Origin of the sequence: Naumannella halotolerans (assembly GCF_004364645.1) — a bacterium.
Classification (GTDB): Bacteria; Actinomycetota; Actinomycetes; order Propionibacteriales; family Propionibacteriaceae; genus Naumannella; species Naumannella halotolerans.
This window is the reverse complement of the sequence record NZ_SOAW01000003.1, coordinates 1-57,671: the sequence shown is the minus strand read 5'-3', so window position 1 is coordinate 57,671 and position 57,671 is coordinate 1. Positions and strand designations below refer to the sequence as shown.

Annotated in this window: 44 protein-coding genes, 2 tRNA genes, 1 other RNA gene and 1 riboswitch (1 of these 48 running past the window's edge); of the genes, 27 read left to right on the top strand and 20 right to left on the bottom strand. The window is 67.1% G+C overall.

Annotated features, from left to right (window positions below; translation table 11 throughout):
* From CLV29_RS14255 to CLV29_RS14245, 3 genes are all read left to right on the top strand, one after another.
* A protein-coding gene (locus CLV29_RS14255; RefSeq protein ID WP_133755777.1) for a bifunctional metallophosphatase/5'-nucleotidase crosses the window boundary here: on the top strand, window positions 1–298 show its 3' portion. It extends 1,745 nt beyond the left edge of the window; 298 of the gene's 2,043 nt are visible here — the last part of the coding sequence; its start codon lies beyond the left edge, outside the window; its stop codon occupies window positions 296–298.
* A gap of 140 nt (window positions 299–438) precedes the next feature.
* Window positions 439–1,233, top strand: a complete 795-nt coding sequence (locus CLV29_RS14250; RefSeq protein ID WP_208292979.1) for an FAD binding domain-containing protein — start codon at window positions 439–441, stop codon at window positions 1,231–1,233.
* On the top strand, window positions 1,230–3,890 hold the full coding sequence (locus CLV29_RS14245) for a molybdopterin-dependent oxidoreductase (RefSeq protein ID WP_243831953.1): 2,661 nt from the start codon (window positions 1,230–1,232) through the stop codon (window positions 3,888–3,890). Before CLV29_RS14250 ends, CLV29_RS14245 begins: the two co-directional genes overlap by 4 nt.
* Window positions 3,891–4,521: 631 nt before the next feature.
* On the opposite strand, the gene CLV29_RS14240 is transcribed toward CLV29_RS14245, so the two are convergent.
* A complete protein-coding gene (locus CLV29_RS14240; protein WP_133755775.1) occupies window positions 4,522–5,535 on the bottom strand; it encodes an XdhC family protein in 1,014 nt (337 codons plus the stop codon).
* Window positions 5,536–6,227: 692 nt separating this feature from the next.
* On the opposite strand from CLV29_RS14240, the gene CLV29_RS14235 reads away from it, so the two are divergent.
* The 3 genes from CLV29_RS14235 (at window position 6,228) to CLV29_RS14225 (ending at window position 8,331) form a co-directional block, all read left to right on the top strand.
* Entirely contained in the window at window positions 6,228–6,704 is a 477-nt protein-coding gene (locus CLV29_RS14235; protein ID WP_133755774.1) for a nucleoside deaminase, read from the top strand.
* A gap of 245 nt (window positions 6,705–6,949) precedes the next feature.
* Complete coding sequence (locus CLV29_RS14230) at window positions 6,950–7,597, top strand: nitroreductase family protein (RefSeq protein WP_133755773.1); 648 nt, start codon at window positions 6,950–6,952, stop codon at window positions 7,595–7,597.
* 158 nt (window positions 7,598–7,755) lie between these two features.
* The gene (locus CLV29_RS14225) at window positions 7,756–8,331 is read left to right on the top strand and encodes a nucleotidyltransferase family protein (RefSeq protein WP_243831952.1); all 576 of its coding nucleotides are present in this window, start codon (window positions 7,756–7,758) and stop codon (window positions 8,329–8,331) included.
* 213 nt (window positions 8,332–8,544) lie between these two features.
* On the opposite strand, the gene ileS is transcribed toward CLV29_RS14225, so the two are convergent.
* The gene (ileS, locus tag CLV29_RS14220; protein ID WP_133755772.1) at window positions 8,545–11,700 is read right to left on the bottom strand and encodes an isoleucine--tRNA ligase; all 3,156 of its coding nucleotides are present in this window, start codon (window positions 11,698–11,700) and stop codon (window positions 8,545–8,547) included.
* Window positions 11,701–12,204: 504 nt separating this feature from the next.
* Here ileS and CLV29_RS14215 point away from each other — a divergent pair.
* Window positions 12,205–12,522: a hypothetical protein gene (locus CLV29_RS14215; protein WP_133755771.1), complete on the top strand. Its 318-nt coding sequence runs from the start codon at window positions 12,205–12,207 to the stop codon at window positions 12,520–12,522.
* A gap of 95 nt (window positions 12,523–12,617) precedes the next feature.
* Here CLV29_RS14215 and recR read toward each other — a convergent pair whose 3' ends face one another.
* From recR to CLV29_RS16905, 3 genes are all read right to left on the bottom strand, one after another.
* On the bottom strand, window positions 12,618–13,217 hold the full coding sequence (gene recR / locus CLV29_RS14210; RefSeq protein ID WP_133755770.1) for a recombination mediator RecR: 600 nt from the start codon (window positions 13,215–13,217) through the stop codon (window positions 12,618–12,620).
* Window positions 13,218–13,296: 79 nt separating this feature from the next.
* The gene (locus CLV29_RS14205; RefSeq protein WP_133755769.1) at window positions 13,297–13,653 is read right to left on the bottom strand and encodes a YbaB/EbfC family nucleoid-associated protein; all 357 of its coding nucleotides are present in this window, start codon (window positions 13,651–13,653) and stop codon (window positions 13,297–13,299) included.
* A 112-nt stretch (window positions 13,654–13,765) separates the two neighbouring features.
* Complete coding sequence (locus tag CLV29_RS16905; RefSeq protein WP_424991537.1) at window positions 13,766–16,642, bottom strand: DNA polymerase III subunit gamma and tau; 2,877 nt, start codon at window positions 16,640–16,642, stop codon at window positions 13,766–13,768.
* 212 nt (window positions 16,643–16,854) lie between these two features.
* On the opposite strand from CLV29_RS16905, the gene CLV29_RS14195 reads away from it, so the two are divergent.
* On the top strand, window positions 16,855–17,616 hold the full coding sequence (locus tag CLV29_RS14195) for an SDR family NAD(P)-dependent oxidoreductase (RefSeq protein WP_133755768.1): 762 nt from the start codon (window positions 16,855–16,857) through the stop codon (window positions 17,614–17,616).
* A 37-nt stretch (window positions 17,617–17,653) separates the two neighbouring features.
* Here the strand turns inward: CLV29_RS14195 and CLV29_RS14190 are convergent, their stop codons facing one another.
* From CLV29_RS14190 to CLV29_RS14180, 3 genes are all read right to left on the bottom strand, one after another.
* The gene (locus CLV29_RS14190; protein WP_133755767.1) at window positions 17,654–19,201 is read right to left on the bottom strand and encodes an FMN-binding glutamate synthase family protein; all 1,548 of its coding nucleotides are present in this window, start codon (window positions 19,199–19,201) and stop codon (window positions 17,654–17,656) included.
* A gap of 324 nt (window positions 19,202–19,525) precedes the next feature.
* Window positions 19,526–19,622: signal recognition particle sRNA small type (gene ffs, locus CLV29_RS14185), an RNA gene on the bottom strand.
* 8 nt (window positions 19,623–19,630) lie between these two features.
* Window positions 19,631–20,878 (bottom strand): DUF418 domain-containing protein, encoded by a 1,248-nt coding sequence (locus CLV29_RS14180; protein ID WP_133755766.1) that lies wholly within the window; start codon window positions 20,876–20,878, stop codon window positions 19,631–19,633.
* Between the two features lie 271 nt (window positions 20,879–21,149).
* Between CLV29_RS14180 and CLV29_RS14175 the strand changes: the two genes are divergently transcribed.
* On the top strand, window positions 21,150–23,369 hold the full coding sequence (locus CLV29_RS14175) for an NADP-dependent isocitrate dehydrogenase (protein WP_133755765.1): 2,220 nt from the start codon (window positions 21,150–21,152) through the stop codon (window positions 23,367–23,369).
* Window positions 23,370–23,529: 160 nt separating this feature from the next.
* A tRNA-Ser gene (locus CLV29_RS14170) sits at window positions 23,530–23,617 on the top strand.
* A 405-nt stretch (window positions 23,618–24,022) separates the two neighbouring features.
* Here CLV29_RS14170 and CLV29_RS14160 read toward each other — a convergent pair.
* The 3 genes from CLV29_RS14160 to CLV29_RS14150 form a co-directional block, all read right to left on the bottom strand.
* Window positions 24,023–24,661: a hypothetical protein gene (locus tag CLV29_RS14160; RefSeq protein ID WP_133755764.1), complete on the bottom strand. Its 639-nt coding sequence runs from the start codon at window positions 24,659–24,661 to the stop codon at window positions 24,023–24,025.
* A 200-nt stretch (window positions 24,662–24,861) separates the two neighbouring features.
* The gene (locus CLV29_RS14155) at window positions 24,862–25,509 is read right to left on the bottom strand and encodes a hypothetical protein (RefSeq protein ID WP_133755763.1); all 648 of its coding nucleotides are present in this window, start codon (window positions 25,507–25,509) and stop codon (window positions 24,862–24,864) included.
* A 196-nt stretch (window positions 25,510–25,705) separates the two neighbouring features.
* Window positions 25,706–26,332: a hypothetical protein gene (locus CLV29_RS14150; RefSeq protein ID WP_133755762.1), complete on the bottom strand. Its 627-nt coding sequence runs from the start codon at window positions 26,330–26,332 to the stop codon at window positions 25,706–25,708.
* 202 nt (window positions 26,333–26,534) lie between these two features.
* Between CLV29_RS14150 and CLV29_RS14145 the strand changes: the two genes are divergently transcribed.
* On the top strand, window positions 26,535–27,329 hold the full coding sequence (locus CLV29_RS14145) for an ECF transporter S component (RefSeq protein WP_133755761.1): 795 nt from the start codon (window positions 26,535–26,537) through the stop codon (window positions 27,327–27,329).
* Window positions 27,330–27,360: 31 nt separating this feature from the next.
* On the opposite strand, the gene CLV29_RS14140 is transcribed toward CLV29_RS14145, so the two are convergent.
* Window positions 27,361–27,933, bottom strand: a complete 573-nt coding sequence (locus CLV29_RS14140; protein WP_243831951.1) for a response regulator — start codon at window positions 27,931–27,933, stop codon at window positions 27,361–27,363.
* A gap of 294 nt (window positions 27,934–28,227) precedes the next feature.
* On the bottom strand, window positions 28,228–30,516 hold the full coding sequence (gene metE, locus CLV29_RS14135) for a 5-methyltetrahydropteroyltriglutamate--homocysteine S-methyltransferase (RefSeq protein WP_133755760.1): 2,289 nt from the start codon (window positions 30,514–30,516) through the stop codon (window positions 28,228–28,230).
* 147 nt (window positions 30,517–30,663) lie between these two features.
* Window positions 30,664–30,872, bottom strand: a riboswitch (cobalamin riboswitch).
* Between the two features lie 389 nt (window positions 30,873–31,261).
* Between metE and CLV29_RS16280 the strand changes: the two genes are divergently transcribed.
* From CLV29_RS16280 to CLV29_RS14110, 6 genes are all read left to right on the top strand, one after another.
* Complete coding sequence (locus tag CLV29_RS16280) at window positions 31,262–31,414, top strand: hypothetical protein (RefSeq protein WP_166649289.1); 153 nt, start codon at window positions 31,262–31,264, stop codon at window positions 31,412–31,414.
* Window positions 31,415–31,489: 75 nt separating this feature from the next.
* On the top strand, window positions 31,490–32,527 hold the full coding sequence (locus CLV29_RS14130; protein ID WP_133755759.1) for a zinc-binding dehydrogenase: 1,038 nt from the start codon (window positions 31,490–31,492) through the stop codon (window positions 32,525–32,527).
* Between the two features lie 175 nt (window positions 32,528–32,702).
* Window positions 32,703–34,328, top strand: coding sequence for an iron uptake transporter permease EfeU (gene efeU, locus CLV29_RS14125; RefSeq protein ID WP_133755758.1), 1,626 nt, complete (start codon window positions 32,703–32,705; stop codon window positions 34,326–34,328).
* Between the two features lie 42 nt (window positions 34,329–34,370).
* The gene (efeO, locus tag CLV29_RS14120) at window positions 34,371–35,630 is read left to right on the top strand and encodes an iron uptake system protein EfeO (protein ID WP_133755757.1); all 1,260 of its coding nucleotides are present in this window, start codon (window positions 34,371–34,373) and stop codon (window positions 35,628–35,630) included.
* 212 nt (window positions 35,631–35,842) lie between these two features.
* Complete coding sequence (gene efeB / locus CLV29_RS14115) at window positions 35,843–37,180, top strand: iron uptake transporter deferrochelatase/peroxidase subunit (protein ID WP_243831950.1); 1,338 nt, start codon at window positions 35,843–35,845, stop codon at window positions 37,178–37,180.
* A 161-nt stretch (window positions 37,181–37,341) separates the two neighbouring features.
* The gene (locus CLV29_RS14110; protein ID WP_133755755.1) at window positions 37,342–37,965 is read left to right on the top strand and encodes a PepSY domain-containing protein; all 624 of its coding nucleotides are present in this window, start codon (window positions 37,342–37,344) and stop codon (window positions 37,963–37,965) included.
* On the opposite strand, the gene CLV29_RS14105 is transcribed toward CLV29_RS14110, so the two are convergent.
* Window positions 37,869–39,596 (bottom strand): helicase HerA-like domain-containing protein, encoded by a 1,728-nt coding sequence (locus CLV29_RS14105; protein ID WP_133755754.1) that lies wholly within the window; start codon window positions 39,594–39,596, stop codon window positions 37,869–37,871. The two genes, CLV29_RS14110 and CLV29_RS14105, sit on opposite strands and share 97 nt — an antisense overlap.
* Before the next feature lie 106 nt (window positions 39,597–39,702).
* On the opposite strand from CLV29_RS14105, the gene CLV29_RS14100 reads away from it, so the two are divergent.
* The 3 genes from CLV29_RS14100 (at window position 39,703) to CLV29_RS14090 (ending at window position 40,766) form a co-directional block, all read left to right on the top strand.
* A complete protein-coding gene (locus tag CLV29_RS14100) occupies window positions 39,703–39,996 on the top strand; it encodes a type II toxin-antitoxin system VapB family antitoxin (protein ID WP_133755753.1) in 294 nt (97 codons plus the stop codon).
* Window positions 39,997–39,998: 2 nt separating this feature from the next.
* Window positions 39,999–40,541: a LytR C-terminal domain-containing protein gene (locus CLV29_RS14095; protein ID WP_133755752.1), complete on the top strand. Its 543-nt coding sequence runs from the start codon at window positions 39,999–40,001 to the stop codon at window positions 40,539–40,541.
* Window positions 40,542–40,678: 137 nt separating this feature from the next.
* Window positions 40,679–40,766, top strand: a tRNA-Ser gene (locus tag CLV29_RS14090).
* Between the two features lie 372 nt (window positions 40,767–41,138).
* Here the strand turns inward: CLV29_RS14090 and CLV29_RS14085 are convergent.
* The 4 genes from CLV29_RS14085 to CLV29_RS14070 all read right to left on the bottom strand — a co-directional run bounded on the left by CLV29_RS14085 (window position 41,139) and on the right by CLV29_RS14070 (window position 45,625).
* Window positions 41,139–41,624, bottom strand: a complete 486-nt coding sequence (locus CLV29_RS14085) for a hypothetical protein (RefSeq protein WP_133755751.1) — start codon at window positions 41,622–41,624, stop codon at window positions 41,139–41,141.
* 167 nt (window positions 41,625–41,791) lie between these two features.
* Window positions 41,792–42,703, bottom strand: coding sequence for a sugar ABC transporter permease (locus CLV29_RS14080; protein ID WP_133755750.1), 912 nt, complete (start codon window positions 42,701–42,703; stop codon window positions 41,792–41,794).
* Window positions 42,703–44,307 (bottom strand): ABC transporter permease subunit, encoded by a 1,605-nt coding sequence (locus CLV29_RS14075; protein WP_133755749.1) that lies wholly within the window; start codon window positions 44,305–44,307, stop codon window positions 42,703–42,705. Before CLV29_RS14075 ends, CLV29_RS14080 begins: the two co-directional genes overlap by 1 nt.
* A 73-nt stretch (window positions 44,308–44,380) precedes the next feature.
* Window positions 44,381–45,625: a sugar ABC transporter substrate-binding protein gene (locus CLV29_RS14070; protein WP_133755748.1), complete on the bottom strand. Its 1,245-nt coding sequence runs from the start codon at window positions 45,623–45,625 to the stop codon at window positions 44,381–44,383.
* A gap of 223 nt (window positions 45,626–45,848) precedes the next feature.
* On the opposite strand from CLV29_RS14070, the gene CLV29_RS14065 reads away from it, so the two are divergent.
* Entirely contained in the window at window positions 45,849–47,492 is a 1,644-nt protein-coding gene (locus CLV29_RS14065; protein WP_133755747.1) for a glycoside hydrolase family 13 protein, read from the top strand.
* A gap of 4 nt (window positions 47,493–47,496) precedes the next feature.
* The gene (locus CLV29_RS14060; protein ID WP_133755746.1) at window positions 47,497–48,549 is read left to right on the top strand and encodes a LacI family DNA-binding transcriptional regulator; all 1,053 of its coding nucleotides are present in this window, start codon (window positions 47,497–47,499) and stop codon (window positions 48,547–48,549) included.
* Between the two features lie 1,079 nt (window positions 48,550–49,628).
* Here CLV29_RS14060 and CLV29_RS14050 read toward each other — a convergent pair.
* Window positions 49,629–50,534 carry a LysR family transcriptional regulator gene (locus CLV29_RS14050; RefSeq protein ID WP_133755744.1) on the bottom strand — a complete coding sequence of 302 codons (906 nt, stop codon included), beginning with the start codon at window positions 50,532–50,534 and terminating at the stop codon, window positions 49,629–49,631.
* A gap of 103 nt (window positions 50,535–50,637) precedes the next feature.
* Here CLV29_RS14050 and CLV29_RS14045 point away from each other — a divergent pair, with 103 nt between their 5' ends.
* From CLV29_RS14045 to CLV29_RS14025, 5 genes are all read left to right on the top strand, one after another.
* Entirely contained in the window at window positions 50,638–51,912 is a 1,275-nt protein-coding gene (locus CLV29_RS14045; protein WP_133755743.1) for an aromatic ring-hydroxylating oxygenase subunit alpha, read from the top strand.
* Window positions 51,909–53,033, top strand: coding sequence for an FAD-binding oxidoreductase (locus tag CLV29_RS14040; RefSeq protein WP_208292978.1), 1,125 nt, complete (start codon window positions 51,909–51,911; stop codon window positions 53,031–53,033). The genes CLV29_RS14045 and CLV29_RS14040 overlap by 4 nt, the downstream gene beginning before the upstream one ends.
* A 16-nt stretch (window positions 53,034–53,049) precedes the next feature.
* Window positions 53,050–55,119 (top strand): oxidoreductase, encoded by a 2,070-nt coding sequence (locus CLV29_RS14035; RefSeq protein WP_133755742.1) that lies wholly within the window; start codon window positions 53,050–53,052, stop codon window positions 55,117–55,119.
* A gap of 158 nt (window positions 55,120–55,277) precedes the next feature.
* The gene (locus tag CLV29_RS14030; protein WP_133755741.1) at window positions 55,278–55,640 is read left to right on the top strand and encodes a DoxX family protein; all 363 of its coding nucleotides are present in this window, start codon (window positions 55,278–55,280) and stop codon (window positions 55,638–55,640) included.
* Window positions 55,641–55,741: 101 nt separating this feature from the next.
* Window positions 55,742–56,845 (top strand): hypothetical protein, encoded by a 1,104-nt coding sequence (locus CLV29_RS14025; RefSeq protein WP_133755740.1) that lies wholly within the window; start codon window positions 55,742–55,744, stop codon window positions 56,843–56,845.
* Between the two features lie 3 nt (window positions 56,846–56,848).
* Here CLV29_RS14025 and CLV29_RS14020 read toward each other — a convergent pair whose 3' ends face one another.
* Window positions 56,849–57,475 carry an FMN-dependent NADH-azoreductase gene (locus tag CLV29_RS14020; protein ID WP_133755739.1) on the bottom strand — a complete coding sequence of 209 codons (627 nt, stop codon included), beginning with the start codon at window positions 57,473–57,475 and terminating at the stop codon, window positions 56,849–56,851.
* Window positions 57,476–57,671: the final 196 nt, after the last annotated feature.

Here is a 57,671-nt window from a genome sequence, read left to right as displayed (position 1 = left end):
GATCGACCCGGCCGAATTCCGTGACGAGAACTGGGAGGTGGTCACCAGTTCGCCGGTGACCGAGCCGAGCACGGATCCGAGCGGTGACCCCGATCCCGGACCGAGCGGTGACCCCGACCCCAGCCCGAGCGGTGACCCGTCGACCACCCGGTCCCCCAGTGCCGGCACCGGCACCGGCACCGAGGACGGTGGCAAGCTGCCGCCGCTGGCCGACACCGGTGCCGGACCGCTGACGGCACTGCTGCTCGGGATCCCGCTGACCGTGGTCGGTGCGGCGCTCCTGCGGCGTCGCCGCTGACGATCGCGCAATGCCCGGAAGTCGTCGCTCGACGTCGACTTCCGGGCATTTCAGCGTTCGACCAGAAATTGACCGGCCGATCGTTACCTGCGCGATACATAAGTGATGCTGCTGACATATCGATGCGATTAGCTCGCGACGTGGACCTCATCGACATCGAGCATGTGCGCCTCCCGCACAGCCGCGATGAACTGTGGCTGGAGCCCGGTGAAGCCTTCATGGGCGGCGGTACGGCGCTGTACTCCGAGCCTCGGCCGGGCATCCGCGGCCTGGTCGACCTGACCGCCATGGGCTGGCCGCCGATCGAGGAACTGCCGGACGGCGGCATCCGGATCGCCGCCACCTGCACCCTGGAGCAACTGGCCGAAGCCGACTCCCACCCGCTGTTCCGGCCCTGCGTCGATGCCCTGTTCGGGTCCTGGAAGATCCACCGGGTGGCGACCGTCGGCGGCAACATCTGCCTCGCCCTGCCCGCCGGTCCGATGACCTCGCTGACCTCCGGCCTGGACGGCACTGCGGTCATCTGGGCTCCCGACGGGAGGGACCGGCGTACCCCGATCATCGGTTTCGTCCGCGGACCACAGGAGATCAGCCTGGCCCCCGGGGAATTGCTGCGGGCGATCGAACTGCCCGGCAGTGCCCTGCGCTCACCGAGTGCGATGCGGCGGACCTCGCTGACCCCGATGGGACGTTCGGCGGTGTTCGTGGTCGCCCGGGCCGATCCGGGTGGCGACTTCGCCGTCACCATCACCGCCTCGACGACCTGCCCGGTCCGGCTCGGGTTCACCGGCGTCCCGACCGCCGCCGAACTGACCAAGGCGATCGACGGCATCGACGTCTGGTACGCCGATCCGCACGGCAGCATCGACTGGCGCGCCGACCTGACCAAGCGCTTCGCCGAGGAACTGCGGGTCGAGTTGGGTGAGGCTGCATGAGGTTGCGGGTCACCATCGACGGCGTACCGGTCGACACCGAGGCCCGGCCGGGTCAGGTGCTGCGTACCTTCCTGCGCGATCAGGAACGGTTCGCGGTGAAGAAGGGCTGTGACGCCGGCGACTGCGGTGCCTGCACGGTGCTGTTGGACGGCTCACCGGTCCACTCCTGCATCACCCCGGTCCATCGCGCCGACGGTGCCGAGGTCACCACCGCAGCCGGACTCGGCACCCCCACCGATCCCCATCCGATGCAGCAGGCATTCGTCCGCGCCGGCGGCTTCCAGTGTGGATTCTGCACCGCCGGGATGGTGGTCACTGCTTCCTGTCTGGATGAGGAACAGTTGCAGGACCTGCCACGGTCGATGAAGGGCAATCTGTGCCGCTGCACCGGCTACCGCTCGATCGCCGACGCGATCGGCGGGCAGGTCAATGTCCGCTGCGAGGCCGATCCCGGCGATCCGGTGGTCGGCAGTTCGGTGATGCCGCCGGCCGCCTGGCGGGTGGTCACCGGGACCGAGCAGTACACCTTGGACACCACCGAACCGGGACGGCCGCTGCTGCATCTGGCGGTCCTCGGCGCCACCGTTTCACATGCCCGGATCACCGCGATCGACACCACCGCGGCCGAGGCCCTGGAAGGGGTACGGGCGGTGCTCACCCACCGCGATGCGCCGCAGGTCCTTTTCTCCACCGGCCGGCACGAGTCACGCACCGACGATCCCGACGACACGATGGTGCTGGATCCGGTGGTCCGCTTCCACGGCCAGCGGGTGGCTGCGGTGGTCGCCGACACTGTTGATCTTGCTCAACGGGCTGTCGAGTTGATCAAGGTCAGCTACGAGGAGTTGCCGGCGGTCTTCGATCCGCAGGCGGCGCGTACCCCCGGTGCTCCGTTGTTGCACGGGGAGAAGGATCAGGCCCGGATCGCCGAACCGGACCGCAATGTGGTGGCCGCACTGCATGCCGAACGCGGTGATGTCGCCGCGGCGGTGGCGGCCGCCGATGCTGTGGTGACCGGGAACTGGGCCACTGCCCGGGTCGCCCATGTCGCCCTGGAGACCCATGCCACCAGGGGCTGGGTCGACGACGAGGGCGTGCTGAACCTGCGTACCTCCTCCCAGGTGCCGTACCTGATCCGGGACGAGATCGCCCGGGTGTTCGACCTCGAACCGGACAAGGTACGGGTGTTCACCGCCCGGGTGGGTGGTGGCTTCGGCGGCAAACAGGAGATGCTGACCGAGGACCTGGTGACCTTGGCCGTACTGCGGACCGGGCAACCGGTGCAGTACGAGTTCACCCGCAGCGAGGAGTTCCTGCGGGCACCGCTGCGGCATCCGATGCGGGTCGGGGTGACCGCCGCCGCCACCGCCGACGGACAGCTGACCGCGCTGGCGGTGAACGAGCTGATGGACACCGGCGCCTACGGCAACCACGGCGCCGGGGTGATGTTCCACAGTGTGCACGAATCGGTGGCGGTCTATCGCTGTGCGAATGTGAGCATCGACGCCGAGTCGGTCTACACCAACAACCCACCGTCCGGGGCCTTCCGCGGGTACGGCTTGGGCCAGGTGATCTTCGCCATCGAGTCGGCGATCGACGAACTGGCCCGCAAACTCGATCTTGATCCGATCGAGTTCCGCCGCCGCAATGCGGTCCGTCCCGGCGACCCGTTGGTCACCGTCGAGGACGATCCCGGTGACGTCGGCTATGACGGTGAGGACGGGTTGGGTCAGTGCCTGGAGCTGGTCGAGAAGGCGCTTCGGAAACCCGGTGGTCGGCTGCGCGCCCCGGCGGGTTGGAAACGCGGTCGGGGCGTCGCCTTGTCCATGATCGCCACCATCCCCCCGCGGGGGCACCACGCGACCGCTGCGGTGGAGGCGTTGGACGACGGCAGCTTCGTCGTCGAGGTCGGCACCGCCGAGTTCGGCAACGGCACCACCACCGTGCACACCCAGTTGGCCGCGCAGGCCCTGGGGGTGGGGGTCGATCGGGTGAAGATCAAACAGTCCGACACCGCTCTGGGGACCTACGACACCGGCGCCTACGGTTCGACCGGGACCGTGGTCGCCGGCCGGGCGGTCTTCGCCGCCGCGAGCGCCCTGGCCGAGCAACTCGCCGCCGGCGGAGAGCGACGGGCGGTCGCCAGCCATGACGGCACCCCGCGAACGGTCGCGTTCAATGTGCACGGTTTCGACATCGCGGTGAATCCCGGTTCCGGTGAGGTACGGATCCTGCGCTCGGTGCATGCCGCCGATGCCGGCACCGTGTTGAACCCCGAGCAGTTGCGGGGGCAGATCGAAGGCGGCGTCGGGCAGGCGATCGGCTCGTCGTTGTACGAGATCGTGCAGGTGGTCGACGGTGAGGTGACCACCAGCACGCTGCGGAACTACCGGACCCCGAAGTTCGGTGACCTGCCGCGGACCGAGGTCTACTTCGCCGACACCCATTCGCCCCTGGGTCCGCTGGGCGCGAAGTCGATGAGCGAGGCACCGTACAACCCGGTGGCGCCGGCGATGGCCAATGCGATCCGCGATGCCCTGGGGGTACGCCCGTTCGAGCTGCCGATGAGCCGGGACCGGGTCTGGCGGCTCGCCCAACCCGACGCCTGGCACATGGGCCCGATGGCGACCGTACCCTCGGTGCATTTCGAACGCTGACCCCCGGGCCTGTCCGACGCTGACCCCACCCCCGGGCCTGTCCAACGCTCACCCCAACCCCGCACCTGCCCACCACGGACCCAACCCCAGGACCTGCCCAACGCTCACCCCAACCCCAGGACCGGCCCAACGCCGACGAACCCCGTCCTCACCGACCCGTCGACAACCCAGGCGATCGATCCGTCGACAACCCAGGCGACCGATCCGAACCAAGCCGGCCCGAACCAAGCCGGCCCGAACCAAGCCGGCCCGAACCAACAGCGGGCCCGACCGCGGTCAGGCGCGCGCTCAATCCGTTCCGCAGCAAATGCACTCCTCACGGGCTCTGAGCTGCAACTCCTGCGGAACGGATTAGAGCGCTCACGTGGCACGGGCACGCAAGCGACAGTCGTACCAGCGGCGGACGCACGGCCCACGGCCCCGAGCACAGCCACAGAGAGACAGACAGACAGCCCAGACAGTCCACACCCCAGACAGACGACGCGAATCCGACCACACACCCCACCCGACAAATCTGTTCCACAGGAAATGCACCCGTCACAGGCTCTGAGATGCGTTTCCTGCGGAACAGATGAAGGGATCGAGGCGACGGGGCATCGAAACCCGACGGCGAGACGCGGGCCGAGGGATCTCAGCTCGTCGTGAGTCGTGACAACGACGCCGACTTCGACGCCAACTTCGACCGGGACCTTCCACCGGAGTTGCCATGGATGGCTCCCTCACCCGTCCGCAACGGCCGACCCGACGTACCGTTGCGCTGCGCCAACACCTCGGCAAGGATCGAGATGGCGGTCTCGGCGGGGGTGGAGGCACCCAGATCGAGCCCGATCGGCGAATGCAACCGGGTGAGCTCCTCGTCGCTGAGCCCGAGGTCGAGAAGTGCGCGCATGCGTCGTTCGTGAGTACGCCTGGACCCCATCGCCCCCACGTACCCGGCCGGCGACCGCAGTGCCAGGGCGATCGTCTCGGCGTCGAAACGATCGTCATGGCTGAGCACGCAGATCACCGATCGGGAGTCGAGCTGGGCGGCGGCGAGGTGACGCGGCGGCCAGGCCACCACCAGCTCTGTGCCCGGGAACCGGTCCTGGGTGGTGAACAGCGCCCGCGGATCGCAGACTGTGACTCGATAGTCCAGCGCCTGTGCGGCAGCCGACAGCGCCGTCGAGTATTCCATCGCCCCGACGATCAGGAACTGTGCCGGCGGGGTCCGCGTCTCGACGAACTCGGCGTCACACTCGCGGCCACCGAAACCATCGGCAGAGTAGAGAAGGCGGGCACTCTGTCCGCTTCGCACCCGCGCGAGGGCAGCGAGCACCCCGGCTGCACCTGGGTGGTGCGGATCCACCCGGCTGAGATGGATCCGCAACTCGCCGCCGCAGGACAGGCCCGCGGCGTACAGGTCATCATCGGCCACGCCGAAGCTGACGATCCTGGTTCGCCTGTCGTCCAACACCCGTTCGGCGACATCGACCACCGCCCCTTCGACGCAGCCGGCAGCGATACTGCCGATCACCGACTCCCCGTCGAAGACCATCGAGGATCCGAGCACATGCGGGGCGCTGCCGTCCACACCGATCACGGTGGCTGTGACGAACGGTCGATCGCCAGAGATCAGCGGCGACAGGCGGTCGGCGAGCTCCAGCATGGACGAATCCTGCCAAAGCGATGTGACGGCCAGATTTCGTCGGCATCGATCTCCGGACGCGGAGAACGACGGCTCGCGCCCGGTGCACACGTCGATCCGCCACTATCGGCGCGGATTCCGCCCGTTCATGTCCTGACCAACCGTCGAAATCCGCGATCGCCGTGGACACCACGCGCCCAACCTGAACGTCACGATCCGACGCCGGTATGACCCCACGACCAACTCTTCGCGCGGAGAACGATGGCTCGTACTCAACGCACTCGTCTATGCGACCCCGCCGGCGCGGATTCTGCCCGCTCGCGCGCGGGTCGGGCCGTCGAAATCCGCGGATCACAGTGGACACCCCCTCGCCCGCCCGATCGTCAGCGGTCCGATCGCCGCCACCCCGATCGTCAGCGATCCGATTGCTGCCCGCTCCCATCGCCAGCGGCGCGACCAGATCTTCGCGGAGAACGACGGCTCGCGCCCGGTGCACAGTCGATCCGCCACTATCGGCGCGGATTCTGCCCGTTCATGTGCTGACCAACCGTCGAAATCCGCGGGACGCGCGGACCACCCGATCATTGCCCAGCTCACCCCGCGTGCCGAAACCCGCTCGCCGCGCCGTTCCGGGATCGGACTGACACACAGCCGAAACGCGCACTGCTTAGGGTGATCCCGAATCCGGTTCCGGCCGGGGAGGGAGAACGAGGATGTCGGACGATGCGAAGTGGCTGCAGCGCGCGGTAGATCTGGCCGCGCAGAATGTCGCCGACGGTGGTGGTCCGTTCGGTGCCGTTGTGGTCAGCGCCGACGGCGAGTTGCTGGCCGACGGGCAGAACCGGGTCACCCGCGACCTCGACCCGACCGCCCATGCCGAGGTCACCGCGATCCGGGCGGCCTGCCTGCGGATCAGTGACTTCTCGTTGGTCGGGGCGACTCTCTACGCCTCCTGCGAACCATGCCCGATGTGTCTGGCAAGCGCACTCTGGTCCCGGGTGGACCGGATCGTCTACACCGCCGACCGTCACCAGGCCGAGGTCGGCGGCTTCGACGACCGCGCCTTCTACGACCTCTTCAACTCCCCCAGCATCTCCTGGCAGGCGCCGAAGGTCGAGCACGTACCGACTCTCACCTCGAACCATCCGTTCGAGGCGTGGCAGGCCAACGCGGCCCGTACCGACTACTGACTGTCGAGCACCGTCACCGTGTCCGCGCTTTCGACCACGCGGCCATGGGACCGCGCTCGGAGATGGCACTGGCTCGGGACCACCGCGCGGACAGGATCGCCGACCCTCGGTTCGAGTACCCCAGCGGACCACCCGTACGCGAACCGGACCACGCTGACGCTGAGCCCGACAACACGGACGGGGAGCCCGACCACGCTCAAGGGAGCGGGTGTTCATCTCGGTCATGGTGGTGCGAAACTGACGGGGTGAATCTGAACCTGTCAGCCGATGAAGTCCTGACCACCACCCGTTCGGTACGCAAGCGACTCGACTTCGATCGCCCGGTCGAACCCGAGATCATCCACCAGGCACTGGAGATCGCCCTGCAGGCGCCGACCGGCTCCAACCGCCAGGGATGGCACTGGATGATCGTCACCGATCCGGCGAAGAAGAAGGCGCTGGCCGACATCTACCGGTCGATCGCCGAACCGTACTTCGCGATGCCGAAACCGGAGTACCGCGAGGGCGATGCGCGCGGTGAGCGGATGTCCGCGGTCTCCAGTTCCTCGCAGTACCTCTCGGACAACTTGGAGAAGGCACCGGTGTTCGTGATCCCCTGTATGTGGGGCCGGGTGGAAGGCCAGGACACCGGCGCGGTCGCCAGCTTCTACGGCTCCATCCTGCCGGCGGCGTGGAGCTTCATGCTCGCCCTGCGCGAGCGCGGGCTCGGTTCGGCGTGGACCACGCTGCACCTGCCGGGCGACGGGGAGAAGCGCGCGGCGGAAGTCCTCGGCATCCCCTACGAGAAGGTCACCCAGGTGGCGTTGCTCCCGGTCGCCTACACGATCGGCACCGACTTCAAGCCCGCCAAGCGCCAGCCGCTGGAGACCGTGCTGCACCACGACACGTGGTGATCGATGCCACACCCGCCTGCCGGTGACACGCCGAACGTCACACTCGATCGCCTGCACCAACCTCAGAGCCGCGCCGGAGCAGGCGTCCTGGTCAGCGCTGTTGGATCGAGTGTGACCTTTGTCTTGTTGCCGACTGTCGAGCTGACAGGAACGACCTGGTGACGGGTGCGGAGGGCCCGATCGGGCTGGTCCTGGCCGCCGGCGCCGGACGGCGGGCCGGCGGGCCGAAGGCGCTGCGTCGGTTGCCCGACGGCACTCCCTGGGTGGAGCACGCGGTACGAACACTCGCTGCGGGTGGCTGTGACGGTGTGCTGGTGGTTCTCGGCGCCGGTGCGACGCAGGCACGTCCGCTCGTCCCCGAGGAAGCGAGTGTGGTGGTTGCCGACAACTGGGCCGACGGCATCGGCGCCTCGTTGCACCGGGGCCTGGCTGCGGCCGCGACCACCACGGCGACCGCCGCCCTGATCAGCTTGGTCGACCTGCCCGGGCTGCCGGTGCTGGTGGTCCGCCGGGTCCTCGGCTTCGCACCCGTCGGACCGGAATCGATGCTCCGTGCCGGGTACGGCGGCCGGCCCGGTCATCCGGTCCTGCTCGGCCGCAATCACTGGCAGCCTTTGCGGGACACCGGGTCTCCGGACCGGGCGGCCGGGCCGTACCTGCGCGATCACGGCGCCCCTCTGGTCGAGTGCGCGGACCTGTGGGACGGCGCCGACATCGACCGACCCGGTACCTGACTCTCCCGTGCGCACTCGACAGTCGGGGAATTGGTCACCCCGGCGGGGGTGCGAACTCGTCCGGGGCCGATCGGCTCGCCGGACCGGCGCCTCCTTCCCTGTCCTCCGGTGGCCACTCGGTGATCTCCGACGGCGGGTGGACTCCCCGACGACTACCCACCCGCGTCAGGTGCACGGGCCCTTCGACACACCAGCGACCATCCGGCGGACTGCTCAGACCCTCGCAATCGCGATCCGTACCCCGAGATCGGAATCGACCAGAGCGTCATCACCGAGGTCGGTCTCATCCATGGACACCGCCAGCACCTCATCGGCGATCAGGTCGCCATGCTCGCGGATCGCCAGTGACAGCTCATCGCCGGCGCTCCACCGCAGGGTGATCCGATCGGAGACGTCGAAGCCACTGTTCTTCCGTGACTCCTGTACGAACCGCACCACATCCCGGGCCTGTCCGGCACGTACCAACTCCGGCGTCAGCTCAAGATCAAGAGCGACCGTCTCTCCTTGGGCATTGACCACCGACCAGCCTTCACGGGGACGCTCGGAGATGATCACCTCGTCCGGTCCGATCTCGGTGCCACCGTCGAAGTCGACGCTCGCCCGGCCCTCGGCGGCCAGCGTTGCCGACAGCTGCGCGGCATCGGCGGCGGCGATGGCGGCCGCCATCTGTGGGGTCTGCTTGCCGAACCGCTTGCCGAGCGCGCGGAAGTTGCCCTTGGCCTCGTAGTCGACCAGTGCACCGGCACCGGAGAACGGCTCCACGGACTGGATGTTCAGCTCCGCGGTCAACTCCGCCTTCAGCTCCTCGGTCAGCTTCTCGAAGGCGACGGAGGGTACGAGCGCCCGCTGCAGCGGCTGCCGGGTCTTCACCGCCGCCTCGGCACGGGCCGAACGGCCCAGCTCCACCAAACGCTTGGTCAACTCCATCGCCTGGTCAAGATCAACATCGACCACCGACTCATCAGTCACCGGCCAGTCAGCCAGATGGACCGAGGCCGGGCCGTCGGGATCGACAGGCACGAACAGGTCCTGCCAGACCCGTTCGGTGATGAACGGCACCAGCGGTGCCATCAATCGGGTCAGGACATGCAGGGTGTCGTGCAATGACTGCAGGGCACCGTTGTCCCCGTCCCAGAAGCGGCGACGCGAACGGCGTACGTACCAGTTGGAGAGCTCGTCAACGAACTCGCTGAGCAGCTGGCCGATGCGCTGGGTGTCGAAGTTCTCATAGGCATCGGTCACCTCGGTGATCAACACATTGGTCGCCGACCGCAGCCACCGATCCAACACATGATCACTGGTGACCTGGCCGACGGCAGCGGGGGTCCAGTCGTTCGCCCGGGCGTACAGGGCTTGGAAGGCGACGGTGTTCCAGTACGTCAACAGCACCTTGCGGACGGTCTCGTTGATCGTCTTGTCACCGACCCGACGCGCCATCCACGGCGACCCCGCGGCTGCCATGAACCAGCGCACCGCATCGGCACCGTGACGGTCCATCAACGGGATCGGCTCCAGGATGTTGCCCAGGTGCTTGCTCATCTTCCGGCCGTCCTCGGCCAGGATGTGCCCCAGGCAGAGCACATTGCGGTACGAGTTCTGATCGAAGACCAACGTGCCGACAGCCATCAGCGTGTAGAACCAGCCGCGGGTCTGGTCGATGGCCTCGCAGATGAAGTCGGCCGGGTAGTGGCTGCCGAAGGCGGCCTCCGAACCGGGCGCATGCGGATAACCCCACTGGGCGAACGGCATCGAACCGGAGTCGAACCAGGCGTCGATCACCTCCGGCACCCGCACATAGGTGCCGTCCTCGCCCTCGATGCTGAATGTGATGTCGTCCACGAAGGGCCGGTGCGGGTCGAGTTCGGACAGGTCACGGCCAGACAGCTCGCTCAACTCGGCCAGTGATCCGACGGCCACCAACTTCGAGGGATCAAGATCATTGCGCCAGATCGGCAGCGGCGTACCCCAGTAGCGTCGACGCGACAATGCCCAGTCGACATTGTTCTTCAGCCAGTCGCCGTAGCGGCCCCACTTGACGTTCTCGGGGTACCAGTGGGTGCCCTCGTTCTCCCGCAGGAGCTCGTCCTTGATCTTGGTGGTACGGATGTACCACGACGGCAGTGCGTAGTACATCAACGGGTTGTGGCAGCGCCAGCAGTGCGGGTACGAGTGCTCGTACTCCAAGGCCTTGAACAGTTTCCCGCTTGCCTTCAGCTCGTCGACCAGCGGCAGGTTCGCCGCCCGGAAGTGCATCCCGCCGACCAGTGGCACGGAGTTGTCGAAGTTGCCCTGCTCGTCGATCGGGTTGATCAACTCCACACCGTTGCGGCGAGCCGACTCGAAGTCGTCGGCGCCGAAACTCGGTGCCTGGTGGACCAGACCGGTGCCACCATCGGTGGTGACGTAGTCCTCGGTGACGACGAAGGCGCCGCGGCCGGGCAGCTCGACCAGGTCGAACGGACGCTCGTAGGTCCAGCCGACCATCTCCTCACCGGTGAAGGTGTCGGTGGCGCCCCACCCCTCACCCAGGGCCGACTCCAGCAGGGGCTCAGCCACCACGACCGGGGTCTCCCCCGCCTTCACCGCGACGGTGTAGACGACATCGGACTTCACCGCGACCAAGGCGTTCGACGGCAGGGTCCACGGGGTGGTGGTCCAGATCAACAGATCGGCCTTGCCCGCCTGCGGCCCGGAGGTCAGGGGCAGCCGGACGTAGACCGACGGGTCGGTGATCGTCTCGTACCCCTGGGCGAGCTCGTGATCACTCAGACCGGTGCCGCAGCGCGGGCAGTACGGGGTGACCCGGAAGTCCTCGGTGAGCAATCCGGCGTCGAAGATCTGCTTCAGCGCCCACCACGCCGACTGCACGTACTCGGGGTCCATGGTCCAGTAGGCCTCGTCCAGGTTGACCCAGTAACCCATCCGCTCGGTCAGCTCGGTGAAGGCACCGACATGGCGCTGCACGGATTCGCGACAGCGCTCGTTGAAGGCCTCGACGCCGTAGTTCTCGATGTCGGGCTTGCCGTTCAGGCCGAGTTCCTTCTCCACCGCCAGCTCGACCGGCAGACCGTGGCAGTCCCAACCGGCCTTCCGGTCGACCCGATACCCCTGCATGGTCCGGAACCGCGGGAAGACATCTTTGAACACCCGGGCCTCGATGTGGTGGGTGCCGGGCATGCCATTGGCGGTCGGCGGACCTTCGTAGAAGGTCCAGGTGTCACCGTCGCGGGTACGCTCCAGCGACTTGGCGAAGGTGTCGTCGCGCTGCCAGAGCTGGAGGATCTCGTGCTCCATCCGCGGCAGGTCGATCTGCGCCGGTACGGCGGCGTAGGTACGGGACGCGTCTTCGGGGGTGACCTCGTTGGTCATTGCGGTGGTTCCTCGGTCGTCAACCTGGTTGAAGGGACGTCTCCGGCCACTCGGCGACCGGTCCGCGGTACCACCCTTCTTGGCGATCGGGATCGCCCACTCTTGCTCGCTGCGGCCGGTTCTACAGGGCTCGCCGCTGGATCGCGGTAGCCGTTCTTCCGGCAGCTCCGGGGTGATGGCCCCATCCGTGCCGTGCAGCGGGTCCACTGTAGTCGATCCGACAACCGGCCGCTGCCGGGATTACGACGGGTCGCCGCTCGCGGGATTCCCGGTCACGCGTGCAGGATTCGGCTGTCCACGGCAGGCAGACAGCTCCACTGCTCGCCCACCCCAGGCGAGGCGGCCGCAGCCCACGACCCACGTCGGGATTTCGACGGGTCACCGCTCGTGCGGGAGCGGACAACCCAGCAGTCGTCCGGACGGACCTCGGGTGAACTGCACTGAGCCGTCGTTTTCCCCGGTCGGTTGCCCGTCCATTCACTCGCGGCTGCAAGGATGGGCGTCATGACTCCAGCGGGGAACGGCCAGGATGCGGCGAACCGGATCACAACGATCCTCTACAACCCGATCACCGCTTGGCTGCTGTCCGGAATCGCGGCTTTGACGGTGGTTTCCTGGATCTTCGCCGTGAATGCCGACCGCCCCAGCAGCGGCCTGCTGGGTGCGATGGGGTTGGACGCGAACCTCGGGTTCCTGCTCGGCCTCTTCGGCGCTCTCGGCGGTTACCGGAACGGGCGACCGGGACCGGTCGTCCTCGGTCTGCTGGCATTCGCGGTCGGGGCCGTCCTGTTCGTCCTCGCCGTGATCCGCTGGCTGGGGTGATTCGACGGTTGGCCGGGTGGGTGACCGCTCAGCCGGCTTCTGGCCGGTACGGCAAGTCGTCCTCGACTGGCGGACCGGTCGCCCGACCGGAGCGATCAGGCGCTGACGTAGCGGCGGCCCTCGAAGGCACGCCCCAAGGTCACCTCGTCGGCGTACTCGAGATCACCGCCGACGGGCAGACCGCTGGCCAGCCGGGCGACCTTGACCCCCATGGGCAGCAGCAGCCGACTGAGATAGCTGGAGGTCGCCTCCCCCTCCAGGTTCGGGTCGGTGGCGATGATCACCTCGCTCACGGTGCCGTCGGCCAGTCGCTGGCACAGCTCCCGTACCCGCAGGTCACCGGGGCCGATGCCGTCGATCGGGGAGATGGCACCCCCGAGCACATGGTAGGTGCCACGGAACTCGCGGGTCCGTTCGATGGCGACGACGTCCTTGGACTCCTCGACCACGCAGATGACGGTGCGGTCGCGCCGCGGATCCCGGCAGACCCGGCACCGGTCACCCTCGGCCACGTTGAAGCAGACCTCGCAGTACCGCACGCTGCTGCGCACCCGGTTCAGGACGTCGGCCAAGCGGGTGACGTCCTCGGGGTCGGTGGAAAGGAGGTGGAAGGCGATCCGCTGAGCACTCTTCGGGCCCACACCGGGCAACCGTCCGAGCTCTTCGATCAGGTCCTGAACTGGTCCTTCGTACACACGTCCTCCTTCGCCTCGGCCAGCCTAGTCGCGAGGTCCGACCCGGACCGGCTGCCGCGCTGGACGCGAGGTGGAGTGCTCAGCCGGGCAGACCGGGAAAGCCACCGCCACCGAGCGGGCTGTCACCGCCGCCGAACCCACCGGCCACCGGGCCGAGTTTCTCCTCGGCGAGCTGCTGGGTCTTGGCCTGGGCATCGCGATAGGCGGCGATGATCAGATCGGACAGCGACTCAGTGTCGTCGGCATCGACGGCCTCGGGCTTGATGTCGACGGCGGTGAGTTCACCGGTGCCGGTCAGGGTGACGCTCACCAGCCCACCGCCGGCAGTGCCGCTGACCTCGGCATTGGCCAGTTCCTCCTGCGCCTGGGCGAGCTGTTCCTGCATCGCCTGAGCCTGTGCGAGCAGGCCCTGCATATCAGCACCGTCTCCGAACATCTGAAGTCCTTTCTGCGGTCCGCATCGGACCGGGGATTGTGTCGGGACCAGCGTAGTCGGTCGATGATCCACCGATCCGGTGCCGGCAAAGCGCTCAGCATCGCGGCCCCGGTCAGCGGCGCGAGGCGTCTCCGGCCGGTTCCTCGCCGATCAGCTCCGCTCCGAGGTGTTTGCTCAGGATCTCGGCCGGTGTCAGCGCGATCTCCTCCCCACCGTCGGCCGGTTCGGGCTCCTCGTCCTCAGGCTCGGCCTGCCCCGGTTCGGTACGTGTGGGGCGGATCCGCTCCCGTGCCTGCGCCGAGCGGTCACCGGTCGCCTGTTGGCTGAACTGGTTCGGCCCGGCGGCCGGCGGCCGTTGCGGATCGGGGTACGGGGAGCCGCCACCGGGCGGTGGCACCTGCCGGTCCGAGGTCGGCGGATCGGCGTTCGGTACGCCGCGCGGCCCGGCCACCTGGGCCGAGGACTCGGCGTCGACGATCACGCTCACCTTCAGGTCCACACCGAGGGCGGCCCTCAACGCCTCGTGCAGTACGTCCTCGCTGCCGCCACGGGTGAAGCTGTCGCGGGCGCCCGAATTCGGCATCGCCAACGTCAACGTGGCGTCGGCGACCTCGGCGACCTGCGCGTTCTGGCTCAACAACACCCAGGTGAACCGCCGCCGGGACTTGACCTTCTCCAGCACATCAGGCCACAGACGGCGCACTTCAGCGGTGTTCAGACCACCGGGCACACCAGCGTCGGCCGGTGACGGAGACACCGCTGCCGGGCCGGTCTGGGCTGCCGGGCCGGTCTGGGCTGCCGGGCCGGTCTGGGCTGCCGGGCGAGAGTGGGCTGCTGGGCCAACGGCTGGCCGTTGAGGACCGGAACCGGCCTGCTGCACCGACCCTGATCGAGGAGGCCTGGGATCGCCACCGAAGTCCGCCGAACCGTGTTCCGACGGGGACGTCGAAGGGGCTTCCCCACCGTTCGGCGCACCGCCGCGCTCCCGCGCATCGGGGGCTCCACCGGATCGGGCTGGCGCCTCATCCTCGTTCGTCGATGGAGTCCCGGGGCCCTGATCCGCCGGTCCAGACGAGGCACCCCGACCCTGTGCTGCGGACGCGGAGCCCTGACCCGCCGGTCCAGACGTGGCACCCCGACTCTGCGATGCGGACTCGGGGCCTTGACCGTCCGACCCAGGCGCGGCACCGCCCTGCGCTGCAGACGCGGAGCCCTGACCTGCCGGCGGATTGTCGAATTCCCGGTCCGCACGTGCGGCGGCTCCCTGCCCTGCCGAGGGGATCGCCGAGTTCTGCCCGGCGGATGGGCCCGCGGCGGTCTCGCCCGCCGATGTTGTCGCGCCCTGACCCGCCGCTGAAACCGCAGCGCCCTGGCCTCCGGAGGGGTTCGACGACCGGGCACCCCCTGCGCCCTCGGGCGCTCCCGGGTCCGCCGGAGCTTGTGGAGCGCTCGTCCGCGATTGCCGGTCCGGCTCTGGTCCGGTGGGTGCCGACGGTGTCTCCGACGGTCCCGGAGGATTCGTCTTCGCCAGTGCTGCCCGGGCAGCTGCCCGGCCGTCCACCGGCGGTGCCGGCGCGGCGGTCGGCACGGGCTCGGTGGGGGCCGCGGGATCCATCCCCATCCGCCGTTCGAGCCGGTCCAGCCGCGCATGCAGACCACGACCGTCGACATCGGCTCCCGGCAGCAGCACCCGCGAGCACATCAGTTCGAGATGCAGCCGCGGCGCGGTCGTACCCCGCATATCGGTCAGCCCCTTGGCGACCACCTCGGCAGCCCGGGTCAGCTCACCGGCACCGAGGGCTGCCGCCTGTGACCGCAACCGCTCGGCCTGGTCACCGGCGACGTCGATCAGGCCGCTGGCGATCGCATCCGGAACCTGGGCGACGACCAGCAGATCCCGCAGTCGGCGCAACAGGTCCTCGGCGAAGCGCCGCGGATCCTGACCGACCTCGATGATCTTGTCGATACCGGCGAAGACCGAGCCACCGTCACCGGCGGCGAACGCATCGACCACCTCGTCGAGCAGGGAATCCGGGGTGTAGCCCAACAAGGCGGTGGCCTGCGAGTAACTGACCCCCTGCACATCGGCCCCGCCGAGCAACTGGTCCAGCACCGACAAGGAGTCACGTACCGAACCGGCGCCCGCTCGGACCACCAGCGGCAGCACCGAAGGCTCCACCGCGATGCCCTCGGCCTGGCACAACTTCGCCAGATAGGCGGTCAGGGTCTTCGGTGGCACCAGGCGGAACGGATAGTGGTGGGTACGCGAGCGGATGGTGCCGATCACCTTGTCCGGCTCGGTGGTCGCGAAGATGAACTTCACATGCGGCGGCGGCTCCTCCACCAGCTTCAACAAGGCGTTGAAGCCGGCGGTGGTCACCATGTGTGCCTCGTCGACGATGTAGACCTTGTAGCGGCTCTGCACCGGGGCGAAGAAGGCCCGCTCGCGCAGGTCACGGGCATCATCGACACCACCGTGGCTGGCGGCGTCGATCTCGATCACATCGATCGACCCGGGGCCACCGCGCGCCAGGTCACGACAGGACTGGCAGACCCCACAGGGCTCGGGAGTCGGCCCCTCGGCGCAGTTCAGCGCCCGGGCCAGGATGCGTGCCGAGGTGGTCTTGCCACAGCCCCGCGGGCCGGAGAACAGATAGGCGTGGTTCACCCGATTGTTGGCCAGCGCCCGCTTCAAGGGAGCAGTGACATGGTCCTGGCCGATGACGTCGTCGAAGGTGTCGGGGCGGTAGCGGCGATAGAGCGCCAGCGGGGCGGCGACCTCCTCGGCCGGCGGGCCCGGCTCGGCCACCGGACGATCCTCGGCCGACGGCTCGGCCGGTGTCGTGCCCGGGTCGTCCCAGAGCGACTCCTCCTGCTCGAAGGGGCCCTGCTCCTCGAACTGTGTCGGGGGCAGGTCGCTGTCGAACTCGGCGGCGGAGTCGGACTCGGCGCGACCGAATTCGTCCTCACTGAACTGACCCGGATCCACGCCGCAACCTTAGTCGGCCCGACCGACAACCGGTCCAGTCCGATCCTGCTCGGAGCTCGCTGCCCGGGTCAGCGTCCGAGAACGCCACGACCGGGCGACGGGTGAGTCCTAAGCTGGGACGGAACCCGGATTCCGGCCCCGATCGTGCGCTGACCCGTACCTGCTTGACCGGGATCCGCCCCGTCACCGCTCGGTGACCGACCCTCGAGGAGATGCAGACCGTGACGAACCAGAAACCAGTGGCAGTGGTGACCGGAGCCAGCAGCGGAATCGGCGCCGCCAGCGCCCGGGCCCTGGCGGCTGCGGACTTCGACGTCATTCTCGGCGCGCGCCGGATCGAGAAGCTGCAGTCCATCGCCGAGGAGTGCGGCGGCACCGCGATCGCACTCGATGTCACCGACGATGCCTCGGTCGCCGCCTTCGCCGAGCAGGTGCCCAACTGCTCCCTGCTGGTCAACAACGCCGGTGGCGCCGTCGGTGTCGAGCCCGTCGCCGAGGCCTCGATCTCGGACTGGCAGTGGATGTACGACACCAACGTGTTGGGTACGTTGCGACTGACCCAGGCATTCCTGCCGAAACTGATCGACTCCGGTGACGGTCAGGTGATCAACATCGGTTCGATCGCCGGCCGCGAGGCCTACGAAGGTGGCGGTGGTTACAACGTCGCCAAGTTCGGCATCACCGCGATGACCCGCTCGCTGCGGATCGAACTGCTCGGCAAGCCGGTCCGGGTCTGCCAGATCGACCCGGGCATGGTGAACACCGAGTTCTCCACGGTGCGGTTCCGTGGCGACCAGGACAAGGCCGATGCCGTCTACGCCGGGGTCGAACCGCTGACCGCCGAGGACATCGCCGACACCATTGCCTGGGTGGCCACCCGACCGGCGCGAGTGAACTTCGACCAGATCCTCGTCCTGGCCCGGGACCAGATCTCGGCCAAGGTCGCCTACCGCCGGGAGACCGACCAGGGCTGATGCGGTCCGGGCTGGTCAGCTCGGGGCCGTGATCGACTCAGTGGGTGATCGTGGCCGTGGTCGCTGCCGTTGCCATCAGTTCCTTGATCGCCGCGGCGTCCTCGGTGCTGGGCTGTCCCCAGCCGGGTTCGTAGCCGTAGATCTCCTGCAGGGTCAGCGACACCTCGCCCTCGGTGAGCATCTCCACATCGTCGATGCCGATCAAGGATGGATGCACCACACCGATGGCGTCGGTCAGGGTGATCAGATCGTGCCGCAGCGCCCGCAGGTACGCCGCCAGCCGCTCCGACTTCAGGGTCGGATCGAGACCCCCGGTGAGCCATTTGTTCTGGGTGGCGACTCCGGTCGGGCAGTGGTCGGTGTGGCAACGCTGGGCCTGGATGCAACCGATCGCCAGCATCGCCTCCCGGGCGACGTTGATCATGTCGCAGCCGAGCGCAAAGGCGGTCACCGCGTTCTCCGGCAGCCCGAGTCGCCCGGAGCCGATGAAGCTGATCCGGTCGGTGAGCCCGGCGCGGGCGAACTCGGCGTAGACCCGGGCGAAACCGAGTCGGAACGGCAGCGCGACGGTATCGGCGAACACCCGCGGCGCGGCGCCCGTACCGCCCTCACCACCGTCGATGGTGATGAAGTCGACGCCCCGGTCGCCGGCAGCGGATCGCTCGGCCAGGTCGACCCAGAACTGTTGATCACCGACGGCCGACTTCACCCCGACGGGCAATCCGGTGGCGTCGGCGATCGTCTCCACGAAGTCCAGCATCGAATCCACATCGGAGAAGGCGGTGTGGCGCGACGGGCTGGCACAGTCCTGGTGCGGTTCGATGCCTCGGATCCGAGCGATTTCCGGGCTCACCTTCGCCGCCGGCAGCAGGCCGCCGAGTCCTGGTTTGGCACCCTGGCTGAGCTTGATCTCGATCGCCCGCACCGGCGCGCTTGCGACCATATCGACCAGCTTCTGCAGGTCGAAACGCCCCTGCCGGTCACGACAGCCGAAATAGGCGGTGCCGATCTGGTAGATCAACTCACCACCTTGACGATGATCATCGGACAACCCGCCCTCACCGGTGTTCTGCAGGGCCCCGGCCTTGCCGACACCGGCGTTCAGTGCCTGGATCGCCGGTCCGGACAGCGAGCCGTAACTCATCGCCGAGACGTTGACCACCGAGTCGGGTCGGAATGCGTGGCGCCGCTTGCGAAAGCTGCCGATCACCTTTGCCGACGGCAACCACGACCCGGCCTGATGACCCGCTGAGGCATTCTCGGCGAAGGTCCGGTGCTTCACGATCGGGTAGTTCGTGGCGGTCTCGAGGTCGTTGTCGGTACCGAAGCCGAAGTAGTTGTCGACACCCTTCGACGAGGCATAGATCCAACGTCGCTGATCGCGGCTGAACGGCCGCTCCTCGTCGTTGTCGGCGACGATGTACTGCCGCAGCTCCGGACCGATGGCCTCGATCATGTACCGAGCGTGGCCGATCACCGGATAATTGCGGAGCAGCGCGTGTTTGCGCTGCAGCAGGTCCTTGATTGCCACGGCACCGAGCACCGCCACCGGCGCTGCGGCGCCGACCACGGTGCGCCATCGCATAGCGGCACCCTAGCGCTGCGACGTCGTGCTCCGGTGCCGGGGCAGTCACCCGCGTGGCGGGCCGCAATGGCTGCGGGTGGCAGCCCCGACCGTGGCCTGTGTGAGCGAGATCGGACACTCGATCGATGAAATGACCGATTCCAGGCCGATCCGGCGATCGAGTGGCGGATTCTGCTCACAATGGCGGCAAGGCCCCGGTGGCGTGAGCGACGCCGGTTCAGCAGGAGAAGCAACGAAGCCGACGATGCTCGCGGCAGCGGCACAGACCCGCCGCGCCGTTGCGCCGACGAAGAACCGGTGGAAAGCGAATCGTCACCGGCAGACAGAAGGGGTCCCCCGCGTACCCGACAGAGCCCACTTACCCTTGCTGCCTTCCGGCCCTGGGGGAATTGGGTGAGGTAACGCCACACGGGGGACCTTCGAAGGAGTCTAGTTGACCTCGTTCGACGCGGCCAAACCGTCCGCCTTCGACCGTCGGTACGTCAGCCTGCGCAACAGCACCTCGGCCGGTCCCCGCATACCCCGCTGGTCCAGCCAGTAGGCGCCGAGCACGGTCAGCAGCCAGGTCACGACAGCCAGCAGGGCCACCGACCAACTGCTCAGGTGGGCACCGAACCCGATGCCGAAAGCGGCCAGCAGCGGGATGAAGAGCACCGACTGAGCGAGGTACCCGCTCAGCGAACGCCGACCGAGTGCCGCCAGCGCGACGACCGTGACCGGGGTTCGGCCGGTCCGCTGCAGCCGCACGGCGAGGAGCCCGAACAGGGCGGCATAACCGACTCCACCGAAGACCCCGGTGTACATGGCGGCGATCGCGAAGGTCCATTCGTTGATCGGCGGCGCCGTCAGGTGCAGGTAGGCGGCGGGGATGCTGCCGAGCAGACTGACGCCGATCCCGATCACGGCGAGTCTGCGCAACAGCGGCAGATGGGCGCCCGGCTGGTCGAGGATCCGGTGGCGAGCGGCGAGGATCCCGATCAGGAAGGCGGTCGGCACGGCCAGGGTGAAGAAGGCGAACATCGGCGTCATGAACACCCACATCGCCAACCGGGAGACCATCGAGGTGAGGTAGTTCGGATCGGCATAGGGATCTGGCAGCGCGAAGGCCTGCTCACCGGCACCACCGCCGGCGAGCCCGGGCGGTACGTACATCCCCGAGAACACCGTGAAGCTGCTGACCACCGCACCGATACCGAGCAGGACGATGATCCACACCTTCAGCACCGTGTCCGAGCGCCGCAGGAACAGCGGTACGAGGATCAGCCCGGCCAGCCCGTAGGTCCCGAGGATGTCGCCGGACCAGAGCAGGGCGGCGTGGACGAACCCGAAGGCCAGCAACCACAGATGGCGCCGCTGCAGCAGCCGGCGGGTGGCGGGTTCGGGCACTCCTTTCGCGGCCTGCCGGGCATAGAGCTGGCCGATGCCGTAGGCGAAGAGGAAGGCGAACATCGGGTACGTCCGCACATCGGCGACGACGATGATGAAACCCTGGGCGATCTGATCGGCGAGACTGCCGTCGATGGCGTGCATGGTGGTCTGCAGTTCGCTGCGCGTGGCGGTCCACAGGAACCACGGTGTGTTGGCGAGGGCGATCAGCAGCAGCATCGTGCCCCGGGCCAGATCGGGGGCCAGCGAGCGCTCGGCGAGTGGGGTCGGGGTGGTTGCGACCTGGGTCATCGGTCTGCCTCGTTCCGGTCGTGGGTGGCCGTGGCACGAGCCTGCCACCGTCCGCGAGCCCGGCGCCTCGGGTGGAACCCTGAGCTGCCACCCGTACCGCACCCCGCCCGATCCTCACCCTGGCAGGCCCGATGCGACGCGCGCCGACAATCGGCATTGCGGTAGGTTGGGCCTTGGCCGACGCCAACCCTGTCGGCCTGTCGTGCGCGATGATCCTGCGCCAGCGATCCGCGGACGACGCAGCGCTGACGAACATCGGAGAGACGCACCTATGGCAAAGATCATCTACACCCACACCGACGAGGCGCCGCTGCTGGCGACGTATTCCTTCCTGCCGATCATCGAGGCGTTCACCTCGACCGCAGGTGTGGAGGTGGAGACCCGCGACATCTCGCTGGCGGGTCGGATTCTGGCCGCATTCGCCGATGTGCTGCCCGAGGAGCAGAAGGTCAGCGATGCTCTGGCCGAGCTCGGTGAGCTGGCCAAGAAGCCTGAGGCGAACATCATCAAGCTGCCGAACATCTCGGCTTCGGTGCCGCAATTGAAGGCCGCCATCAAGGAACTGCAGAGCCAGGGATTCGACCTGCCGCCGTACCCCGATGAGGTGACCACCGACGAGCAGGCCGACGCCCGTGCGCGCTACGACAAGGTGAAGGGCAGCGCGGTCAACCCGGTGCTGCGCGAGGGCAACTCCGATCGTCGCGCGCCTGCTGCGGTGAAGAACTACGCCCGTAAGCATCCGCATTCGATGGGCCGCTGGGACACCGACTCGCAGACCAATGTCGCGACCATGGACGCCGACGACTTCGCCCACAACGAGAAGTCGGTGGTCATCGAGAACGACGACACCCTGACCATCAAGCACCTGGGCACCGATGGCACCGAGACCGTGCTGAAGGAGTCGCTGCCGGTGATCGCCGGTGAGGTCATCGACGGCACCTTCATCGATGCCGCCGCCCTGGACGCGTTCCTGGTCGAGCAGGTCGCCCGGGCCAAGGCCGAGGACGTGCTGTTCTCGGTGCACCTGAAGGCGACCATGATGAAGGTCTCGGACCCGATCATCTTCGGTCACGCGGTACGCGCCTACTTCGCCGAGGTCTTCGAGTCCTACGGCGACAAGCTCGCCGCCGCCGGTCTGAGCGCCAACGACGGCCTGGGAGCGATCCTGGCCGGACTGTCCGAGGTCGAGGGCGGCGAGGAAATCAAGGCCGCGTTCACCAAGCAGCTCGCCGCCGGTCCGGCATTGGCCATGGTCGACTCCGACAAGGGGATCACCAACCTGCACGTACCCTCCGATGTGATCGTCGACGCCTCGATGCCGGCGATGATCCGTTCCGGTGGTCACATGTGGGGTCCCGACGGGGACCAGGCCGACACCTTGGCCGTGCTGCCCGACAGCTCCTACTCCGGCATCTATCAGGTCGTCATCGACGACTGCCGGGTCAACGGTGCCTACGACCCGACCACCATGGGATCGGTGCCGAACGTGGGGCTGATGGCGCAGAAGGCCGAGGAGTACGGCAGCCACGACAAGACCTTCGAGATCGCCGCCGAGGGTACGGTGCAGGTCGTCAGCGCCGACGGCACCGTGCTGATGGAGCATCAGGTGAAGCCGGGCGACATCTGGCGCGCCTGCCAGACCAAGGACGCCCCGATCCAGGACTGGGTGAAGCTGGCCGTCACCCGGGCCCGGGACTCGCAGACCCCGGCAATCTTCTGGCTGGATGAGAATCGCGCCCACGACGCCCAGCTGATCGAGAAGGTGAAGACCTACCTCGCCGATCACGACACCGAGGGGCTGGACATCACCATCGCCTCCCCGATCGAGGCGACCAAGACCTCGATCGAGCGGATCCGTCGCGGTGAGGACACCATCTCGGTGACCGGCAATGTGCTGCGTGACTATCTGACCGACCTGTTCCCGATCCTGGAGCTGGGTACGAGCGCGAAGATGCTCTCGGTCGTACCGCTGATGAACGGTGGCGGGCTGTTCGAGACCGGTGCGGGTGGTTCGGCGCCGAAGCATGTGCAGCAGCTGCTGAAGGAGGACTACCTGCGCTGGGACAGCCTGGGCGAGTTCCTGGCCCTGGCCGAGAGCCTGCGTCATCTGGCCAAGTCGGCCGACAACTCCACTGCTGCCGTTTTGGCCGAGGCACTCGACTCGGCCACCGAGAAGCTGTTGGACGAGGGCAAGTCCCCGACCCGCAAGCTCGGTTCGACCGACAACCGCGGGTCGCACTTCTGGCTGGCGCTGTACTGGGCGCGGGCCGTGGCCGAGCAGACCGAGGACGCCGGGCTGGCGGCGAAGTTCGCGCCGATCGCCCAGGCGTTGAGTGAGCAGGCCGAGAAGATCGATGCCGAGCTGATCGCCGTCCAGGGCAATCCGGTCGACATCGGCGGCTACTACCGGCCCGATGACGAGAAGGCCTCGTCGGTGATGCGTCCGTCGACGACGCTGAACGCGATCATCGACAAGCTGAACAAGATCTGATCTGCGGCGGTGCCGACAGCGCCGGGCGGTCCGTACCTTCGGGTGCGGGCCGCCCGGCGTTTCGTCACCCCGGGCGGGAGCCCGAGCACCGGCTGGCGGCGATGCGTTCGGCAGTCCGCCGGTTCGCATCCGGCCGCCCCGATGAGGTAACCTCCCCGGCGGAGGATTCGCCTAGTGGCCTATGGCGCTCGCTTGGAAAGCGGGTTGGGTGCAAGCCCTCAGGGGTTCGAATCCCCTATCCTCCGCCATGAGGCGCTTAGTCCAACCAAGAGGGTTGTTGCCCCGATGGAACTGGACTAGGTGGCTCAAGGAAGCAGTGGCGCCCCGGGGCGCGGTCACCAAGTGATCGCCCTCCGGGGCGCTGTTTGCTTCTAGATGTATGAAGGCCTGACGCTGCAGTTCGGCTTCCTTGTCGATCTCAGCGGTGAGTTCCTTAGCCTTGGCGGTGATCGTGGGATCGTTCGCCAACACCTCGAGGTGGTTCTCAATGGCGGTCCGGATGGTGTCCGTGACCGTCGAGCCGCTGAGCTTCGACAGCATGCCAACGCGGGCGTGCAGGTTCGTCGTCCAGTCGGACGGCAGAAGCAGCGCAAGTAGACGGATCGTCGTCTAGTCGACAGATCGCGGGCACGACAGGCAGCCGAAGCCGGGAATCATCCTCCGGCAGCCGCCGAGAGGAAGAACAGGAAGCCAACTTGTATCGCAAGGCACACGACGGCGATGCCGAGTGAGATGAGCACCCACGTTAGATTCTGGGATACGATGCTGTCGCCGTACTGAACGGATCCTGCGCGCCCCGCTTTCCGTACCAAGAGAACGATCGCGGCGATGATCATCGTGGGGATGGCGATCACGCCAATGAGCATCCCGATGAAAGGGATAAGGCAGCTGAGGCCCAAGATCACGAGGAGTACTCGCGCAAGCGTGCTCATCCCGCGGTCCACGACACCCCACGCCGTGCCCAAAGTGCCTTCAAATGGCTGGGAGGGTTCTACTGGCACACCGGGAACGCCGGCGTGCGGCGGCGTTGATGGCAGCTTCGGTAGATCAATTGGGGTTCGGCCGTCCAGCGCGCAGTGGGTCAGCACGATGGATCCGTCCTCACGGTGTTCAACGATGGACCCCGTGAGCGAGACATGGCTATTGACTGGGATGTCGAGCTTTCCAGATGCCCGCCAGAAGAATCTGGTCCCTTGAGTGCCAACAAAGTTGATGTACGTCCTCCCGCCAAGCTCAGTGTCGAATACTTTAGAGCTTATGACTTTCACGGGCAGGTTTTCGATCATGCTCATCGCTCTTTGGTCTCTCCCAGCTCGACGACAGTGTGCTACTGCCAACGTGCTTTGCCGGCAGCTTCTTACCAGTTTGTGCTAGGTCGTTGATCGTATACCCGGCCTTGGCCCGGGTGGCGCGCTACTACGACCAGGAAGCGACGAGCTACGCCAGCAAGGCCGCGGGTAGACCGTGGTCCGCGCATATCCGGCGCCATGCCTCACATGCAGTGGCTTCCGCGGAGGTTGCACGCGTTGACATCTGTTTCCTCTGCACCTTGCACATCTTGTTCAGTGACGTTCACAAAGGACGCGAGAGCGTAAGGCAGGTTCGTGTACATCTCGTCCTCCAACTCCATGGAACTTGCACTGAACCGGAGACCCGCCGGATAACTGTTGAAATCCGCGAAATTCGTGAGGTAGACCTCTCCGTGCTCTGGTGAGGTCACGGGGAAGAATCGAATGGTCTCTCCTGAAATTTCTTCGACGCCTTCGACCACACCTTCAGCCCGAGCTGCTTGGTAGCAGAAAACGGTCTCGGAGTCCATCTCGGCAACTTTCGTGGCAACACCGGACGACTTATCTATCGTGTACATGCCCATTTGGATCGCTCGGCCTTCCACGTCGATCTTCTCGGGAAGGGGAGAGAGCGCGCCCTGCGTGAGAGCGAAGATGTTCCCTTTATTCGTGGTGGCCAAGCTCAGCGGACATGACCCCTGCGCCCACTCCTCTGGGCTCTCTGCCTGGGACGACTGATCGGTCACAGGGCCCGTTTCACCGGGATATTCTTCTGTGCTTCCTGAGCATCCGGCGAGAGCCAGGGCAAGCATGGATGGCAGGGTCAGGGCGGCTGCGGTGCGGCGGCGCATCAGATCTCCACGTGAAACTTGTGATCGTCGAAGTTGGTCGCGAGACACGCTAACAGCGACCCCGTGGCAGCCGCCCGGGCGGCGGCAGAACTGCCGCTCGCGCGCATTCACCGGTTCACGGATCCAGGCCAAAAAGGCAGTTCACCCCATGTTCCGGCCTGTTCCCGGTGCTGTTTCTCCAGTGATAGCCGTAGACCTAGCGAACGGCCGGCAGCTTGCGGCTGCCGGCCCTTCGTGGTGGTTGAGTTCCCCGCGATCTGCGCCGTTGCTGTTCGAGCAGTTTCCCGTGCTTATCGAGACCGGCCCAGTACAGAGCATCGGCCCGGGCACACAGACCGGACGGGTCACTCAGACCGCCGAAGGGGCGACCGATGGTCCGCAAGGCCTCGGCAGAGGGCTGAGTCGACTGCCGTGCAAGCAGTTGCGCCTGACCGACGAGCCACTTCCTGGCGATCAGTCTCCCGACGATCAGCACGACGAGGAGCACCATTGCGACCCACCACTCGTTGAACAACACGATCACCGCCAGCAGCAGGAGCAGTACCTGGGTCAGCTTCCGTACCGTGTTGACGGTGGTCAGGTGCTTGGCACGCGCCGCGATCTGGGGGTCGGCGGTCGCATGGGTCTGCCCGTAGGTGGTCTCAGCCCGGTCGACCTCCTGCCTGAGCTGAGCCAGCTCCTGCGCTGCAGCAGGGTCCAGACCGCTCCGATTCACCTTCCCGAGGACGTCACATGCCTGCCCTGCGCCGGTACGTACCTCCGCACTGCGGTTGATCCCGGCCTGCTTCAGCGCCGCCGCGAACTCGTTGTTCTTCTTCGCCACCGTGTTACCTCCCGATTTCCCGGGCACCCGGATGTCCCGAGCCCCCCTGACAATCTGCGTCAGCGCCACGACAGTAAGCACCGGGCTGGCTGCTCCGACTGTTCGAACGCGGGTTCCGAACAGCCCCGAACAAGTCCGTCGAGCAGGGTGGTCGGCTCCTCCCCGGCCGGACCGTCGTCACGGTTGGGTTCGCCGTACCCGGGTGAACGCCGAGTTGGTCGGGGAGATAGTCCGGGCACTCGGGGGTGGGCAGGAGGAGGTCGAGCACTGGCTGCAACGCTGCGGCCGCGCTCGGGCAGCGGTCGTCCTGCCACCGAGCACCCGCCCGAGTGCGCCCGATCCCGTCCCCGTTCCGGCCGCGGTGACCGGCGCCGAACCGAAGCCCGCTGGTCGTGACATCCGCTCTGTTGTCACGGTGCTCGCGCTCTCGCTGGCACTCAATCTCGTCGGGTATGCGGTCGTCGTCCAGCTGCGGTTGCCGCTGTATCTCGACATGGTCGGTACGGCCGTCGCCTCGTTCGCTCTCGGCCCGTGGGCGGGGGCTGCCGTCGGCCTGACGACCAATGCAGCCGGCACGGCGCTGGACGGGCCGACCGCGCTCCCCTTCGGATTGGTGAATGCCGTGGGTGGCATCGTCTGGGGTTACGGCATTCGTCGAGTCAGCGACATCCCGGGATTTCTGAAGCTGAACCTGATCACCGCGCTGTGCTGCTCCCTGACAGCGATCCCGATCCTGCTCGGGATGTTCCACGGCCGCACGGGCCATCTGGTCGACCATGTCGCCAGCAAACTCTCGGTCTTTGGTGATGCACCCGGTGTGGTCGCCTCCAACCTGTTGGTGTCGGCCATGGACAGACCGTTGTCGGGATTCCTGGCGCTGGCGGTGGTCTGTTCGCTGTCACGACGCCATGCGGTCCCGCACCTGGGGACACTGCTGAACCCGGGGGATTCACGCCTCTCGGTCGGACCTGCCCCCGGTGGCCCGCCCGCCCGTTGAGACACCGCCGCCCCCTCGCCCGACGTGCGGCTCAGGGCTCGACGAGCCCGCTCCGATAGGCGGTGATCACCGCTTGGGTACGGTCGCGCAGCCCCAGCTTGGTCAGGATCCGACTGACATGGGTCTTCACCGTGACCTCCTCGACCACCAGCCTGGTGGCGATCTCGGCATTGCTCAGGCCCTCGGCCAACAGCATCAACACCTCCCGCTCCCGTCCGGTGAGCTGCTCGAGGCGGTGGTCGGCGCGGGGCGTCGGGCGAGGTGCCGGCGTACCACCGCTGGTGAAGTGCCGGATCAGCCGGGTGGTGGTGCTGGGTGAGACCACTGCGTCACCGGCGTGGACATGGCGGATCGCACTGACCAGCTCCTCCAGTGGAGTGTCCTTGGCCAGGAAGCCGCTGGCCCCGGCGCTCAAGGCGTCGAAGACGTACTGATCGAGATCGAAGGTGGTCAGCACCTTCTGATGCTCGCCGCGGCGGCGGATCTCGGCGGTGGCATCGACCCCGTTCATCCCCGGCATCCGCACATCCATCAGCACCACATCGCAATCGATGCCTGCGAACAGTTCCAGAGCCTCCGCACCATCGGCGGCCGATCCGACCACCTCGCTCGGGTCTGTCGATGCTGCTGCGCTCGTTCGCCGCGTCGATCGCGGTGGCACTGGTCGGTGGTGGAATCGCCGTGCTGGCCTCGACCGCGCGGATCCCGGTCGGGGTGTACCTGCTGCCGTACGGACTGCTCTCGCGGAGCGCCCGGTCCGGTGGCACTCCTCGTCGTGCTCAGTGCGGCGCTGACTGCTGTTGCCCTGCACTGCACCGCGGCGGTACTGGACCGTCGCGACGTCACCGCCTGAGACAACCGGGGACGGCCGGAACCTCGACCGTCCCCGGTTCGGCGCTCAGACCGACAAGCCCTCGCGGGCGCGTTCGGTGGCGGCCACCAGATTCTGCAGTGCCGCCTTCACCTCGGTCGTTCCGCGGGTCTTCAGACCGCAGTCCGGGTTCACCCACAGCCGGTTCGCCGGTACGCCCTTGAGCGCCAGCTGCAACAGCTCGGCCACCTCAGCGGTGTCCGGTACGCGCGGGGAGTGGATGTCGTAGACACCCGGGCCGACCGCCGCGGCGAAGCCCGAGGAACCAAGATCATCCACGATCTCCATCTTCGAACGGGCGGCCTCGATCGAGGTCACATCGGCGTCCAGTCCGGCGATCGCGTCGATCACCTCACCGAACTCGGAGTAGCACAGGTGGGTGTGCACCTGGGTCTCGTCACGTACCCCGGAGGTCGCCAACCGGAAGGCGCCGACCGACCAGTCGAGGTAGGCCCGCTGATCGGCGGCACGCAGGGGAAGCAGTTCACGCAGGGCGGGTTCGTCGACCTGGATGATCGCCGCGCCGGCGGCCTCGAGATCGACTGTCTCGTCGCGGATGGCCAGGGCGACCTGATTGGCCGACTCGGCCAGCGGCTGGTCGTCGCGGACGAAGGACCAGGCGATGATCGTCACCGGACCGGTCAGCATCCCCTTCACCGGCTTGTCGGTCAACGACTGGGCGTACTGCCACCAGCCGACCGTCATCGGCTCGGGTCGGCTGACATCGCCCCACAGGATCGGCGGCCGGACACAGCGACTGCCGTAGGACTGCACCCAGCCGTTCGCGGTCGAGGCGTACCCTTCGAGCAGTTCGGCGAAGTACTGCACCATGTCGTTGCGTTCGGGTTCACCGTGCACCAGCACGTCGAGCCCGAGCTCGGTCTGCAGTTCGATCACTGCCGCGATCTCGTCCTGCATCGCCTTGGTGTAGGCGGTTTCGTCGATTCGGCCGTTCTTGAATCCGGCTCGCGTGCGCCGGATCTCCGGCGTCTGCGGGAACGAACCGATGGTGGTGGTCGGCAGCGGCGGCAGCCCGAGACGCTGCGCCTGCAGCTGCTCGCGTACCTGCGCCGATCCGCGCTGGGCACCGGACTCGATCACCTCGGCCAGTCGCTGTCGTACCGCGCTGTTGGCCAGCCGCGGATCGGCCGCCCGCGACGCCAGGATCTCCCGCGCCGCGCCGAGCTCGGCGGCAACCGAGTCGGTACCGTCGTTCAGCGCCCGGGCCAGCAGATCGACCTCGGACAGCTTCTCCGTGCCGAAGGCCAGCCACCTACGCACTGCCGGGTCGAGGTCGTCCTCACCCTCGGTGGTGTAGGGCACGTGCAACAGCGAACAGGAGGTGGACACCGCCACCCCGGCCGCACGCCCGGCCAGCTCCTGCAGCTTCTGCAGCGCGGTGTCGGGATCGGTACGCCAGACATTGCGCCCGTCGACTACACCGGCAACGACCTGCACCGCCGAAAGATCAACTTCTCCTGCCGGGACGGAGCCGCTGACAAGATCAAGACCGATGGCGTCGATGCCGGTGACCAGCAGCGGCGCCAGTGCCTCTCCCGGATCGCCGAAGTAGACGGCGACCTCGATCGCGGGACGATCAGCCACCGCCGCCAGGGTGGAGTAGACCTCGGCGATCGCGGAGATCTCCTCGGCCGTCAGATCGGTCGCCAGCACAGGCTCGTCGAACTGCACCCAGGCGGCCCCGTCGGCGGCCAGCAAGCTCACCAGCTCCGCGTACAACGGGGTCAGCTCGGACAACCGGGCGAACGGCTCACCGGATCCGGGGGTCGCCTTGGCCAGTTTGAGGAAGGTGGCCGGGCCGATCACCACTGGCCGCAGTCCCGCCCGGCCGGACACGACCTGTGCGGCCTCCCGCAGGTCAGCCAGGATCCCGTTCGGGTTCAGCGAGAACGCGGTCCGGTCGTCGATCTCCGGCACCAGATAGTGGTAGTTGGTGTCGAACCACTTGGTCATCTCCAGCGGCGGGAGTTGATCATTGCCCCGGGCCGCGGCGAAGTAGCGTTCCAGGTCGTCGGCCACCGCCGCGTACCGCTCGGGTACGGCGCCGAGCAGTACCGCGGTGTCCAGCACCTGGTCGTAGTAGGAGAAGGTGTTGGTCGGCACCGAGTCCAATCCGGCGTCGATCAACTGGTTCCAGCTGTCGGCCCGCAACTGAGCGGCCACCTCGGCCAGCCCGACGGCATCCAGGGTGCCCGCCCAGTGCGCTTCGACGGCCTTCTTCAGTTCGCGTCGCGGCCCGATCCGGGGCACGCCAGCAACCGTGGCCTTGATCGGTGTGCTGTTGATGCTGTTCATGTCTGCCTTCCAGGTCCACGCTGTCGGTGCCCCCTGCACGGGCGCACGCCGGCGGTGGCCCTGCGGTACGGCTGCTGCCGCGGCCACGGGCCACTGTCCTGGTCGGCGCACACCCAGTCCACGAGGCGGCATTCCGCCGGTCACCGGTGGCGACCGACACGGCTGGCAGGTCTTCGGACTCACGGGCTCGTCCACCCTGGGGTGGCTGCCTACTGGCCGTCGCTTCCCGGGCCGGAGCCCAGTGCCTGTGACGGCGGTCGTTCCCGTTCACCGCTGCGGGACAGTCCCGGATTCCCACCGGGTTCCCTCTCGCACCGCTGGGGTGCTCGATCCGACACCGCCGGGGCGGCATCGAAGACCAGTCGCAGGCTCATGGTTGCACCCGGACCTCTCGTCATCCCCGGCGACCACCCTGTGGGCACCGGTACCGGAGTCGCCCCGGCTGTGCTGCTGACCGGTCCGGGACGGGGAGTTCGGCGATTAATTCGGTGGCGGTCACTCGCCGGATCGGCCACAGTGGTGATCACCACCAACCGGAAGGAGGAAGTCAGATGATGTTGACCAATCTCGGCACCGCCGATCGCGGCACCACTGCCTTCGTACCATCCGGGTCCTTGAGCTGACCGACAGCCCTGCGCCCGGAATCCCCAACGGGCGCAGCCTTTCCCCGTACCGACGTCCTCCACTGAGGAGGCGCGGTCCGACGCGTCCGGATCACCCGTCATTTCTCTCAAGGAAGATCATCATGCGCATTCCCGACCCCTTGCCGCCCTCGGCGGCGATGAACAGTCGCTCGGTGGACCTGTACTTCAAGTCCTCTGAGCAGGTGTCCCGCGAGGCAGCGCTCAGCTGGGCCCACAAGGCCGCACTCCGCTCACGCCGCCCCCGTCGGCGCTGAGCCTGGCCGCACCCCCGGTGTTCTGCCCATCGACCCACGATGCGGTGAGCACCGGGGGTGCTGCATGCTGGGCACATGCTGGCCTTGCAGTACGACCGTTTCGGTGGCCCGATCGAGGTACGGGAACTGCCGGCCCCCGACGTACCCGCCGGTGCGGTACGACTGACGGTCGCCGCCTCCGGCCTGTGCCGCAGCGACTGGCACGCCTGGGCCGGCCACGACACCGATGTCGCACTTCCCCACGTACCGGGTCACGAGTTCTCCGGGGTGGTCGATGCAGTCGGATCCGGTGTCGAGCGCTGGCGTAGCGGCCAGCGGGTGACCGCACCATTCGTCCAGGGATGCGGCCGGTGCCGCTGGTGCCTCACCGGCCAGGCGCAGGTCTGCCCCGACCAGACCCAGGCCGGGTTCACCCATGCAGGCTCCCATGCCGAGTACGTGATCGTGCATGCCGCCGACGCGAATCTGGTCGCCGTCGGTGACGACATCTCCGATCAGGTCGCAGCAAGTCTCGGCTGCCGTTTCGCCACGGCCTTCCGAGCGCTGCACGGGCCGGGCCGAGTGCGTGCCGGTGAATGGGTGGTCGTGGTCGGCGCCGGCGGGGTCGGTCTGAGCGCGGTGATGATCGCCGCAGCCATGGGCGCCCGGCCGATCGCGGTCGATCGATCACCCGCCGCGCTGGCCATGGCGGCCGCGGTCGGCGCCGAAGCCGTGGTCACCGCCGGTGATCGAGCAGCCGAGGAGATCGCCGAACTGACCGGCGGCGGGGCGCAGGTGAGCGTGGACGCGGTCGGCCATCCCAGCACTGCCGAGCTGGCGATCGGAGTTCTGCGCCGACAGGGCCGTCATATGCAGATCGGTTTGTTCGATCCGGCGAGCCTGCCGGTGCTGGACTGGGGCCGGGTGATCGGCTGGGAGCTGCAGGTCAACGGCAGTCACGGCATGTCGGCCGCCGACTATCCGCCGTTGCTGGAGCTGATCAGCAGCGGCCGATTGCGCCCGCAGGAGCTGATCACCGGCACCGTCGGCCTGTCGGAGGCAGCATCGCTGTTGCCGCGTACCGATGTCGCCCCGCCCACGGGGGTGACCCTGATCGACCCGACCCGGGTCTGACCGCCGCGCTGCCGCACCGGGAACACCAGACAGCGCTGCGGCCACCTGTGCCCGAAGACACAGACCAGGGTCTGGACGGGCCGCTCCGGCAGGAGTTAGATGCCATTAGGGAAGGTTCACCTATCTCCCCGAAGCATGGGCTTCGAGGGGTGGACCTCAAGAAGGACAGTGGTTCATGCTGGCCACCTTCATCATCGGCCTCCGCGAGGGCCTGGAAGCGGCACTGATCGTCGGCATCATCGCCGCGTTCCTGCGGCGGAACGGGCGTTCCCTGGTGCCGATGGCGATCGGCGTGACGGCCGCGATCGTCATCAGCCTGCTGGTCGGCATCTCCCTGCGCTTCGCCGAGCAGAGCCTGCCGCAGGCCGCCCAGGAAGGTCTGGAGACGGTCATCGGGGTGGTGGCGATCGTCTTCGTCACCGGCATGGTGCTGTGGATGAGCACGAACGCGCGCGGGCTGAAGTCGGAACTGGAGACCTCCGCGGCGGCAGCATTGGGCCAGGGATCGACCCGGGCGCTGGTCGTGATGGCCTTCCTGGCGGTGTTGAAGGAGGGCTTCGAGACCTCGGTCTTCCTGCTCGCCACCTTCTCGGCCTCCACCAATGCCACCCTGGCCGCGGTCGGTGCCGGGTTGGGCATCGTCGTCGCCGCGGTGATCGGCTACGGCCTCTACACCGGCGGGATGCGGATCGACCTGGGTCGCTTCTTCAGCGTCACCAGTGCGTTCCTGGTGCTGGTCGCGGCCGGTCTGGTGGTCAGCACCCTGGGTACGGCCCGGGAGGCCGGCTGGCTGAACGCCGGCCAGCAGCGGGCGGCCGACCTGAGCTGGCTGGCGCCGAACGGCTCGATCCGTGGCGCACTGTTCACCGGTGTGCTGGGGATCCCGCCGTACCCCACGGTGATCCAGGTGATCGGCTGGTTCGCCTATCTCGTACCGGTGGCGCTGTACCTGTACTGGCCGCGGCGCTGGCGCCCGACCGGTGCCGCAGCGATCCGGTTGCGGTTGATCATCGGGACGGGGTTGGCCGTGTTCGCGCTCGGCCTGGCGATCGGGGTACGCCCGGCTGCGGTCACTCCGTCGACCAGCGCTCCGGTCCTCGACGCCACCGGCGCCGCCGTGGGTACGGTCACCCTCGCCGCCGGCACCGCCCAGATCGTCCTCGGTTCGCAGACCGGCCAGCTCCCCTTGCAGAACCCGCAGACGGTGAACCATGGGGGCCTCGACGAGGTCGATCAGTACACCCAGACCGCGACCGGATCGACCGACGGGCTGCCCGATTCGATCACCGTGGCCGAACTGACCCAGCTCAACGGCGGCCGGCTGCCGGTGGGGGTCAACCCTCAACGATCCGTGGGCCCCTTCGACGCGGCCTGGAGCATCAGCCAGACCAGCGATCTGTGGGTCGCCCAGGGCCAGTTGCTCGACTTCTCCCGGACCGAGGTGACGACGCTGACACTGACCGGTGGCGGGCTGACGACGTCTCGCACGCTGACCGTCTCCGGACAGATGCCCGGTGGTCGCAGCGTCTCCAGCGACACCCTCAGCACCGATCCTGCCTATGTCCAAGAGGTGACGGACGAACTGCGGGAACTGCCCGCCGCCCAGCTCGAACGCCAGTTCTGGGGTCGACAGGTACCGGTTCTGCTGGGGGTGGCCGCCCTGGTCGTACTGGCCAGCGCCTGGAACGCGCGACGCCGGTTGGCGGCCCAGAAATCACCGCCGAGCGCCGAGCCGGCGCGTACCGAACAGCCCCTCGCCCCGCCCGAACCCACCCCTTCCGAAGAGACCGGCTCGCGCTGACGAGCCCGGGGTCCCCACGGATCGATTCACGAAAGAAGACCCATGTTCACCAGTTTCCCGTCACGCCGTCCGGCCTCCCTCGCCGGTGCCGCCATTGCGCTGGTCCTCTCACTCGGAGCCTGTACGGCCGACACCACGACGACCTCTGCCGGGGGCAGCGAGGCGGCGAGCACGACCGGTGGAGAAGCTCCGGTCACCGACGGCGCGGCGCAGGTCCAGGTCACCCTCGCCGCCGACGGTGTCGACACCTGCTCGCTCAACTTCAGCCAGGCGCCGGCCGGTCCGGTCACCTTCACGGTGACCAATGTCAGCTCCACCGCGATCAGTGAGGTGGAACTGCAGAACGACCTGAAGATCCTCGGTGAGAAGGAGAACCTGGCACCCGGCCTGCCCGCGTCATCGTTCACCGTCACCCTCGACGGTGGTGACTACACCGTGTACTGCCCGGGCGCGGATCCGGAGACCCAGACCTTCACCGTCACCGGTGATGCGGCGGCAGAACCGAGCGGCAGTACCTCAGAACTGCTCACCCAGGGCAGCGCCGACTACGCCGCCTGGGTGATCTCCCAGGCCGAGGACCTGCAAACCGGGGTGGATGGCCTGAAGGACGCCGTCGACAGCGGTGACGTGGAGGCCGCCAAGGCCGCCTACATCCAGGCCCGACCCTTCTACGAGAAGATCGAGTCCGATGTGGAGGGCTTCGTGATGCCCGGTTTCGACCCGACCGACAACGCCGGCAACCTCGACTACCTGATCGACATGCGGGAATCCAGCTTGGACGAGGAGGTCGGTTGGAGCGGATTCCATGCGGTCGAACGTAATCTGTGGAAAAGCGAGGAGATCACCGACGACACGAAGACCTACGCCGCTGACCTGTCGACCAACGTCGGCAAGCTGGTCGAGGTCGTGAAGGGTCTGGAGTACCGGCCCGAAGACCTGGCCAATGGTGCCGCCAGCCTGCTGGAAGAGGTGCAGTCGAACAAGATCACCGGCGAGGAGGAGGCGTTCAGCCACATCGACCTGGCCGACTTCTCCGGCAACGTCGAAGGCGCCAAGCAGGCCTTCGCGAACCTGCAGCCGGGTCTGGAACAGATCGATCCCGATCTCAGCCAGGAGGTGGCCGACGAGTTCGGCAAGGTGGATGAGGAGCTGAACAAGTACCGCGACGCCTCGGCACCGGGTGGCTTCATCACCTGGGACGAGAAGAATCGGGAGAAGCACGCCAAGGATCTGAGCCAGTCGGTGCTGTCCCTGCAGCAACCGCTGCAGAAGATCGCAGAGAAGGTCGCGACCGCCAACTGAATCCCTCGACGGTCGGCCGCGCACCGGCGCACCGGCCGTCGCTGGGCATCGGTGATCGACTTCGATCACCGCGAGGAGGAGAGCAGATGACGAACCCACCGGAAACCGGGCGCAGCAGGGATTCCGCCGAGGCGACCGGTCGACGGGATCGGTCGCAGACGACGGATCGACAGGACCCCTCAGCGACGACGGATCGACAGGATCCCTCAGCGGTGACCGGCCGTACCCCCGACATCGACACCGATACCACCGAGCGATCGACCGAACAGGTATCGGCCACCTCGGGTGGAGCGACCCGCAAACCCGGGTCGGTCTCGCGTCGAGCCCTCTTCGCCGGGGTCGGCGGTGCGGCCGCGTTCGGTGTGGCTGCCGGGGCAGGCGGGATGGCGGCCTTCGGGGCCGAGGCGCCACCGGCCGCCACCGATGCCGAGGACATCGTCGACCTGAATGTGACGGTGCCGTTCTACGACCAGCCACACCCGGCCGGGGTCGCCACTGCCCCGCAGCGCTACACCGTCTACATGACCTTCGACCTGGCCGCGACCGCACTCACCCAGGATCTGCAGGTGTTGCTGGCCCGCTGGACCGCCGGGATCGCCCAGCTCATGCAGGGAGAGTCGATCGGGGCGGTGGAGCCGGATCGTCCCGATGCGGTCGCCACCGACACCGGCGAGGCCGAGGGCCTCGGGCCGGCGTCACTGACCGTCACCGTCGGGTTGGGCCCGGGGATCTTCACCGACGCCTACGGGCTGGCCGACAAACGTCCTGCCCTGCTGCAGGACCTGCCGCGGATACCCGGTGATCAGCTGCAGGAGGAGTTCACCGGCGGTGACCTGTCACTACAGGCCTGTGCCGACGACCCGCAGGTCGCCTACCACGCGATCCGTGATCTTGCCCGGATGGTCACCGGGACCGCCCACACACGGTGGGCGGTGATGGGCTTCGGTCGGGCGAGTGCCGGCCCCGGACAGCAGACTCCACGCAACCTGCTCGGCTTCAAGGACGGGACCCGCAACATCACCGAGGCCGCCGACTACGACCGATTCGTCTGGCTGGGTGAGGATGCTGGTTGGATGAGCGGAGGCACCTACCAGGTCGTTCGCAAGATCATGATGACGATCGAGACCTGGGACTTCGACCGGATCTCCGATCAACAACAGATCTTCGGCCGGACCAAGCTGGAGGGCGCACCGCTGACCGGGCAGGCCGAGTTCGACACCCCGGACTTCGCCGCCACCACCGCCGAAGGCGATCCGGTGATCGACCCGACCTCCCACATCGCCCTGGCCGCGCACGAGAACAACGACGGGGTGAAGATCCTGCGCCGCTCCTACAACTTCACCGATGGGATGAACCCCGAGGGGTTGCTCGACGCGGGGCTGTTGTTCATCTCCTACCAGAACGATCCGGAGAACTTCGTCACCCTGCAGCAGAAGCTGGGACGCTTCGATCTGCTGAACGAGTACATCCGGCACGTGGGCTCGGCGATCTTCGCCGTACCCCCGGCACCGCGGACCGGTGGCTACATCGGTCAGGCGCTGTTCGAGTGACGCCGGTGAGGTGAGCGAGATCTGCCACTCGATGGCCGATTCGGGCCACAATCCCCTGATTCTCGGATCGAGTGGCAGATCTCGCCCAGCGGACACCACCACAGGCAGACCTCGGGCCCGCGAAGGTGGCCGGCGCCGAAACGGCCTGTCACTCTTGTCCCATGAGACCTTCGGCAGCCCTGAGCATCTCCGTCCTGGCGCTGAGCGCCGCCCTCGCCGGTTGCGGCAACGACACTGCCGATCCTGCCGCCACCGACGCCCCCGCCCCGGCAGAGACCTCCGCGGCCGCCGAGCCGACGACTGTCCAGACCCCGTCGACCGAAACCGCGTCAGCCACCCCGAGCACGGGTGGCGCCGAGACCTCCGGTGAGCGCAACGAGCGCGCCGTCACGGCGATCGCGACCGCCGAGGCCGAACTCAACGGCACTGCTGTGGCGATCGACCACGATCAGCGCACCGACACCTGGGAGGTGGAGGTACGGGTCGGCGACCAGACCTCGGAGGTGCAGTTGGACGCCGCCGGCACCGCGGTCACGGGGGTCACCGACGAGGAGAACCTCGACGACGATGACGCCGCCGAACTGGATGCGGCGCAGATCTCGCTGACCGAGGCCCTGGAGATCGCCTTCGGTGAGGCCGACGGTGAGCTCGACGACGCCGACATCACCGATGAGGACGACCGGATCGTCTACCAGGTAAGCCTCGACCAGGCCGACAACAGCGAGATCGAGGTGCTGTTGCAGGTCACCGACGGCCAGGTGCTCGAGGTCCGCAACGACGACTGATCAGCGCCGCCGGGCGTTGCCGAAGATGCTGCGGAAGATCTCCCGGGTGGCGGTACGCGCGACCTGACGGACCATCGTGTTCTTCGACAGCTTCTCGAACATCGACGTTCGGCCTTGGTGCGCCGGGTCTTCGGTGCCGGCTCGGCCGGTTCGGTCGGTGCCTGCTGTCCGGGGCTGGGCTGTCGGTCGCCGGGCTGGTCGGCCGGTGCGGGACCGGCGGGTGCCGGCTCGGCAGCTGCGCCGGCATCGAGACGGGCGGCCAGCTTCTCCCGGGCCGATTCCCGGTCGATCGCCTGCCCGTACTTGGCGTGCTGCGCCGATGCCTTCACCCGGGCGGCGAGGTCTTCGGCGGCGATCGGTGCCATCAGTGATTCCGGCGCCAGGATCCGGGTCCAGGCGACCGGGGTGGGGGCGCCATCGGGATCCATCACGGTGACAATCGCCTCACCGGTACCGAGTGCGGTGAGCGCCTCGGCCAGGTCATAGGTGCTCTTGGGGAAGGTGGCGACGGTCTGCTTCAACGCCTTCGCATCGTTCGGGGTGTGTGCCCGGAGCTGGTGCTGCACCCGGGAACCCAGCTGGGCGAGTACCTCATCGGGGACATCCTTCGGGGTCTGGGTGACGAAGAAGACACCGACCCCCTTGGAGCGGATCAGGCGTACCGTCTGCGCGATCGCGTCTAGGAAGGCGTCCGAAGCGTCGTTGAACAGCAGATGCGCCTCGTCGAAGAAGAAGACCAGCTTCGGCTTCTCCAGGTCACCGACCTCGGGCAGGGAGGCGAACAGGTCGGCCAGCAGCCACATCAAGAAGGTGGAGAACAGGGCGGGCCGGTCCTGCACATTCGGCAGTTCGAGCAACGAGATCCGACCCGAACCGTCGGCGTCGACCAGCAGCAGGTCCTCGGTGTCGAATTCGGGTTCGCCGAAGAAGGCGTCGGCGCCTTGGTCGGCGAGATTGGTCAGCTTGCGCAGGATGACCCCGACGGTGGCCTTGGAGACGCCGCCGATCTGCTTCAGTTCGGCCTTGCCCTCGTCGCTGGTGAGGAACATCAGCACCGCCCGCAGGTCGGACAGGTCCAGCAGAGCGAGTCCGGATTTGTCGGCATAGGAGAAGACCAGGCCGAGGGTGGATTCCTGGACCTCGTTCAGGTCGAGCACCTTGGCCATCAGGATCGGGCCGAAACTGCTGACCGTGGCGCGCAGCGGCGTCCCGCTGCCGTCGTCGCCGAGGGCGTAGAACTCGGTCGGGAAGCCACGGGGCTGCCAGTCCTGGCCGAGTTTCCGTACCCGGGCGTCCAGTTTCTCCGATGATTCCCCGGGTGCCGCGATGCCGGAGAGGTCGCCTTTGATGTCGGCGGCAAAGACCGGTACGCCGGCGGCGGAGAGTTGCTCGGCGAGGACCTGCAGGGTCTTCGTCTTGCCCGTACCGGTGGCTCCGGCGACCAGTCCGTGGCGGTTCATCATCGCCAGCGGCAGCCGTACCTTCGCTGCCGGTACGGGCTGCTCGGCCTCGACCAGAACCCCGAGCTCGATCGCCGGCTCGTCGAAGGCGTACCCCTCGGTGACCTCGGCCACGACCGGGCTGACGGACGTGTCGGCGACGGCCTCTTCGCTGGTTTCGGCATCAGTCATGGCTCAAAGACTGGCACATCTCCTCAGTGGCCGATCAGGCAATGGACGCCAAATCGTGATCTGGGACCCGGTGGGACGCCGGTGACATTTGGCTACAGTGGCCGACGTGATCTTCAAGCGCGTAGGCGACGGACGGCCGTACCCTGATCACGGGTACGTCCAGAAGCAATGGGCCGCGATCCCCCCGCACCAGGTCCGACTTGATCAGTTGGTGACGACCAAGCGGAATCTGGACCTGGAGGCACTGCTGGAGGAGGATTCGACCTTCTACGGTGACCTGTTCGCCCATGTCGTGTTCTGGCAGGGCGATCTGTACCTGGAGGACGGTCTGCATCGGGCGCTGCGTGCCGCGCTGCAGCAGCGGCAGACGATGCACGCCCGGGTACTGGAACTCAAGTAGCCGTGGAGACCGAACGCGCCGACACCGCGATCCGGGTATTGCGGGTGTTGAAGACCCCATTGACCCTGCTCGCCCTGCTGGTCCTGCTCTTTGTTTTCTTCCGGGTCGGCTACAACTGGCTGACCGCGCCGGCACCGCCGCCGACTGTGGCGCCTTGCATTCAGATGCCGATCACCGACGGTGAACTGCGCTCGGAACAGGTCAGCGTGCAGGTGCTCAATGCCGGCGGTGAACGCGGCCTGGCTGCCGATGTCAGCCGCGCCCTGGAGTCCGACGAGTTCAACGTCACCATCACCGGCAACTACGAAGGCGACCAGCCCCCGGCGGGCACCCTGATCATCGGCGCCGACCCGAACAACCCCGAGGTCCAGTTGGTCGCCCAGCACTTCCGCGACCCGGAGATCCAGGGCGACGGCCGGATCGACCGTTCGGTCGAGGTACTGCTCGGCGAGGAGTACGGCGGGATGATCGACGACGCCAAGTGGGAGATCGAGTACGACCAGCCCGACATCTGCCTGCCGGAGATCATCGAAGCCACTGAGTGAGCCCTGAGCGCCGACCGGTATCGGGACTTGCATTCTGACGCCCGAGTGGCTGCCGCACGGCCCCGGATCGGAGGCGGTGCCACGGGGCCGACAGCGCCGATTGGAAACGTAGGTTCGGAGCTTGTAACCTACTCGGCGGTGGCGTGTCTGAGCGGCCGAAGGTGCCCGCCTCGAAAGCGGGTGTAGGGAGACCTACCGCGGGTTCAAATCCCGCCGCCACCGCCAGAGGGGTCCTTACGAAACTGAGGGCCATCAGGTGACGAAACTCCGTTCCAGAGTGATTCTGGGCGGAGTTTCGCTGTTTCTGGAGTGTACGGAGGGCGGTTCGACGCCTGCGGCGGTCAGGGAAAGGTCATTGCGAGGGGTTCACCGGTCCGATCGGGCGCTCGCCGCCTGTTTTCGGGCATGCTGATGGCCAGCGCATGGAACCGCCGGCCGAGGTGCATTCATCGAAGATCAGGCTTGGCCACTCGACCTGACCGAGCCAGCTCACCGGTCGTCGCTCCCGGGTGGCGACGTCCAACCCCGCCGACGCCGATACCGCCGTCGCTCGGTTTGCGGTCAATGGATGCTCACCGGACCAGGTCCGACCACTGGTCAGCCTGTGAGAGTCGATCGGTACGGGAACGATACATCGTCGGCTGCGCGGGGTCGGCCCGCCGGGCCCACCGGGAACACGACCAGGCAGACGAAGCGGTAGGCAAGACTGCTCCGATATGCCGCCAGCTTGGCCGCATCTTCGCTGGTCGCCGCGGTGCTCGACTTCTTCGCCTCGATCACCAGCAGATTCTGATCGCTGCCCCGTTTGTGCACGATGATGTCGGGAAAGACCGTCTTGGCTTGAGTGTCACTCGGCGAGATGTTCCCGCGCCAACTCGGCACGGATTTCGGCACCTTACCGTCGCGGTTGAACTCGCAGTCGACATCCCAGTGTGGAAACTGTGGGACGAGGTACTCGGCCAGCTTGTGGGTCAGGCTTCGTTCGTTCGCATCGCATTGAAGTAGGTATCGGTCCCGGATCACGAACAACCTGTAAGCAGATTCCACTCGGCGTCGGATCTGGGTTTCGGTGAGCGTCTCCATGCGTCTCCTCTTTTCGGTCAGCCGCCTCTTGATCGGGATCATGGTTGGACATCGGCACTGCGATTCTGATGATCTTCCAGCATTGATTCGCCCAGCGGTTGTCGGGGTTAGTGAAGCCGCACCCCGCCTGTGACTCGGCGATCCGGACACGAATGCCGACTGGTCGGCTACTTCACCGCGCCGGAGGCCAACCCGCCGACGATGTACTTCTGCAGGTAGAGGAAGAGGGCAACCACCGGCAGTGCGGCGATCACGGTTCCAGCCGAGAAGGCGCTCCAGTCGGCGTAGCGCGGATTCGACACCAGTTGAGTGAGCCCGACTGCCAGGGTCTGTTTCTCGGAGTCGATCAGGATCACACTGGCGACCACGTACTCGTTCAACGTCGTGATGAACGACAACAACGCCACCACCGCGAGGATCGGCGTGACCAGCGGCAGGATGATCCTGAAGAAGATCCTCACATGGCTGGCGCCATCAAGACGCGCGGCCTCATCCAGCGAGGGGGGCAGCGTGTTGAAGAACCCGTACATCAGGTACGTGTTCGCGCCCAGTGCACCACCCAGGTAGACCAGGATCAGACCGATCCGCGAATTCAGGCCGATCTCGGGGAACCAGTCACCGATGGTGCTGAGCAGCAGGAAGATCGCAACCACCCCCAGCAACTGCGGAAACATCTGCACCACGATGATCGCAATCAGGCCGAAGCGGCGGCCGGTGAATCGCATCCGGGAGAAGGCATAGGCGGCCAGCGCCCCCAAGAACACGGTCAGCACAGCCGTCAATGCTGCGATCAGCATCGTGTTCCCGAACCAGGTCAGGAACGGTGTTTGCGAACCGCCGAGGATTCTGGCGTAGCTGTCGATGCCAATGGCGGAGAAGAGTCGGTTGGAGCCGGTGAGGGTTCCGTTCGGATTCAGCGAGCTGGAGATGACGAAGACGACCGGGAACAGCGCGAAGGCAACGGCCACCAATCCCACCAGGTGCCGCCACCCGGTGTCGGTGAACCAGGCTCCGGCCGACCGCTTGCGTTCGGTCGGGATGTCGGGGCCGTCTTCGCGGTCGAGTGTCGATGCGCTCATCAGTTCAGCTCCTCCAGTGACTTCGTGCGCCGGAAGGCGATCACCGAGATGATCGCGACGACGACGAAGATGATGATCGAGTAGGCACTCGCCAGACCGTAGTCCCGCACCTGGCCGGTGAAGGCGACCTTGTAGACCATCGAGATCAGCAGGTCGGTGTGACCCACCGGAATCGGCGCGCTCGGATCCCGTGGCCCGCCACCGGTCAGCATGTAGACGATGTTGAAGTTGTTGAAGTTGAAGGCGAACGACGCGATCAACAGCGGCGCCACGCTGACCAGCACCAGCGGCAACTTGATGAAGCGGAAGATCGACCAACCACTGGCGCCGTCCACGGTCCCGGCCTCGGTCAGTTCGTCCGGGATCGCCTGCAACGCACCTGTGCAGACCAAGAACATGTAGGGGAAACCGAGCCACAGATTGACCAGCAGTACCGAGAGCTTCGCCATCCATGGATCACTCAACCATGGGATCATGGCGCCACCGAACACGACCTGGTTCAAGAAACCGAAGCTCTCGTTCATCATGCCTGCCCACACCAGCGCGGACAGGAACGACGGCACGGCATAGGGAATGATCAACAGGGCTCGGTACAGTTTGCGTCCACGCATGGCCGGATGGTTGAACACAATCGCCAGAAAGAGCCCGAGCGCGAAGGTCGTTGCCACTGAGAGCAGCGCGAAACCGAAGGTCCAGGCCGTGACGTAGAGCAACGGTTGGGCCAACCGGGCGTCGGTGACGGCGCGGGCGAAGTTGTCCAGACCGACTGTCACCTGCCACCCCGGCATCAACTGCTCGCCGTCGTCAGCGGTGAAAGCGCCCTCTCCGGTGTCCCGGTAGACCTTACCGGTCGACTCGTCGGTCAGGGTGTCGGCCACCTCGTCGTAGTGCAACGTGGAGATGTAGAGGTAGCCATTCGATCCGTCGGGTGTGCGCAGCGCCCCCTCGTTCGGATCGTCGGAGAACGGGACCGAGAGCTGCGCCACCTCATCGGTGCGGTCCAGGATCTGGGCGAACTGCAGCGTCTGCCAGCCCGGGGTGGCGACTGCCTTGCCGGCTTCGAAGGTGGCCTCCACAGGCTCCAACGCGGACTCCGAGGTACCCAACAGCGCGTCGCCGCCAGGTGCGGTGACCAGCAGGCCGAGTTCTTCGCTGCGGGTCACCACCGAGACCGGGAAGGTCGGGGAATCCGGTACGCGTTGCAGAGCCGCCGCGCTCAGCGCGGAGATCGCCTGGTCCTTGTTGCCGTTGTGGCCGGTGCCGTAGTTGGTGAATGCGACATACCCGGTGTAGACGAGCACGAAGACCTGGAACAGGCAGAGGAAGATCACACCCGGGGCCAGGTACTTCGCCGGCAGCGCCCGGCGGGAGAAGTAGATCCAGTTGACGATCGCCGTAACCACGACCACCACACCGGCGACGACCCAGGCCTTGGCTCCGATCAGCACCAGCACGGCGTACACCGCCAGCGCGTCGACCACCGCCAGCGCCAGAATCTTGATCAACAGCGGAAGCATCCGGCCAGAGGTCGACGATCCCTGCCCGCGAGGGCGATCGGCGGTGTCAGTTCCTCCCTTGTCGGGGGTCTGGGTGAGTTGGGTCATCGTTGTCCGCTCCGTTGCCTGGATCAATACGTCCGGTGGTGGGGTGCCCTGCAGCACCCCACCACCGACGTCATCAACCGATCGCGCCCTCGACGTCGGAGACCAGCTTCTGCCAGGTCTCCGACGGATCGGAGCCGTTGATGATCTCGGCCTCGGCGATGCCCCAGTACTGGAAGACCGCACCCATCTCCGGGATTGCCGGCATCGGTACAGCCTCCTCACCGACCGCGGCGAACCCTTCGATCACCGGGTCCGACGACGCGGTCTCGGCGGCAGCGGACAGCGCCGGCAGGATGTTGCCGGATTCGAACAGCGCCAATTGGGCTTCCTCGGAGCCGAGGAAGTTGACCAGGAAGTCGTTGGCGGCAACCTGGTTCTCGGACTGGCTGGAGACGAAGAATCCCTTCACGCCGGCGAACGGAGAGGCCGCCTCACCGGTCGGACTGGGGATCGTGTCGATCGCGACGTCGATTCCGGCGTCCTGTGCCGCACCGACATTCCACGGTCCGGTCAGCCAGAAGGCGGCGTCACCGTCGAGGAACGCCTGCTTCGCGATGTCACCGTCGATGTCGGTGTTCAGGTTTCCTTCCTCACCCTGCTCCCCCAGCCAATCGGCGAACTTCTCACCGCCCGGAGCTCCGAGCTGTAGATCGTCGGAGTTGTAGCCGGTCTCATCGGTGCCGAAGACCGGGGCACCGAAGGCGGTCTGGAACGGATACAGGTGGTACGGGTCACCCTCCGAGCCCTGCTCGACCACGAATGGCGAGTCAAGCCCGGCGTCCTTGCCCTTCGCGATCATGTCGTCGTAGTCGGACGGCGCGTCGGCAACGAGTTCGGCGTTGCGCAGCATCGCCAGGTTCTCGACCGCGTAGGGCAGCATGTAGGTGGCTCCGTCGTAGGTCGATGCCTCCACAGCCACGTCGAGGTAGTTGCCGCTGGTGTCACCGAGCTCGATCGGTGCGACAACGCCGTTGGTGGCGAGCTCGCCCAGCCAGTCATGGGCGCCCATGGTGATGTCGGGACCCTCGCCGGTGGGCACCTGCTGGATGAAGTCGTCCTTGATGTCGTCGACATTCTTGCCGACCAGTTCGACCCCGACTCCGGTCTGCTCGGTGTAGGTGTCGACCACCGACTGCACGGCATCCAGCCGCTCGGCATCGACCCAGACGGTCAGTGAGGTCGAGGTGGCAGCAGTCTCACCGGTTCCCTCACCCCCCGCCGTAGCGTCGGTGCCGGACGAACACGCTGTGCCGCCCAGCACGATCGCTGTCAGCAGTGCTGTCACCGCCGTGAAACGTCGGGTGCTTCTCACCGTCATTGGTGTCCTCCTGGGAGCTTGGCCTAGACCTCGATCTTTGTAAGCGCTTGCAGCGTGTCACACAAGATCCTCAGGCGCAAGTGCCAGGAAGGCCCGACTACACGCTTCCATTGCACCGAGATTCGCTCTTGGTCGAGTTTTCGAAGGGACAGAAAGCGCGACATCTGACTATTTGATCGTGCAAGCGTTTACAAGATGGGCGCATCCGGCCTACCTTGATCCGATGACATCAGAGTGGTGGCGCAGCGCTGTGATCTATCAGATCTACCCTCGATCCTTTGCCGATGCCTCGGGTGACGGTGTCGGTGATCTGCCGGGGATCACGGCCCGGCTCGACTCCTTGGCAGACCTCGGGGTCGATGCCGTCTGGCTCTCCCCGTTCATGACCAGTCCGCAAGCCGACGGCGGGTACGATGTCGCGGACTTCCGTGATGTGGATCCTCTGTTCGGTGATCTCTCCGACTTCGACTCCATGATCAAGAACGCACACACGCTGGGCATTCGGGTGATCATCGACCTGGTCCCCAATCACGCCTCGGCACAGCACCCGTGGTTCGTCCAGGCTCTGGCGGCCGGGCCCGGCAGTGCCGAACGGGCCCGGTTCCATTTCCGCAACGGCCGAGGCAGCGGCGGCGAGCTACCCCCGAACAACTGGGAGTCGATCTTCGGCGGTTCGATGTGGACTCGCGTCGACGCCGGTGATCACACCCCGGCGCAGTGGTACCTGCACCTGTTCGACCCGGCGCAGCCGGACTTCAACTGGTCGAACCCCGAGGTCCGGGCCGAGTTCCGCGACATCCTGCGCTTCTGGCTTGACCGCGGTGTCGATGGGTTCCGGGTCGACGTCGCCCACGGTTTGATCAAGGCCGATGGCCTGCCTGATCACACTCCGCGCGACGGCGCGGACTCGATGGGCGGCGACGGCGGCGAGGACGCCCCCTATTTCGGCCAACCCGAGGTCCATGACGTCTATCGCGACTGGCGCATCCTGATCGACTCCTACCCCGGCGAACGCGTTCTCTGTGCCGAGGCCTGGATGCCGACGCTCCGGGAGAGTGCACTGTGGGTACGCAGTGACGAAATGCATCAGGCATTCAACTTCCCCTACGTCTTCACTCGTTGGGACGCCGACGCACTCCGGACGGTGATCATCGAGTCGTTGGAGGCCTTCGGTGAAGTCGGTGCGCCGACTACCTGGGTGCTGTCGAATCACGACGTTGTCCGGCACACCACCCGTCTGGCGCTGTCGGCCGATTCACCCCAGGGCCACGGCATCGGGCCATTGACGCCGGGAAAGCCCGATCCGGCCATCGGCTGGTCCCGCGGCCGGGCTGCGACCACGGTGATGCTGGCCCTGCCCGGCAGCGCGTACCTCTACCAGGGCGAGGAACTCGGTCTGCCCGAAGTGGTAGATCTTCCTGACGAGGTACGACAGGACCCGACCTGGTTCCGTACCGGCCGGACACGGTACGGCAGGGACGGTTGCCGGGTGCCGATCCCGTGGTCGGCCGACGCGCCTGCCCACGGCTTCAGCCCGACTGGGAAGTCATGGTTGCCGCAACCCGACCAATGGAACGCCTACGCGCGCGACCAACAGGCCGGCGTACCCGGTTCCACCCTGGAGCTGTACCGATCGCTGATCGCCGGCCGTGGTGATCATGGACTCGGCTCCGGCACACTGTGCTGGTTGGACGGCTGGACGCCGGATGTGTTGAGCTTTTCCGTCGAGGACGTCGTGGTGATCGCGAACACCGGTACCGACATCGCCCCGGCGCCGGCGGGGATGCTTCCACTGATCGCCAGCGGTCCCCTCGCCGACCAGCATGCGGTGCCGCCTGACACCGCGGCCTGGTTCGTGGAAGCCTGAGCGCATGCAAGCGGTCAGCATCGCCGAGGTTGCCAAGCGAGCAGGGGTTTCGACGGCGACGGTCTCCCGTGCCCTGTCCGGGCGCGGAACGGTGTCACCGGCGCGCAAGCAGGCCGTTCTCGATGCCGCCGCAGCTCTGGGCTACGTGGTCGCCTCCAACGCCTCCAGCCTCGCCAGTGGACGGACTCGCAACGTCGGGGTGGTCATCCCGTTCCTCGATCGCTGGTACTTCGGCCAGGTCCTCGAAGGTGCCCAGCTCACCCTGCTCGAAGCCGGCTACGACGTGACCTTGTACAACCTCGCCGGCGGAACCAGGGCGCGCGCACAGGTGTTCGAACAGTTCCTGCTCCGGCAGCGGGTGGATGCGGTGCTCGCCGTGGCCCTGGAGCTGACGCCCCATGAGATCGCCCGGCTGCACCAGGTCGGCAAGCCGTTGGTCTGCATCGGCGGTGTGATCCCCGGGGTGCCGTCTCTCGGAATCGACGACCTGGCGGTCTCCGAACTTGCCACCGACCATCTGACCGGGTTGGGCCACACGACTATCGGGTTCATCGGCGGCAAGCCGGAGGTCGACAGTGACTTCCAGCTTCCCGTCCAGCGATTCGACGGCTACCGCCGGTCACTGCAACGGGCCGGCATCGAGTTCGACCCTGCCTTGGCGCTGTACGGGGACTTCACGCTCGACGGCGGGTACACCGCAGCCAAACAGCTGCTTGGAGCGCCGGGGCGTCACCGACCGACCGCCATCTCGGCCGCCAGCGATGAGATGGCGATCGGAGCCATCCTGGCCGCTCGTGATCTTGGTCTGAGTGTTCCGGGCGATGTTTCGGTCGCCGGCGTCGATGACTACGTGCACTCGGAGTTCTTCGGCCTGACCACGGTCGCCCAGTTCCCGTACCGGCAGGGCGTCGAGGCGGCACGCGTGATCATTGACCAGTTGGACCATGACCGACAGTCGCCCTCGGCGATCTCGCTCCCGCACGAACTGGTCGTGCGCTCCTCCACGGCGCGTCCCCGTCCGCACAGCAGCCCGGACAAGACCAGCCCCGGTGGTTGAGGCAGACGACAGCTGAGCAGTTGCCGCCGTACGGTTCGGAGTTGGTGATGACCGCGTGCAATTCGCCGATCGGGATCTCGGTCGAGGCCTGACCGTTCACCTCGATCGTTCCCGACTCGCCACCGGCCTCCCAGTCCACCTGCGTGGGTCGAGGTGATGGTGTACCTGCCGACCTCCTGATAGGCATGCGAACACGGACCATCCGATCCCGGCTCGTGGGACCCCACCACGAGCCCCCGGCCCGAGGTCGCACAGCCCAAGGTGGTGCCGTCGCCCATCGCCACCGACACCGTCGACTCACGAACGACCAGCGACACCGCCAACCCCTCGACCGACTCCGAATCCGACAACGACGCCAGGCTCGCGTCGTCGGCCGACACCCACACCGGAAACCCGACCGCAACCATGTCCCACTCGTTGAGGTTCCAGTCCGGCGACAGCTCCGGCGCCGCCGCCACGAACGTCAACCGGGCAACCGCCCGACGAGCCGCCTCGCCCGGATCAATCGTCGGCGCCACCGCCGCCACCGTTACCGCCGCCACCGCCCGACCAACCGCTACCGCCGGTCGAGCCGCCGCCGCTACCGCCACGGCCGCCGGACGAACCGCCACTGCTACCACGGAGTCGCGGCGGCGTTGCCGGTGCAACCGGCAAGGCAGCAAGGCCCAGCATCAGCACACCGATGGCCGCGAGTGCAGTGGGGGTCAGGCGGTGTTCGGGGCGGTTCATCCTGGTTGTCGTTCTCCGGGGAGGTCATGCGAGTCGATACCGCAGCGATGATGACTCCGACCACCAGGACAGCGATGACGAGCACAGCGACGACGCTGATCGCGATCCGGGCCAGTACGCGCCGCCGCACTGCTCGGTGCGCACGGCTGGACAGCGCCGAGCCGTGATCACCGCCCAGCACCGAGTCGAAGCCAGCGCGAAGGCTCTCAACATCCGGGCCGAGCCCCTGACGTGTCGCCGTGATCATGGTTGGCCCCGTCCTCATCAGGAGCGCGTCCGGGGTCACCTCGGGTCAGCAGACAATCCGGTCGGCCTCCACGCACGGTCCGTTGCGGCCGATACGGTCCGCCTCAGCCGACCACCTGCGCTGCCACGTCCCGCAGGGCCGCCAGCGCCGTCCGGATCACCGGCTGTTCGGCACTGCCCCGGCGTACCGCGGTCAACACGTGCCGGGCCGGGGTCGGCTCACCGGCCAGCGGGACGCGAACGATCCGGTCGTCGGCCGGCAGTCGGGCCAGTCGCGGCACCATCGCCACACCCAGACCGGCACCCACCAGCGCCGCCCCGGTGTCCCACTCGACAGCCTCATGGGCGACGGTCGGAGTGAACCCGGCATAGGTGCAGGCGGCGACGACCAGGTTCCGGTACGGGCGACCCACCCGGTCCAGGATCCAGTTCTCCTGCGCGGTCTCCTCCATCGGCACCGAACGGCGGCTCGCGAACCGATGATCAACATGCACCAGCAGGTCCAGCGGGTCGTCCAGCAACGACTGCTGCTCGAACCGCTTGTCGGTCAACGACGGCGTCCCCGAGGTCGCCACCACCACGGCCAGATCGGCGTGCTCGGTCAGCAACAGGTCGAAGCACTCCTCCGGGTTCGCCTCCACGATCCGAACCGTCGTGTAGGGGTGCGCCTGTTTCACCGCCGAGGCCGCGGCAGGCATCAGCGCCGACGCCGTCGAGAAACCACACATGGTCAGCCGGCCGCTGCTCTCGCCGCTGACCGTCGCCAGTTCGGCCAGCAGTTCCTCCCACCGGATGCTCAGCTCGTCGGCACCCCGCAGGAGCAGCCGCGCCGCCAGGGTCAACTGGACCCGACGGCCATCGGGCTCCAACAAGCGGATCCCCAGATCGCGGGACAGGGTGCGCAGTTGGTGCGAGATCGCCGATGGCGTGTAGCCGAGGGCATCGGCGGCGGCGGTGACCGTACCGCGACTCGCGACCGTCCGCAGAATCTGGACCCGCCGATCAATCATGCGAAATTCTTGCACAGTCGGCAGCAAGATCGTGCGCTTGTTCTCCGGAGTCGCCTCCTTGAGACTCATCCAAAGAGGTACCCGCCCCGCAGGAGCCGCATCAATGACCATCTTTGCTCCGAATCCGGACGCCACCGCCACCTCAACGCTGTCCAGCCTGATCCGGCGACGACGCCCCGGGTTCTCACTGGAGGCAGAGTTCTACACCGATCCGACAGTCTTCGCCGCCGACCTCGACGCCGTCTTCGGTCGGCACTGGATCTTCGTGGCCACCGAGGCCGAGATCGCGGAGGAAGGCGACTACGTCACCGTCACGGTGGGCAAGGCCTCGGTGATCATCATCCGCGACGACGACTTCGAGATCCGGGCCTTCCGGAATGTCTGCCGGCACCGCGGCGCCCGGTTGCTGAACGAGGAACGCGGCTCGGTGGGCAACATCGTCTGCGGTTACCACCAGTGGACCTACAGCCCCGACGGCAGCCTGCTGCACGCCAAGGACCAGCCGGCCGACTTCGACAAGAGTTGCTTCGGCCTGCGTTCGGTGTCGGTACGGTCCGAGGGTGGGCTGATCTTCATCTGCTTGGCCGCCGAACCGCCGAACGACTTCGACGAGGTCTCGGCACGGATCGAGGCCTATCTGGGCCCGCACCAGTTGACCAACACCAAGGTGGCGGCACAGATCGACCTGGTGGAGCACGCCAACTGGAAGCTCGTGATGGAGAACAACCGCGAGTGCTACCACTGCGAGGCCGGGCACCCCGAGCTGACCTGCACCTTCTTCCCCACCTACGGTCATGCCGTCGAGGACATTCCCACCCGGCTGCTGCCCGCCCATGCCCGCTACCTGCAGGCCGAACATGATCTTGAAACCGCCTGTTCGGACCGCGGTTACCCCTATGAGCTGATCCACGAACTGACCGGCAGGCCCTCGGCCTTCCGGATCCAGCGGGAGGCTCTCGACGGAGCCGGCGAGTCCTACACGATCGACGGCACAGCGGCCTCCCAGAAACTGCTCGGCGATCTCGACACCCCGCGTCTGGGCAGGCTCTCATTGCACCATCAGCCGAACATGTGGTCCCACTTCCTGGCCGATCACGCGGTCGTGTTCAGCGCCCTGCCGCTGGACGTCGATCGGACCCTGGTCCGTACCACCTGGCTGGTGCACAGCGATGCCGTCGAGGGCGAGGACTACGACCTCGACAACCTGACCGCGGTGTGGAAGATGACTAACGCGCAGGACGCCGGACTGTGCGCCCTGGCGCAGACCGGCGTCTCCGATCCGGGGTACCTGCCCGGCCCCTACGCGCCGTCGGAATCCGATGTCGACGACTTCGTGACCTGGTACATCGAACGACTCTCCGAGGTGGTGGAACCATGACCGATCTGATGCTCCCGCCCGACACCGGAACCGATCACCGGTACCCGGAGGCGTCGACCGACAACGAACTGCTGGACGACTTCGACGGCCGGCTGCGCTGCAGTTCCGTCACCGACATCACCCACGATGTGCGCTCCTTCAGCTTCACCCTGGACGACCGGGCCCAACTCCGGTTCACCCCGGGCCAGTACCTGACCCTGCAAGTGCCGGTCGACGGGGTCCCGGTCGAACGCTGCTACACGATCTCCTCGGCGCCGGCCGATGCCGACGAACTGACCATCACCGTCAAGCGGGTCCCCGATGGACCGGTCTCGAACTGGCTCCATGATCATCTCCGGGTGGGTGACGTGCTGGGTGCGAGTGGGCCACTCGGAGCGTTCAGCAGTGATCTTCATCCGGCCGAGCAACTTGTCCTGTTGAGCGCCGGTAGCGGTATCACCCCGGTGATGTCGATGCTGCGGGAGATGATCAATCGCGGGTCCACGCAACAGATCCGGTTCATCCACAGCGCCCGCACCCCGGACGACATCATCTTCCGGGCCGAGTTGGAGTGGCTCGACACGTACCCGAACGTCGACGTGACCATCATCTGCGAAGCCGATTCGGCGACCGAGAACTGGCAGGGTCCGACCGGCCGGCTCAGCCCGGCCGTGCTATTGAAGGCTGCTCCGGACCTGCTCGGCAGCGAGATCTTCACCTGCGGCCCGGCACCGTACATGGCCGCGGTACGGGAGATGGTGGACCTGCTCGGGGTCGATCCCGGCCGCTACCACGAGGAGTCCTTCGTCCTCGGCACCCCCGGAGCGCCCCTGGCACCGTCGACCACCGAGACGCCGTCGGCCGACGCACCGACCACCGCCACCCATCTGGTCGAGTTCCGGCGGGCGGGGCGGACCATCGACTGCGACGCCTCGACCTCGATCCTGACCGCCGCCTCGGCGGCCGGGATTCCGCTGCCGTCCTCCTGCGGCGAAGGAGTCTGTGGCTCCTGCAAGCAGGATCTGCTGTCCGGCGAGGTGGACATGCAGCATGCCGGCGGTATCCGTCCGAAGGAGATCCGGCAGGGCAAGGTACTGCTCTGCTCGGCGAAACCCACCTCCGACCTGATCATCGACGCCTGAGGAAGAGCAGTTCACGATGTCCACCACCACCGCAGCCACCGGTCACAATCACCCGACAACCAACGACCCGCTGCTGAGCCCGTTCGTCCTGAAGGAGCTCACCCTGCGCAACCGGATCGTCAGCACCTCGCACGAACCGGCCTACAGCGAGAACGGGTTGCCGACCGAGCGGTACCGGGAGTACCACCGGATCAAGGCACGCGGCGGTGTCGGCCTGACCATGATCGGTGGCAGCGCCGTCGTCAGCCGGGACTCCGCACCGGCCTTCGGCAACCTGCAGTTGTGGAAGGACGAGGCGGAACCGTTGCTCCACGCCTTGGCCGACGACGTCCATGCCGAGGGTGCGGCGGTGATGATCCAGGTGAGCCATCTGGGGCATCGGACCAGCAACTATGCCGATCAGTGGCTGCCCGCGGTCTCGGCCAGCGATGTCCGCGAACCGGCACACCGCGCGTTCGCGAAGGCAGCAGAACAGTGGGACCTGGCCCGGATCCAGGACGATTTCGTCGCCACCGCCCAGATGTGCCGTTCGGCCGGACTCGACGGCATCGAACTGATGCTCTACGGCCAGTTCCTGGATTCCTTCTGGACGCCGTACTGGAACCATCGCCACGACGAGTACGGCGAGAGCTACGAGAATCGGATGCGCTACCCGCTGCGGGTGATCCGGGCGATCCGTGAGGCCGTCGGGCCCGACTTCATCGTCGGTGCCCGGATGAGCTTCGACGAAGAGCGCAAGGGTGGCCTGGAGACCCCCGAGGCACTGCAGATCGCAACCGACATCACCGAGGCCGGGATCGACTTCATCAGTCTGATCAAGGGCAACCTCGGCACCGACGCCGATCTGGCGCGGGCGATCCCGCCGATGGCCACCCCGTCGGCACCGCACCTGGAGTTCGCCGGTCAGATCAAGCAGAAGCTCTCGATCCCGGTGATGCACGCGGCCCGGATCGCCGATGTGCAGACCGCGCGGCATGCCATCGCTGATGGCCTGCTGGACCTGGTCGGGATGACCCGCGCGCTGATGGCCGATCCGGACCTGCCGACCAAGATCGCCACCGGTCGTACCGACCAGATCCGGCCCTGTGTCGGGGCCAGCATGTGCATCGACGGCATCTACCAGTCCGGGGCCGCCTACTGCATCCACAACCCGTCGACCGGTCGGGAACTCGAACTGCCGCACGCGATCAGCCCGGCCCTGCAGCTCAAGCAGGTTGCGGTGGTAGGCGGTGGGCCGGCCGGGCTGGAGGCGGCCCGGGTGCTGGCCGAGCGTGGCCATCGGGTGAAGCTGTTCGAGGCCTCCGACAGCCTCGGGGGGCAGCTCGCCCTGGCCTCGCTCTCGCCCCGTCGACGTGACCTGCGCGGCATCGTCGACTGGCGGGTCGGTGAACTTCAACGGCTCGGCGTGGAAGTCTGCCTGAACAGCTATGTCGAGCCCGATGATCTGCAGGCGGATGCCTGGGACGTGGTGATCATCGCCACCGGTGGCCTGCCGCGGGAACCGGAGATCCCCGGTGCCGGTCTGGTCCGCGACACCTGGGATGTGCTCGGCGGCGCCTACCGGCCGAAGGGACGGGTGATCGTCTACGACGACCACGGCGGAAACCAGGCACTCGATGCCGTCGAGGCGCTCGCGGCGCGCGGCGCAGAGGTCGAGTTGATCACCCCCGAACGGTCGGTCTCCCCCGATGTCGGATCACTGACCGCCGCCGGCTACTTCCACGCACTCGCTCGGCACTCGGTGCGGATCACGGTGCTTCGGCGCCTGCTGTCGGTGGCCCGGGACGACAGCGGACTGAACGTCGAACTCGGCATGGACGGCTTCGACTTCACCGAGACCCGATCGGTCGACGCAGTGGTGACCGAGTTGGGTACGCGACCGGTTGCCGACCTCTACGAAGACCTGCTGGGGACCTCGATGAACGCCGGGGCGATGGATCCGGTCGCCCTGCTGGACGGCCACGCCCAGGACTTGATCCGCAACCGGACAGGGGCATTCCAGCTGTTCCGGATCGGTGATGCGGTGGCCAGCCGGAACGTCCACTCCGCGATGCTCGACGCCGGCCGTCTGTGCCGCACGATCTGATCGCAGCTGTTCGGCACGAACAGCGGGCCGGGAGGCCCCGTCCGGGGACCTCGGTACGCAGAAAACAACTGCGCAAGCCCGGTCCACGGCTGTCTGTGTACGCTGCCGGTCGACACGTCCGGGCAGAGGGACAAGGGCGGGAGCCTAGACTCGACGCCATGGTCTCTTCTCGTCTCGACCGGGTGCTGCTCATCCAGGCCTTCGGAGTCTCCGGCCTGATCCACCTCCTCCGCCCGCAGGTGTTCGAGCCGATCGTGCCGCAGCCCCTGCCCCGCAGAGAGACGGTGATCATCTCCGGGGTGGCCGAACTGATCTGTGCGACCGGTCTGGCCCTGCGGCCCACTCGGCGGATCGCCGGCTGGGCCAGCGCCGGCCTGCTGGTGGCGATCTTCCCGGCAAACGTGAAGATGGCCGTGGATGCCCAGCACTCCCACTCGCCGCTGCGCCGCTGGGGCACGCTGGCGCGGCTGCCGCTGCAGTGGACGCTGATCCGGATGGCGTTGCGCGCGGGCCGCGGCTGACCTGCCCACCGGGACAGGATCAGCCCGGTCCGGGCCGCAACCGTTGGGGACCCGCCTCGGGTCTAGTCTGGGGTGCCGTTCGGAAAGGACAGCCAGCCACCGTGAACCAGATCATCGACACCACCCCGCTGGAACGGCGGGTCACCCGGAGAGAGGCGCGGGACTTCCGGACCGCGATGGCCGAGTCCGGCAACGCCGGCTGGGGTTCGCTGTCGGTCAGCGGCAACGCGACGATCGCGGCCCTGATCGGCGGACTGACCACCGTGGCGGTGCTGCTGGTGGTGGGGATCGTCTGGATCTTCAACCGTTCACCGGAACTGCTGCTCCTCGCCGCGGCCGGTGTCGCTTTCGGTGGGCTGATCATGGTGGCGATCTTCGCGATGATGAACCGGGATCGCCGGCTCTCGTTGTGGAAACAGCACCTCACGTGTGTCCGGTTCGCCGAGCGGAACGGGTTCGTGTACCGGCCGGAGACACCCGGCCCCCGGTATCCCGGTTTGATCTTCAATCTCGGCAACGGCCGGGCAACCGAACCCGGCATCTTCTCCGACGACGGGCCGGTCGTCGCCTGCGGTCGGTACAAATGGGAAACCGGCAGTGGCGATGACAGCAAGACCCACCGGTGGCAGTACGCCGCCATCCGGCTGCCGGGCACACTGCCGCACATGGTGCTCGACGCCAGGTCAAACAACCGCCTCGGCACGAACCTCCCGGTTGCCTACCGCTCCGATCAGCGGGTCTCTCTCGGCCAGCCCCTGGACAAGCACTTCACCGCCTATGCCCCGTCCGGGTACGGCTTCGATGCCTACTACATCTTCACCCCGGACCTGATCGCCTACCTGGTCGACGCCAGCCGCGCCTTCGACCTCGAGATCGTCGACGACTGGTTGTTCGTCTACTCCAGGTCCGGTCTGGACATCACAGCGCCCCGTACCTGGCAGCAGTTGGACTGGCTTGCGCAGACCGTCGGTGCCCGGGTCGGCAGCCGGTCCGAAAGCTACCGCGACCACCGGGTCGGCGAACCCGCAATGGACGCTCCGGGCCTCACCCCCCGGCCGGCTCCGACCGGTCCACCACCTCAGGTGGCCCCACGCGGCAGGCGGTTGCGTACCGGTGTGAAGTGGACCGCGATCGCCGGCGGCATCCTGTATGGCATCTACCTGCTGATCTCGTTGATCGCGAAGATCGCCGAGTGGGTCGGCTGAGGCTCAGAGGGTCGAGGCCAGCCTGTCCAGTGTGCTCTCGGCATCGGCGCGTTCCTGCTCCGCGCGCTGACTGAAGGCGGCCAGCTGCGGATCCCGATCGGCCAGCGTGAGCCGGCTGGTCACCACGTGCACGTCCATCCCGAGTGCGTCGCCGAGCACGATCTGCAACGGCGGCAGCACATGGTCCCAGCCCTCGGTTGGCGTACCCGGGTCGTAGGCCGCGCCGGAAGCGCTGATCAGCACCACCGGCTTGCCCGCCATCGGCAACGGCTCCAGGTCGAAGGTGATACCGGGCAGATGGATCCGGTCGATCCAGGTCTTCAGGGTCGACGGCATCGAATAGTTGTACATCGGCGCGCCGATCACCACGACGTCGGCGCTGCGCAACTGCTCGACGACCTCGTCCTGCCGCTGCTGATCGGACTCGGCCACCTCCGTGAGGCGGCCGACCGGTGGGAAGTGCAACTCCGAGGTCTCCAGATGCGGCAACGGGTCGGCGTGCAGGTCGCGGGCGATCACCTCACGATCATCACCCGCGGCGAGCCAGCCGGACGCGAACCGACCGGTCAGGCTGCGGGTCACCGACAGCTCGCCACCGGCTGAGGAGTCCAATCGAAGCAGTCTGCGCATCCCTGGAGCGTACCGGCACCCGGTCCCTGCCCGCCGTACCCCAGCTTGTCGTCAGTTATGGCGGGAAAGGAGCACGCGGGTTCTGACGGTGGGTGCAACACTGGGCTTGACCCCGTTCGACGGACACGTGGTCAGGCGGCCAGGGTAGCCGTCTGGTGTAGGTGGTGCTCGTATTGGACTGGGGTCATCATGCCGA

Bases quoted from the DNA above. Each gene is read 5' to 3' on its own strand.
- CLV29_RS14110 (WP_133755755.1), top strand. From the start codon at position 37,342: ATGAGACCTTCGGCAGCCCTGAGCATCTCCGTCCTGGCGCTGAGCGCC.
- CLV29_RS14080 (WP_133755750.1), bottom strand. From the start codon at position 42,703: ATGAGCGCATCGACACTCGACCGCGAAGACGGCCCCGACATCCCGACC.
- CLV29_RS14180 (WP_133755766.1), bottom strand. From the start codon at position 20,878: ATGACCCAGGTCGCAACCACCCCGACCCCACTCGCCGAGCGCTCGCTG.
- CLV29_RS14160 (WP_133755764.1), bottom strand. From the start codon at position 24,661: ATGAGCATGATCGAAAACCTGCCCGTGAAAGTCATAAGCTCTAAAGTA.
- CLV29_RS14050 (WP_133755744.1), bottom strand. From the start codon at position 50,534: ATGATTGATCGGCGGGTCCAGATTCTGCGGACGGTCGCGAGTCGCGGT.
- CLV29_RS14060 (WP_133755746.1), top strand. From the start codon at position 47,497: ATGCAAGCGGTCAGCATCGCCGAGGTTGCCAAGCGAGCAGGGGTTTCG.
- CLV29_RS14075 (WP_133755749.1), bottom strand. From the start codon at position 44,307: ATGACCCAACTCACCCAGACCCCCGACAAGGGAGGAACTGACACCGCC.
- CLV29_RS14040 (WP_208292978.1), top strand. From the start codon at position 51,909: ATGACCGATCTGATGCTCCCGCCCGACACCGGAACCGATCACCGGTAC.
- ileS (WP_133755772.1), bottom strand. From the start codon at position 11,700: ATGACCAACGAGGTCACCCCCGAAGACGCGTCCCGTACCTACGCCGCC.
- metE (WP_133755760.1), bottom strand. From the start codon at position 30,516: ATGAACAGCATCAACAGCACACCGATCAAGGCCACGGTTGCTGGCGTG.
- CLV29_RS14020 (WP_133755739.1), bottom strand. From the start codon at position 57,475: ATGCGCAGACTGCTTCGATTGGACTCCTCAGCCGGTGGCGAGCTGTCG.
- CLV29_RS14215 (WP_133755771.1), top strand. From the start codon at position 12,205: ATGACTCCAGCGGGGAACGGCCAGGATGCGGCGAACCGGATCACAACG.
- CLV29_RS14035 (WP_133755742.1), top strand. From the start codon at position 53,050: ATGTCCACCACCACCGCAGCCACCGGTCACAATCACCCGACAACCAAC.
- CLV29_RS14235 (WP_133755774.1), top strand. From the start codon at position 6,228: ATGTCGGACGATGCGAAGTGGCTGCAGCGCGCGGTAGATCTGGCCGCG.
- efeO (WP_133755757.1), top strand. From the start codon at position 34,371: ATGTTCACCAGTTTCCCGTCACGCCGTCCGGCCTCCCTCGCCGGTGCC.
- CLV29_RS14065 (WP_133755747.1), top strand. From the start codon at position 45,849: ATGACATCAGAGTGGTGGCGCAGCGCTGTGATCTATCAGATCTACCCT.
- CLV29_RS14045 (WP_133755743.1), top strand. From the start codon at position 50,638: ATGACCATCTTTGCTCCGAATCCGGACGCCACCGCCACCTCAACGCTG.
- CLV29_RS14175 (WP_133755765.1), top strand. From the start codon at position 21,150: ATGGCAAAGATCATCTACACCCACACCGACGAGGCGCCGCTGCTGGCG.
- CLV29_RS14030 (WP_133755741.1), top strand. From the start codon at position 55,278: ATGGTCTCTTCTCGTCTCGACCGGGTGCTGCTCATCCAGGCCTTCGGA.
- CLV29_RS14070 (WP_133755748.1), bottom strand. From the start codon at position 45,625: ATGACGGTGAGAAGCACCCGACGTTTCACGGCGGTGACAGCACTGCTG.
- CLV29_RS14155 (WP_133755763.1), bottom strand. From the start codon at position 25,509: ATGCGCCGCCGCACCGCAGCCGCCCTGACCCTGCCATCCATGCTTGCC.
- CLV29_RS14245 (WP_243831953.1), top strand. From the start codon at position 1,230: ATGAGGTTGCGGGTCACCATCGACGGCGTACCGGTCGACACCGAGGCC.
- CLV29_RS14085 (WP_133755751.1), bottom strand. From the start codon at position 41,624: ATGGAGACGCTCACCGAAACCCAGATCCGACGCCGAGTGGAATCTGCT.
- CLV29_RS14105 (WP_133755754.1), bottom strand. From the start codon at position 39,596: ATGACTGATGCCGAAACCAGCGAAGAGGCCGTCGCCGACACGTCCGTC.
- CLV29_RS14205 (WP_133755769.1), bottom strand. From the start codon at position 13,653: ATGTTCGGAGACGGTGCTGATATGCAGGGCCTGCTCGCACAGGCTCAG.
- efeU (WP_133755758.1), top strand. From the start codon at position 32,703: ATGCTGGCCACCTTCATCATCGGCCTCCGCGAGGGCCTGGAAGCGGCA.
- CLV29_RS14240 (WP_133755775.1), bottom strand. From the start codon at position 5,535: ATGCTGGAGCTCGCCGACCGCCTGTCGCCGCTGATCTCTGGCGATCGA.
- CLV29_RS14195 (WP_133755768.1), top strand. From the start codon at position 16,855: ATGCAGACCGTGACGAACCAGAAACCAGTGGCAGTGGTGACCGGAGCC.
- CLV29_RS14190 (WP_133755767.1), bottom strand. From the start codon at position 19,201: ATGCGATGGCGCACCGTGGTCGGCGCCGCAGCGCCGGTGGCGGTGCTC.
- CLV29_RS14130 (WP_133755759.1), top strand. From the start codon at position 31,490: ATGCTGGCCTTGCAGTACGACCGTTTCGGTGGCCCGATCGAGGTACGG.
- CLV29_RS16280 (WP_166649289.1), top strand. From the start codon at position 31,262: ATGCGCATTCCCGACCCCTTGCCGCCCTCGGCGGCGATGAACAGTCGC.